Source organism: uncultured Devosia sp., assembly GCF_913055165.1.
Lineage (GTDB): Bacteria > Pseudomonadota > Alphaproteobacteria > Rhizobiales > Devosiaceae > Devosia.
This window is the reverse complement of the sequence record NZ_CAJXJS010000022.1, coordinates 1-55,227: the sequence shown is the minus strand read 5'-3', so window position 1 is coordinate 55,227 and position 55,227 is coordinate 1. Positions and strand designations below refer to the sequence as shown.

Sequence of the window (55,227 nt, the reverse complement as noted above, 5' to 3'; positions counted from 1 at the left end):
AGGCCGCCGCGAAAAGCGTGCCGCTGCCGCAGGCGCTGGTCATGCCGCATGAAGGCGCCGCCATGGGCATGGCGCATGGCTATTACCTCGCCACCGGCAGATCGCAGGCGGTCATGGCCCATACCAATGTGGGCCTGGCCAATTGCGCCATCGGCGCCATCAATGCCGCGGTCGAGAACGTACCCGTGCTGCTGTTTTCCGGCCGCACGCCGACCATGGAGCAGGGCCGGTTCGGGGCCCGCACCGTGCCCATCGGCTGGGGCCAGGAAATGCGAGATCAAACAGCGCTCGTCCGCGAGGCCAGCAAATGGGACTATGAATTACGCTTCCCCGAGCAGGTGGGCGAACTCGCCGACCGCGCCCATGCCATTGCAAATTCGACGCCTAAGGGACCGGTCTATGTCGCCCTTCCCCGCGAGGTGCTGTGCGAAGGCTATGCCGGACCAGATGTTGCGCGTCCACTCAGCATGCAGCCAGCGCCGATCTCGGCTGACCACCGACAGATTGCGGCTCTTGCCGAGCGCGTTGCGGCAGCAAAATTCCCGGTGATCTTCGCACAGCATGGCGCGGGCAATGCCGAGGCCTTTGCCACCCTCTCGGCCATGGTTGAGCGCTGGGCCATACCGGTATGCCAATACTGGGCGGTGCAGCTTGCTTTGCCGACGGATCACCCCATGAATGCGGGTGGCAATCCGGCACCTTTGCTTGCCGAGGCCGACCTCGTCATCGTGCTCGACAGTCTCGCCCCTTGGTCGGCGCAGGCCCATGCCGTCCGCGACGACGCCACTGTGGTCCATATCGGCCCCGATCCGCTGAAGGCCCGCACGCCGATCCGCAATTTCCGCTCGGACCTGTCCATTGTCAGCGAATTGCCCGATGCGATTTTGGCGCTGACTGCGGCGCTCGAAGACTTGCACCCGGGCGAAAGCGTCGCGGCGCGCAGAGATGCGACTGTCGTGAAAAACGCCCAGACGCGCCTATCCACCCTCGCCCGCGCCGAAGCCGGTCGCGATGGCGTCATGAGCGCCGATTATGTCGCCAAGACTGTTTCTGACGCCATTGCCGGTCGGAACGCCATTCTCCTGTCAGAGCGCGGTTGCCCGATGGGGGCAATGACGCTCGGCCATCACCAGGCCTGGTATCAGGAGCCGCATGCCGGTGGGCTTGGCTGGTCCTTTCCGGCAGCGCTCGGCATGCAACTGGCCGACCGCGAGCGGCTGGTCGTCGCCACGATGGGCGACGGGTCCTATATGTTCGCCAATCCGGTCGCCTGCCACCAGATCGCAGAGGCGCTGGAGCTGCCATTGCTGGTCGTGGTCATGAACAACAAAGAATGGGCGGCAGTGCGCCATTCGGTCACCGACCTCTATCCCGATGGCTATGCGACGAAGGCCAACCAGATGCCGCTGACTGCGCTCTCGCCCTCGCCCGATTTCGTGCAGGTCGCGCGCGCCAGCCGCGCCTTTGCGCAAAAGGTCAACAATGCCGACGAACTTGCCGAGGCCCTGCCCCGGGCGCTCGCCCACATCGCGGAACATCGAGGCCTGGCGCTGCTCGACATCACCATGGGCAACTAGAACAAGACGAGGAGGCCCCCAATGCCTGAACTGGCACAGAACGAATTCTGGAAAGATTTGAAGCCTATCACCAGGGTGTTCCAGCCCGATGCCCTGCCCGAGGTTTATCTGGCCGATGCGCCGACCGAGGACGAGCGCTTCTATGTGCCCTTCACCGAAACGGTCTCCTCGCGCCCCCTGTGGATTTCGCCAACCCAGAACAAGTGGTGCGACATCCTCATGGCCAAGAAGGCGGGGCTGGTGAACCGACATTATCACCCGCACGAAGTCTTTGCGCTGACGCTATCCGGCAAGTGGGGTTATCTCGAGCATGACTGGACAGCCACCAAGGGCGATTTCGTCTACGAAACGCCAGGCGAGGGCCATACGCTAGTCGCCTATGAGCACGAGGAGCCGATGAAAGTGTTTTTCACCGTCACCGGGCCGCTTATCTGGCTGGACGAGAATGGCGAGCCCGACGGTTATTTCGACGTTCACAACTACATCGCCATGTGCCGCGAACACTATGACAAGGTCGGCATCGGCGCGAATTATGTGAACTCGCTGTTTAGGTAGGCCGGCAAAAGGACTTGCCTTGAGAAGAGGCCCTGCAGGTGGACGCCTGCAGGGCCTCTGCCTTCCTGCCTCGGACGAGGCTGGAATTACGCGCTCATGCCACCATCGGCCATGATCATCGAGCCTGTCGTGAAGCTCGACATGTCGGAAGCAAGAAACAGTACTGCGCGCGCCACTTCCTCGGCGCTGCCATGGCGGCCCAGGGGTATGATCTCGTTGAAGAACTCTGTCCCGTCTCGGCCGATTTCTTGGCCCAGGCCCTGCTCCACTCGCAGCTGGAAGTCATTGTCGATCGGACCAGGATGGACGGTGTTGACGCGGATGTTGCGCGGCGCCAGCTCCTTGGCCAGGCAGCGCATCAGCCCGACCTGGGCATGCTTGGCGGTGATATAGGCATAGACGCCCGGATCTCCACGGATCGCTGCCACGCTAGAGGTGATAACGAAGCTGCCGCCCGAGCGCATCAGCGGGGTGAAGTGCTTTGCCATGAGGAAAGCCCCACGCACATGCACGCCATGGACCGCCTCAAATGTATCGAGCGGGTAGTCGGCAATGGGCGCGACCGTACCGAAATTGCCGGCATTGGAAAACACCACGTCCACATGGCCGAAGTGATCAATGGTCCGGGCCGCCAGTTTTGCGACATCGTCGGGACGCGACACGTCGGCCGCAACCAATTCGACCTCCCCTTCAGTAAGGCTGGCGCGCGCTCTCTCGAGCGCGGCTAGGTCAAGATCGGAAAGGACGAGCCTCGCCCCCTCCTCCAGCATCAGCCGCGCCGTTGCGCTGCCAATCGAACCGGCCGCGCCGGTGATGACGGCAACTTTCCCCTCCAGCCCCATCATGATCAGATCGGGTAATGGATCGGGCCGTCCTGAACGGTCATCCAGCGCAGCTCGGTAAATTCGGCAATACCCCAATTGCCCCCGAAGCGGCCGTAGCCCGAGGCCTTGACTCCGCCGAAGGGCATCTGCGCCTCGTCGTGCACGGTGGGGCCGTTGACGTGGCAAATGCCGCTTTCGATCCGGCGGGCGACGGCCAAGGCCCGGTTGACATCCTTGCCGAAGACCGCGGAGGAGAGACCATATTCGGTGTCATTGGCGACGCGCACGGCCTCATCGATGGAGCCGACCCGCACCACTGTCACTACCGGACCAAAGGATTCCTCAGCATAGATGCGCATCGAGGGCGTGACCTTGTCGAGCACTGTCGCATCGATCAGCGTGCCTTCAATCTTGCCGCCGGCGGCCAGCACCGCGCCCTTGCCCACGGCGTCCTTGACCAATTGGTCGATGCGGGTTGCGGCGGTTGCATCAACCACCGAACCAAGCGGCGTCTGGCCCTTGACCGGATCGCCGGCGACGAGGGTCTTGGCCTTGGTCGCGAGTTTTTCGACAAATTCGTCAGCGACAGTGTTGTCGACGACTATGCGCTCGGTCGACATGCAGATCTGGCCCTGGTTCATATAGGCTCCGAAGGCCGCCGCTGCGACCGCCTCGTCGAGGTCGGCATCATCGAGCACAATGAATGGGGCTTTGCCGCCCAGTTCGAGCAGGGCAGGCTTGAGGTGGCGACCGGCCTTTTCTGCGATGATGCGGCCTACGCGGGTCGAACCGGTGAAGTTCACACGGCGTACCGCCGGGTGAGCGATCAGGGCCTCGACGATTTCGGCGGCATCCTGCGGCGCATTCGAAACAGCGTTGAGGGCACCCTTGGGCAGGCCGGCCTCAAGCAGGCTCTCGACAATCAGACGATGCGTGCGCGGGCAGAGCTCGGAGGTTTTCATCACGACTGTATTGCCGCAGGCCAGCGGCGTCGCCAACGAGCGAACACCGAGGATGACCGGCGCATTCCAGGGCGCCATGGCCAGAACCACGCCGGCGGCCTGACGCACGGCCATGGCCGTAGAGCCTGGCCGGTTGGAGGGTACGATCTCGCCCTTGATCTGAGTCACCAGACTGGCGGCCTCACGCAGCATGTCGGCCGCCAGCATGACGTTGAACATGGCCCAGCCGGCGGTAGCGCCGATTTCGGCGCCCATGGCGGCGACGAAAAGTGGACCCTTTTCCTCAAGCACATCGGCTGCCTTAAGCAGGATCTTGCGACGCTCCTTGGGGGAGGACTTCGACCAGGTCGGAAAGGCCGCTGCAGCGGCATCGGCGGCGCGCTGCGCGTCGTCCACCGTGGCCGCTGCGGCAAGGGTTGCCACTTCGCCGGTGATAGGATTCAGGCGTTCGAAGACGCCGCCACCGGTTGCCTGTTGATCTTCATTGCCAATGAGCAAGCCCAGTTGGTCCATTGCTCTTCTCCTTACTACTGACTGCTGTTAAGCGGCTGCGCCGCCAAGGAATGCCTGTTGCACTGCCGGGTCGGTCTTGAGCGCCTCGGCAGAATTTTCACCTGTTATGCGGCCCGCCTCCATGAGGTAGCCGCGATCGGAAATCGACAGCGAGATCGAGACGTTCTGCTCGACCAGCAGCAGGCCGACGCCGGTCTGCTTGACCCGTTTCAATGCCCCGAACAGTTCGGTGACCACGATTGGCGCCAGGCCAAGGCTCGGCTCATCGAGCATGAGAAACCTGGGATTGCTCATCAGCGCCCGCCCGATAGCCACCATCTGCTGTTCTCCCCCCGACATGGTTCGCACCAATTGGCTCCTGCGTTCGGCGAGGCGTGGAAAGAGGTCATAGATCAGACCATGACGCTCGGCCTCGCTAGTGCGGGCGCGTCTCGGATTGGCGCCGAGCAGCAGGTTTTCCTCCACCGTAAGGTCTCCGAAAACGCCGCGTCCTTCGGGCACCAGCGCAATACCCGCCTCGGGGATTAGGTGCGGCTTTGTGCCAAGGATCGTGGTGCCGTCGAGCGTCAGGACAGATCCCGGTTCCGGCTTCTGGAGCCCGGCAATGGCCTTGAGCAGCGAGGATTTTCCTGCGCCGTTAGCCCCTAGGATGACCACGGTTTCGCCTTCGGCAATGCTGATATTGATGCCGTTGAGCGCCAAGTGGCGGCCATAGCGAAGCGAGAGGTTTTGGGTCTCAAGCATGGCCCTCTCCCAGATAGGCGGAAATCACGGCTGGGTCGGCCAACACATCGGCTGTCGGACCGTCAGCGATTTTTGTGCCGACATTCATCACCACGGTCCGGCTGCACAATGCCCGCACCGCCTCCATGATGTGTTCGACGAGCAGCACGGTCATGCCGCGCTGGCCCAGCGCCGTGATCAGGTCGATGCCGGTGCGCAATTCGGTCGGGTTGAGCCCGGATAGCCATTCGTCCAAGAGTAGCAGGCGCGGCTCGGCCGCCAGCGCACGCGCCAATTCCATACGCTTTTGGTCGATATAGGTCAGGTCATTGGCGTGTTCGCCGCCACGCCCGCCAAGGCCAACTTCGGCGAGCAATTCCTCGGCGCGTTCTTCCGCTGCCCGTCCCCAGAGGTGGTTTGGACGAAAGGCCAGAGCGGCGATGACATTTTCCGCCACGCTGAGCGAGGGCAGGATACGCACCAGTTGGAAGGTTCGCGCCACGCCCTTGTGGGCGATACGGTTGGGCGCGAGACCTGCAATGTGCTCGCCCGACAATGCAATTACGCCGGAAGTGGGAGCGAGGGCACCCGAGATCATGTTGAGCACGGTGGTCTTGCCCGAGCCATTAGGGCCGAGCAGTGCGACGGTTTCCCCCTCGGCGATGGAAAAGCTCACATCGTTGACGGCGGTCAGGCCCCCGAACTGCTTTCTGAGGTTTTGGATGTCGAGAAGCGAGGTCATCAGGCAGCCTCCCCCCGGCGTTTGAGACGCGCCCATCCATCCTCGATCCCGGCGAGTACGCCGCGCGGCACCACAAAGACGATGGCAATGAAAAGAAGGCCGAGGATGATCGAATAGTGGTTGGGGAAATTGGCGCTGAGCCATTCGAAGAGGAGGAATAGCGGGATCGCCCCCAGCGCCGGGCCCCAGAGCCGGTTGGCCCCACCCAGCAGCGCCATGATCAGCGTCAGGAAGGAGATGGTGGGATTAAAGACGATCGCGGGTTCGACATAGGTCCAGCGCGGCGCCTGGATGGCACCCACCAGCGTGATGATGGTAGCGCTCACCGCAAAGAGCGCGAGTTTCACCCCGGCAATGTTGATGCCGGTATGGCCGGCCACCGTCTCGTCATCACCGATAACCTTGAGGGCCAGGCCCAGTCGCGAGCGGGAAATCAGCCAACCGATGGCGATGGTCCCGGCGGCCACGGCAAGCAATTGCCAGTAGATCTGTTCGGCGGTTATGGGCAGGAAGATGTAGCGACCCAAAGTGCCGGTGACATTGACCTCATACCAGGTGACGAGCTGGCGGATGAGTTCGGCCAGGCCAAAGGTAAAGATGACGAAATAGACGCCGGCGAGCCTGAGGGTCGCCAGCCCGACGATGAGCGCCACGGCAAGGCCAATCACAGCCGCCACCAGCAGAACCGCCCAATAGGGCAAGGTTTCGCTCAGGACCGCCACTGTATAGGCACCGATGCCGAAAAAGGCGACCGTGGCCAGCGACACATAGCGGGTCGGCCCCGAGAACAGCGCCCAGGCGCTGGCCAGCGCGACGTAGCCGGTCATGCCCAGCAATAGGCCGACGCCATAGGCGCCGAGCTGAGTTGGCATCCAGGCCAGGGCCGCGAGGCCCAGGATAGCAAGCATTAAGCCGAGAATGGTGCGGGTCATCGTCCGGCAGCCTTTCCGAACAGGCCCGCAGGCTTCCACAGAAGCACCACGAGGAAGAGGCAATAGGTGGCGGCGAGTGTCAGCCCCGGGTCGACGTAGGTAGCGACCAGGGTTTCGACGACGCCCAGCAGCAACCCGGCGATGAGCGCGCCCATGAGATTGCCGAGTCCCCCCATGATGACGATGACCAGCGCCTTCATGGTGAAGACTACGCCCATGGAGGCATTGAAAGTCTGATACATGGAGATCATCACCCCGCCCGAGGCGGCCAGCATGGTGCCCAGCGCAAATGCGAACCGGGCTGTACGGTTGACGTCGATCCCGACCAACGGCGCGGCATCGGGGTTGACGGCAATGGCGCGGATGGTTGTCCCCCAGCGGGTGCGGGTCAGCACGAAGAACAGGGTCGCCCCGATTATGATCGCAAGAGCGAAGGCGAGCAGCCGGTTGGCGGCGACATTGGCGCCCAGCACATTGATGCCGGTATTGAGGAAATTGTAACTGGTGTAGTTCGAGCCAAAGGTCACCAGCATGATGCCCTGGATGACGAAGAGAAGGCCGAAAGTGGCCAGGATTGAATCCACTTCCAGCGTACCGGTCTTTTTCGAGCGGGTGACCAGGGGCTGCATCATCACACCGTAGATGAGGTAGCCGCAGGCAAAGGCGGCCGGCAGGACAATGCCGAGGCCCAGGATCGGGTTGATCCCGAAGGTGGAGAAAAGCAGGAAAGCGGCAAAGGCGGCAAAGATCAGGATTTCGCCATAGGCGAGATTCATGATGCGCGAGATGCCGTATTGGAGCGTCAGTCCCATGGCAACCAGCGCATAGGTGCCCCCCAGAACCAGCCCCGTTATCAGTGTCGAGATCATTCTTGTCTTTCTCCCGCCGCCGGGCGTGCCCTCATTCCGGCCTCCCCTGAAGAAGGGGGCTGAAAGAGCATACCGATTCGGCTCCCTCCCCCCTTTCAGGGGGAGGGTTGGGTGCGTGTAGTGGTTACTGCGCCGGCCAGGGAGCTTTAGGCAGCCTGGGCGCGACCGCGCCTTCGCGATCAGCCGGAGCGACGGCGACGAAGACGCCATCCTGCCACTGACCACCAAGCCAGAGCGTGCGTAACTGATTGTCCTCGAGCTTGGTCTCGCCCAGCACGGTCTCGAAGGTGCCGGTGGAGAGCTCCTGGGAAACTGCCTCCCGATCAAGACCCTGGCGCCTAATCGCTTCCTGCAGCATCTGCAGGCTCGCATAGGTCACCACCGACCCCCACCAGTCCGGCGCCTGGCCGATGAAATCGGTGTGGCGGGCCCGATAGTCCATCACCGCCACATTGTTCGGGTCGATGCCACCCAGGCTCATGATGCCTTCGATCTTGTCGCCATTATTGGCCTGGTAGACCGGAAATCCCACGCCCACACCCATATAAAGAACCTTGGGATTGTATTGGGCAACCTGGGCCTGCTGGGTGAGCGCAAATGTGTCGGGCGGATAGGAGAAGGCGACGAAGGTGTCGGCGCCAGAAGCGGCTGCTTCGTTCAGCATGGGGGTGAAGTCGGTGGTGCCCACCGGATAGGTCACGTCATAGACGATGTTGAGGCCGCCGTCGGCAAAGGACTGGCGGGCGGCGGTGATGAGGTCGATACCAAAACCGTCGGCTACCGAAATGACGGCAACGTCGTTGTTAATAGTGCCGGCGGCCTTCTGGTCGTTGAGGATCTGGGCCAGGGCCTCGGTATAATCGTGGCCACCGCCAAGCAGCCAGAAGCTCTTTTTCCACCGCTCGACGAATTCGGGCGCCTTGTCAGTCACGGCCGAGACTGCGAGCTGCGGATAGCCGAAACGGTCAAACAGGGGCGCCACGGCAAGATTGAAACCAGTACCCCAGGGAGGCAGGATGAAATCGACCTGATCCTGAGTGGCCAGGCGCTCAACGGCACGCACCACTTCCTCTGAGGCCGAGCGGTCGTCGTACTCCACCACTTCGATGGGCAGGCGGGTGCCGTCGGGCAGTTCGAGACCACCAGCCTCGTTCACGTCGTGCACCCAGAGCTGGTAATTGGGCAGAGTGGTGATGCCGGCGCCGCCGGCATTGGCGCCGGTCTTGGAAATGGCATAGCCGATCTTGACCGATGTGCGATCCTGAGCCGACACGGCAGCCACGCCAACACTGGCGAGCAGGGTCGCGGCAAGACCTATGGCGCGCAGGGCGGACCTGCGGGAAAATAGAGTCATGGGTTCCTCCTGTGGGCCCTGTTTCGGGCCGATCGTGCCGGGAGTTTTTCAGTTGTTATCCGGCCACTAAACGAACGCTACACGCCAAAGGCCCCCGACAAGAATAGACTTTTTGCGGAGAAACTTGTACTTTTACCGCAAATTGGAGGATCACATGCCTAGAGCGGATACCAATTCCGGCTTGCGCCCGCTGGTCGAGTTGGCCCGGGAACTGGACGGCCAAGTGATCGCCACCACGCTCGATACCACGCGCTGGACTCTACCGGGCGGCCAGAATTGCGTCTTCGTGCTGATCGCGGGATCGGGAACGGTGACAACCGGCGATGAGGCCGTTCCCTTGCAGGCACCGAACCTGATCTGGATTCCTGCCAGCCGGCGTGCCGAACTGATGTTGCTGGCGGGCTCGCGCGGGGCATTGTTGACTATGTCCGATACCGCATTGGGTCAGATCGCGTTGCCCGGCCATATTGCCGAGGACATGCGGCGCTTTGCGGCCAGGCCGCAACTGGGGACCCGGATAGAGCGCGACGTTGCCGCGCGGCTGGCCACCCTCTTCACTTTGATGACCGAGGAACTGCGCGCCAATTCCTCCAGTTCGGAGGAAATGGTTCGGCACCAGTTGGCCATTGTCGCACTTCTGCTCTGGCGCACCTCGGAGCTGGCGCCCTCATCTGCCCGTCCAGCCCCTCGCACCATTGTCAGCAATTTTCTCTCCATGGTCGACCAGCAGATGCGCAGCCATTGGTCGGTAACCCATTATGCGCGCTATCTGGGGGTGAGCGTCGACCGGCTGACCAGCGCGGTGCAGCGTGCTACCGGACAAACCCCGCTTATGCTGATCCATGCGCGGCTCTTTGCCGAGGCCCGGCAGATGATTGAGAATTCGGGCCTGCAAATCGCTGAAATTTCAGCCCATCTCGGTTTTGAGGATCCGGCCTATTTTTCCCGCTTCTTCAAGCGGCTGAGTGGCAAGTCACCAAGACAATACCGCCTAGGCGCGGCAATGAGCCAGGTGCGCGATGGCGGGTCCTATGCGGCCTGGCCATAAATCGAGCTGTTCTGACGCCTTTTGACCCGCCGCCCTAAGGCGATGCACACCTACCTGATCGAAGTGCGTTGGCGCGCGGTCGGAAATCGGCTTTGTGTGCCAGAACCAACTGCCGGCGCCAGTCATCCCGCGAGGAACCGGCGCCGCTACGCTTCCAACCCACTGCCCTTCAACGGCTATGGCGCCGGCGCCAGGATTCAAACTCTTCGGTGAATGCGTCTTTGGTCTTCGGGTAAAGGCCGATAACGGGTGTGCCCGACTTGACCTTTTCGACCACAAAGTCCTCGTACGCCGTCATTTCAAGCGCTTCATCGGCCACCTCAACCGCAATGGATTGTGGGATGACGATGACGCAATCGTCGTCTCCAACAACTATGTCACCGGGGAATACGGCGACATCGCCGCAGCCTATCGGCACGTTGAGGTCAAGTGCTTCATGAAGAGTGAGATTGGTCGGGCTTGACGGGCGCGTGTGATAGGCAGGAATATCCAGCGCACCAATGGTGGCTGCATCACGGAAGCCGCCATCAGTGACCACACCGGCGACGCCCCGCACCATCAATCGCGTCACAAGGATGTCACCAGCTGAGGCCGCGCGAGGATCCTTGCGGCTGTCCATAACAAGCACGTGCCCTGCAGGACAGGTTTCCACCGCTACGCGTTGTGGGTGTTCGGGATTGCGGAACACCGACAACTGGTTGCGATCCTCGCGGGCCGGGATGTAGCGCAAAGTAAAGGCGGGACCGACCATGTTGACGCCCTTGGCGCTGACGGGATGGACCCCCTGAATGACCTGATTGCGCAGGCCGCGCTTGAACAACGCCGTCGCCAATGTCGCAACCGAGACTCTCATAAGCTTGGCCCGCACTGAGGCGTCCATTTGCGTACTCCTTTAATCCAGCCCGTTCTGGGCAATGAACCGATCGAGCTTGAGCTGCTGCGCCGGCGCCAGGGGCCAGGCCGAAGGTGGCCGGGTGGGGCCGCAATCGCGGCCAAGCGCCTGCAAGGCGGCTTTCACGCCGGTGACATTGGTGCCGCTCATTTCCTCGGCCCGGATCTCCTCAAAGGCCTTCATCTCATTGATAAGCACGTTGGCCGCAGCATAGTCGCCGGCCTCAAGCGCCGCATGAATTGCAACGGACCGCTCTGGCCAAACATTGATGAGGCCCGAGGTGAAGCCACGCGCACCAACGGCATAGAAGACCGGTGCCCATATCTCGGCCAGGCCGCCGACCCAAACGATATCGGGACTGCATGCAGCCTTCGCCTCGGCGAGCCTGAGCGGATTGGGCGTCGCCCATTTGACGCCCTTGACCTGCGGCACCGCACAGAGATCGGCGATCGCCCCGGTCCCGATGGCGTCGTTGCGCAGATAGAGCATCATGGGCAGGCCATCAGAAGCGTCGGCTATGGCCTTGAGATAATCCACGATTCCTCGGGGTGAAACGAAGGGGTCCGGCGGCTGGTGCACCATGAGCGCCGTCGCGCCAGCTGCCGCAGATGTTTTCGCCAGCACGATGGCATCCCTGATACCTCGCCCAACACCGGCCAACACAGGAGCCCTCTTATCAACCAGTTCGACTACAGCCTCCACCATGATCGAGGCCTCATCGATGGTCAGCGCATAGAATTCACCGGTATTGCCGTTGATCACCGGCATGTGCAGGCCCGCGCCAAGGGCTCGGTCCAGAATTGGCTTGAGCTTTGACGGCGCGACATTGCCGTTGTCATCGAACGGCGTGACGAGAATACCAGAAATGCCGCGGAGCGCTTCGTCCAGAGAGAGAGCCATTAGTCCTGGCCTTTCCTAATATATGTCCGGTTCGCCGGCAGCCCGTCCGAAATCGCGTTCGAGGAAATCGAAGTCGCAGCCCTTGTCAGCTTGCGTCACGTGCCTGGAGTACAACCAACCCCAGCCCCGCTCGAAACGAGGAGCCGGAGGCGACCAGGCGGCACGGCGGCGTTCGATCTCTTCCTCGGCAACCAGCATGTCGAGCCGTCGATTAGGCAGATCGAGCCGCACTATGTCTCCGGTCTGCAGAAGTGCCAGGGGGCCTCCCACGAAGCTCTCCGGGGCGACATGCAAGACGCAGGCCCCATAGGAGGTGCCCGACATGCGCGCATCAGAGATGCGCAGCATGTCGCGATACCCCTGCCTGATCAGCGTCCTGGGAATAGGAAGCATCCCCCATTCCGGCATGCCCGGCCCACCTTGAGGTCCGGCATTGCGCAGAACCAGGACGTGATCAGGCGTGACATAGAGGTCTTCATCATCAATCGCCCGTTTCATCTCGGGATAGGAGTCGAAGACCAGTGCGGGGCCTTGATGCGTGTAAAATTTTGGATCGCAGGCGGCCGGTTTGATGATGGCCCCATCCGGACAGAGGTTGCCGCACAATACGGCAACCGAGCCTTCATGATAGACTGGATTGGACAGCGGCCTGATGACGTCGTCATTGTAGACAACGGCCGATTTGATGTTCTGCCCCAGGGTATGCCCATTGACGGTAAGGGCCCGGGTATCGAGCCGGTCGGCGAGCTGCTGCTCCAGCGCCAAAAGGCCTCCGGCAAAATAGAAATCCTCCATCAGATAGCCTTTGCCTGAAGGCCGGACATTGGCGAGCAGCGGTGTGCTGCGTCCCAGGGCATCCAGATCATCAAGGGTGAGTTCAACACCAGCGCGTCGGGCCATGGCAATCAGGTGGACGACCGCATTGGTCGAACAGCCGGTGGCCATGGCGACTATTGCCGCATTGCGGACGGCAGCTGCTGTCACAATCCGGTCCGGTGTCAGGTCTTCCCAGACCATGTCGACAATGCGTCGGCCGCAATCGGACGCCATGCGGCTATGGGCCGAGTCCACGGCCGGAATAGAGGAGGCGCCGGGCAAAGTCAGGCCCAGCGCATCGGCGATTGCCGTCATGGTCGAGGCGGTGCCCATGGTCATGCAAACCCCGGCGGAACGGGCAATGCCGCCTTGCAGCCCCTGCCATTGTTCGTCGCTGACATTGCCCGCCAGGCGTTCGTCCCAGTATTTCCAGGCGTCGGAGCCCGAACCCAGCGCCTGACCGGCATAATTTCCGCGCAGCATCGCTCCGGCAGGAAGATAGATCATCGGCAGACCTGCAGTCAGCCCACCCATCACCAGACCCGGCGTGGTCTTGTCACAACCGCCCATCAACACAACGCCATCGAGCGGGTGTGAGCGGATCATCTCCTCCGCTTCCATGGCAAGCATGTTGCGATAGAGCATGGAGGTCGGCTTGGTGAAACTCTCGTCGACCGAGAGGGTCGGGAGTTCCACCGGAAACCCGCCAGCCTGCAGCACGCCACGTTTCACGGATGCGGCCCGTTCCGGAAAATGGCTGTGACAGGAATTGAGTTCTGACCAGGTATTGAGGATGCCGATCACAGGCTTGCCCATGAAGTCAGCCTCCGAGAAACCCAGCTGCATCAAGCGGGACCGGTGCCCAAAGCTGCGCAGGTCATCGGGTGCGAACCAGCGCGCAGATCGCAACCGGGCAACATCTTTGCGGACACCCTCAACCATATGCACCTCCATTAAGCTATGTATGCGCATACATCTCGCGATGTCAAACTCGATGCTGACTAATCTTGTTCTATTTCAGGGATTATATGTGCAAAGTAAGCAGAATTTCCTTGAACATAAGAATGCGCATCCATTACTAATGCAGGGTAGCATTGTCCGAGACTGCGTCCAGCGGTGATCTGGGCAAACCTTGCTGGCATAGCCCAGTCAAAAACGGAATATTGGTGTGGCAACCCGAACTCGGATTTCATCGCAGACAAAGCGGGGCGGCGTCACCATGGCGGAGATCGGCCAGCTGGCGGGAGTCTCACAAGTCACAGTGTCCCGGGCGCTATCTTCGCCGGGTAAGGTATCCCCCGAGACACTCAAGCGCATTGAGGATGCCATCGCCCGCACCGGCTATGTGCCCAATGCCGTCGCCGGGGCCCTGGCATCGCGGAAATCCAATCTGATCGCGGCTCTCGTCCCCTCGGTCACCAATATCGTCTATGCAAGCGTGCTCCATGCATTTTCCGAGATCATGTGGGGCCACGGCTACCAGATCATGCTCTCCGAGACCGGCCTGCAGCCTGATCGGGAAGAAAAGGCCATTGCCGCGCTTCTTTCACGGCGGCCTGATGCCATTCTCCTGACAGGGGTTCACCACTCTGCGCAGGCGCGGCGCATGCTGCTCAATGCCGGCATTCCGGTGGTGGAAATCTGGGACATGTCGGATACGCCGATCGATTGCTGTGTTGGCTTCTCGCACAGTGACGCCGGCCGGGCAGCCGCTGACTTCGCTGTTCAATGGGGATACGAAACGGCCGCCACAATCACCGCTGGGGACGACCGTGCGCTCCGTCGTCGGGACGCGTTCACGAGCCGGTTCGAGACCGTGACGCGCAGCAAAGTGCAAGCGATGGACTTTGACGTACCCGCCACCCTGGGCCTTGGGCGGGAGGCGATGGCGAAGCTGATCGAGCTCAGCTTGCCTCCTCGATCGGTCGTTTTCTGCAGTTCCGATCAATTTGCGCAGGGTGCGTTGGTCGAAGCCGGGGTGCGGGGCCTCACGGTTCCAGACGATGTGGCAGTTATCGGATTCGGTGATCAGGAATACGCGGCCAGCTCGGCCCCTGCCCTGACCAGCGTGCGGATTGACCGGCAAGTTTTGGGAAGAACGGCCGCCGAAGCTCTGCTGACGCGCTTTTCTGAGGGCCCAGGGGCGCATTTGGTAAAAGATATCGGCTTTCAGATCATTCGCCGCCAGTCGGCGTAAAAGTTCTGTCATCCGTCGGCCGGAAGCACCCACTCAAATAGCCGGCACTTGACGATTGTCAAACCGAGATTTTTCTCCCGACCTAGGCTGACTGGACACAAACCCTTGGCACCAGTCTAGGAGGATCGATTGTCCAAGAGCGTAAGAAACCACATCATGGCGGGGGTCGCCGCCATAGTTCTCGTCGGCGGCGTTGCAACGTTTGTTGCTCCGCTGGCCCTCGCACAGAATGGACAGGGCCAGCAAAATGGACAGGGCGAACCGGGCGGCAACGACTCTGCCGGCCCCGGGGGGCAAGGTCCCGCAGACCAGGGCGGGCGCCCCGATGCAGCGGGCGATGAAGTGGAATCCGATGGTCGTGGCCCGCAATACGGCCAGCCCGAGGAAGGCGAAGACCAGGGGGGCAAGCCCGTCTGGGGGCAGGAGGGCATACCGGAGGTAGAGTTGGGACGGCTCAGCGTCATCCGGAGCCCGGACGCAACACTTGATCGAGCTCTGGCGGAGGTGGTCGCAAACTTCGACCCCGCAACCATGTCCGTCTACTACGAGATGAGTGCAGCCACCTTCTCCGACACGATGGAGCAGAGCTGGGACACCGTGACGATCATCGACTCCCCTCTGGAAAACCTGGCCCTGCTCACCGAGCTCTGGACCACAGGTGACGTCAGTCTCCCAGGGATCGATGTGCCGGAAGACAATACCATGGTCGATCTGGCTGCCATTTTCATCGGTGTGGCGTCCGACAAGACCCTTCCGGTTTCCAACGCCACCGTGCTGGCTCTGGCGACGATCATTGGCGTGTCGCTGCCAACCGATACGCTGCAGGATATCGCCGACAAGGCGGAAGATGTCCGTCTCGCCGTTCTGGTCGGCCACGGCTGACGCGAGGCAAGAGAGACCCAGGCTTGCGACCCTGCGAGCCTGGGCTATCGCACTGTCTGCCGCCTCGATGGTTGCCGGCAGCAAGGCGCGGACCGGACGATCCGCGCCATCCATTTGTCCAGGGACTCGACAACTGCCAGTCCTGACGGTTGACCGACAGGCTGCGATCGACCCGTGTCTAGTTCCAGTTCTGGCGACGATGCTCCCAAGGCGTCACGGTGCCGTCGCCATCGGCATCTGCACCCCGGTGATGGGTCTCCGCGGCGGCGAGGAATTCCTCCTTTGTCACCGCTCCGTCGGTGTCGGCATCAAGGGCCGCAAAACGCTCCTGCTTCTGCTGTTGCTGCGCAGCCTGACGATCAGGGTTGTAGCCGAGCTGCGGGCCCATGCGGACCGACAGGTACTCGTCCAGGGTGAGGACACCGTCATCATCGGCGTCCATGGCAGTGAACACCTCGTCCGCCGCCGAGGCGGCCTCTTCGGTGCTGACGACGCCATCGTCATTTGCGTCAATCATCGTGTAGCGCCCGCGGCCAGGTTGCCCCATCATCATGCCGGGACCATAGCCAGGCTGCATGTGTCCATAGGGTGCAGGCCATCCGCCATACCCAAATCCAGCACCTGGTTGCGCATGCGCCAAGGTTGGCACGGCGACAAGAACGGCGACAAGTCCGAGGTGAAGTCTGCGAAACATTCTCAACACTCCTTGCATTGAACAATCAATACATTAGGGCGGTTGGTTCATCAGACTTTGACGACCGTCAAAGAACCGGAGGTCTATTCCACCGAACGGCCGGACTGCGGGATATTGAAGTCGCAGTTTTCTTGCTAGGTGACCCTCATACAGGCACGCGGGGACCGGTGCCTTGGCGTTCGGCCCATCCATCGACCAAGGGCCCGACGACGCCGACCACTGAGGTCACGTCCTCCTGCTCGGCGGTTGAATTTTGGTATCGACGGCTACGTGGAATTCAATAGACTTGATGATGCAATCGGCCACCGGGATAGCGCCGAACCAAGGGAGGAATAATCGTGGACCACCAGGAAGATGCCGGGCTCGACTTCATTGAGGGTTTCTCGCTGCTGGCCGGCGCAATCTGGATCATTGGAGCTCTGGTTCTCGCCGCCATGGTGCTGATGGGACAAGGTCGCGTTTAGCCCATACGCGCCGTGGCAACGGCTTCAAAATCCTCGACGCGGTCCGGGCAAGCTGAATAGAAGGCGCCCAATCGCACATCCACCGCCAAGGCAGCGCGCCGACAAGCATCCAGCGCGAGAGCGTGGTCGGAGCCGGCTACCAGTACGTTGATCAATTGGCCATGAGCCTGTTCCAGGACGGCAAAGGCCGGACTCTGCCTTACCGCCGCGTCTCCGACCAGAATGTGGATAGGCTCGCGCTCGCTCATGCCTTTGAGGTCGACTGCCCCTGCCGGGAGGAACGCCAACTGCGGGGCGGCAGCGGCGGTGTCTGCCGTAACCAGAATGTCGTATCCAACGATGCGGCAGGCGCCTTCGATACGGCTGGCGACGTTGACTGTGTCCCCTATGCACGAATAGTCGAAACGCCGCTCAAACCCGACATTGCCCACGAGGGCGGGTCCTGTTGAGATGCCGATTCCAATTGCGATGGGCTCGCTGCCCGAGGCGTTCAGACGGTCCAACGCCTGGCGCATCGCCAAGGCGGCGGCACAGGCGCGCTCAGCATGACACTCCACGTCGACCGGTGCATTCCAGAACGCCATGATGGCGTCCCCCATGAACTTGTCGATCGTGCCCTGCTGCTCGACTATGGCTGACCCGAGAGCGGCGAACAGCCTGTTGAGGATGCCTACCAGCCTGGGGGGCGTGGTTCGTTCGGCAAGGGCCGAAAAATTCCGCACATCGGAGAACATGACCGTCAGTTCGCGGAGGTCGCCGCCGAGCTTGAGCAAGCGAGCATCGTTCTCAATGCGCGCCAAGAGGGATGGTTCTACGTAATGGGCGAAAGCGCGGCGAATACGGCGCCTGTCGGCATCTGTGACGGCAAAGCGGAAGAACACCATCGCGGCATACAGCAGCAGCGCGCCGAGAAGCGCAAAACTGGGGTCGATCAGGAGGCGAGGTTGAGTAAAAGCCCACCAACTGGTGCCCAGAAGCAAGGTGCTGGTGACCAGGGAAACGATGAGCCCAACAATCGGGCCAGTCAGGGTGACCGCCAAGACGATCAGCGAGCCGGCAAGTGCGAAGAGCACCATCTCCAGACCGCCCACCCAGTCTGCCCGGTTGAGGAATACGCCCGTCAGCATCTGCTCAAGGGCCTGGGCGTGAATGGAGACACCGGGTACCGCCACGCCGAGCGCGCTGGCGCGGATGTCGAGCAGCCCGCTGGCGGATGCACCAATCAGCACGATGTGGCCGGCGACCAGCGGCGCCAAGTCCCGGTAGTCCTCGGACAGCAGATCGCTTGCCGAGACATAGATGTCAGCCGGAAGATGCCGGTAATACAGCCAGAGGTCTCCGCTTGGTCCAGTGGGAATGGCAAAATCACCGATGCGGAGCTGTTCGACGGTCCCTGCCCCCACGCTGTCGCCAATGACAACCAATGTGGAAACGCCCAGCGCAACCCGGAGGGCCTCTACGGACAACGCGGGCAGCACCGTGTCTCCGTTGTGCCAAAGCAAGGGAAGGCGTCTGGCAACCCCGGCGCCGTCCTGATCAAGGCTGGCGACGCCAAACCCCTTTGCCGCCTGAGCCAACACGGGCAGCGGTTGGGTCGCACCACCCAGCTGAGGCAAGTGCCGAAGGGGATTTTCTCCCGTCATGGCGACACCAGACTTGGGCGCCAAATCGGTAACCGAAGCCAGACGGCTTTGCGCGAGACTCAGGACGGTAGGTCCGCTCGACAATGCCGCGGCGAATGTGGTGTCGAAATCCTCGCCAAAACCGGTGATGGAAGACGGCGAAAGGCGGTCCGGTTCGCTGAAAAGCAGGTCAAACACGACCGCGCCGGCGCCGAGTTCGGTCAGGCGGCGGGTCATGGCCGCCATACGGGAGCGCGGCCAGGGCCACTGCCCCAGCTCTGCCAGCGACGGCTCGTCAATATTAATGATGCGAATGGGCAGGTCCGGGGGTGACGCTCGCGGCTGCAGCTGCTGGAAGACATCGAAGGTCGTTTCCCGCGCCACCCGAAGCGCAAAAGGATCGGCCGCACGCCACAGTGTCAGCCCGGCGATGAGCGCCAGACCGAACAAGAGCGCCAGCCATTCGCGCCTGCCCATGCCTAATTGTACCGACTGCCAGCGGCGACCGGCCGGCTGCGAACCTCACGGCGGAAATCGCTCGGCGTCATGCCGGATAGCTTGCGAAAGGACTTGTTGAACGCGCTGAGAGAGCCAAACCCGCTATCCATGGCCACTGCCAGGACGCTGGCTTCATCGCCCATAAGTAGGGCCTGCGCATAAGACAGGCGCATGAGGTTGATATAGTCGTTCAAGGTCATGCCGGTGCACTTCTTGAAGACTGTCATGGCGTATTTGGGGTGAACATCAGCGGCGACGGCAATATCGACGGAATCGATCTCCTCGCGGAAGTGGTCGGCAATGAAGTCACAGATGCGAACGACAATTGGCGGGGTATGCTGATCGAGCCCACCATTGTCCGCGACTGTGCCGGTCTCGGGGAGCAGCCGATAAGGCGAAAAGCGAAGGCGCTCGATCCTCAGCAGCAGTTCGTCCACCGCTACACTGGCCTTCATTGGATCGCCGGACCGTGCGTAACTCACCCAACGCTCAAAATTGACGGGATCTGCGGCGTCGGTGGCACTTGAGACCAGAGTAGCGCCCTGCATCAGCCGGGCTTGAACCTCGGATGGCAGGCGCAGCCTGAAGAAGTGGACGAGCGGCAGGTGCCCCCCGGCATAGATGAGGTCCTCAGACGCATCGTCCAGTCGATGCGGACGTCCGCCCCAGAACAAGGCAAACTCCCCGGCTTCAAACCGGGCCTCATAGCCGGCCATCTGATAATGTGCCCAGCCGCGCACGACATAGTTGACCTCGACCTGCGCGTGCCAGTGATTGGCGCGCATCAGGGGCGGCGAGGTATGAAACATCTGCAGCTCGGTTGGGGCGCGTTCCACACCGTTGGTCCGAGGCTCATAGAAGAGACGAGTGTCCATCTTACTTTCCGCCCGGTCCGCATACCCGAAATCGGGGTATCCCTCTGACGGGCGGGTTAACTTAGAAATCACGCGGCGCAAGAGCAATTGAAAAGCTTGTCTTTAGACAGGCCGTTCGCGCCAGCCGGGCAACGCCCTGGCGAACCTTGAGGAAATGACATGACCGAAACCAAGATCCGCTGGGGCATTATTGGCCCGGGCAGCATCGCCAAGGCGTTCTGCGGCGGCCTCAACGACAGCGAACATGGCGTGCTGGCGGCCATTGCAACGCGCAATCCCGACAAACCGGGGCTGAAGGAAGCCTTTCCGGAAGCCCGGATTGTCCATGGCTATGAGGCACTGCTAGCGGACAAGGAAATCGACGCCATCTATGTGGCGGTGCCGCACACAGGACATGCGGAGTGGGCCATCAAGGCGGCCGAGGCAGGCAAGCACGTTCTGGTGGAGAAGCCCCTGGCGCTCAGCGCGCACGAGGCCGATGCCGTGTTCCATGCGCACCGGAAGGCAGGCACCTTTGCGGGCGAGGCATTCATGTATCGCGTCCATCCGCAGACGGCCAAGCTGATCGAGCTGATCGAGTCCGGCGCTATCGGCGAGATACGCATGATCCAGTCCAGTTTCGGGTTCTCGATGGGCAGGTTCCAACCCGAGCACCGGCTGTTTGCCTCGGCGCTGGCCGGCGGCGGCATAATGGATGTCGGGTGCTACCCCGTGTCAATGGCGCGGCTCCTGGCTGGCATTGCCGGCGGCAAGCCCTTTGCCGAGCCGGTCAAAGTTTCCGGCACGGCCAAACTTAACGCCGAGGGAACCGACGATTGGGCTGCGGCCCTGCTGACGTTCGAAAGCGGTATCGTTGCGCAGGTAAGCTGTGCGGTGATGGCTAATCTCGACAACGTCCTGCGCATCCACGGGTCGGAGGGGCGGATCGAAGTCCCCGAGTTCTGGTTTGCCAACGGCAATCGCGACCAGGGGCTTGGCCGGATCGACGTCATCACGGGCGGCAAGACCGAGACCATCAGCGTCGGTGCGGAACCGCACCTCTACTCTTACGAGGCAGAGGCGGCATCGCTGGCCATCCTCGCCGGCAAGCAGGAATTCGACGAGCCCGGCATGAGCTGGAACGACACCCTGGGCAATCTGCGTGTTCTCGACAAATGGCGCGCCGATTCCGGCATCGAGTTCTCCGTCGAGAAGTCGGTCAACCGCGTGCGCACCCTGGACAACCGCACCCTCGGCGCCAATGAGGGTATTATCCCCAAGCGCTCCATTCCCGGGCTGTCAAAGCCCGCCTCGGCGGTGGCACTGGGCTTTGAGGACTTCAAGACCTTCTCGTCCGGCGCCATCCTTCTGGACGCCTTCTGGGAAAAGGGTGGCAACATCTTTGACACGGCCTTCATCTACGGCGGTGGCTACACCGAAAAGCTGTGGGGCGAGTGGCAGAAGCGGAGCGGCGTGCGGGAACAGGCCGTGGTCATCGGAAAAGGCGCTCATTCGCCGCTGGTCTATCCAGACGTCATCGCCAAGCAGCTCACACAATCGCTGGATCGGCTGCAGACCGACTATGTCGACATCTATTTCATGCATCGCGACAATCTCGATGTGCCAGTGGGCGAGTTCGTCGACGCCATGGATGCGGAGGTTAAAGCCGGGCGCATTCGCGGACCCTATGGCGGATCGAACTGGACCAAGGAGCGCATGGACGAGGCGATTGCCTACGCCAAGGCCAATGGCAAGGCGGCGCCGCGGGCGTTGTCGAATAATTTCGCGTTGGCTGAGATGCTCGACCCGATCTGGGCGGGATGCGTGACGGCGGCGACGCCGGACTTCAAGCAATGGCTGATTGACCGGCAGGTGACCAATTTCTCCTGGTCGAGCCAGGCCCGCGGCTTCTTCACCGAGCTGGCCGGGCGGGACAAGCGCGACAATGAGGAACTGGTTCGCTGCTGGTATAACGACCAGAATTTCGGCAGACGTGACAGGGCCTTAGAGCTGGGCAAGCAGCTTGGTCACTCGCCCATTCACATCGCCCTAGCCTATGTGCTGGCGCAGCCATTCCCGAGTGTTCCGCTGATCGGACCGCGCCGTCTGATCGAGCTTGAGGACAGTCTGAAAGCGTTCGAGATCAAGCTGACGCCGGAGCAGGTGCGCTGGCTGGAACACGGCTGATCGACCTTGCGGGGGCCTGGACCTGCTCCAGGCCCCCGAAAATGAACGATAGCTGAACGCGGGATGTCACTCGCTGGCAAATTCGGCAATCGGAGTCTGCTTGGCCAGTCGCACCATGCGCAGGGCGGCAAACCAGGCCAGGAGCGCGATGACCGCAGCCATGAGGAAGAGCGGCACGATGGCCGCCAATATTTCGCCCTGTTGGCTGGCCTGTGCGTAGCCCGCGGCATTGGCGGCGACGCCGGCCAGGGCAGCGCCCAGGGCGTTGCCCGCGGACTGGGTGGTTGGCAGCAAGGCCGAGGTCCGGTCGCGCTCGGCATCGCTCGTGGCTTCCATGATGGTGAGCATGATGTAGCCATTGGAAATGCCAAAGCCCATGCCTATTGCCAGCTGGCTGACGATCAAGACCGGTAACGAGCTGGTTTCCAGAGCAATCAGGACACCGAGCAGGCCCAGAGCAAGAAGAACCGGGCCCGTGCGGATCAAAATGCGCCGGGTGGAGCGGCGGCGGACATTGGCGACAGTTACGGAAGAGCCGCTCCAGCCGATGGCCATGATCGCCCCGATGGCGGCGGCCAGCGTTGGACCGTAACCCCAGAGCTGTTGCAGCAGCAGCACCAGGTAGACGGCTGTCGCAGCGCCAGCCACCGGCATCAGCAGGAACAGCCAAAGCCCGGACCCGACAGCAGTCCTGAGAGAAAAGGCATCGGGTGGCATTAACCGCTCAGCGCTGCGCCTGTCCAGCCAGACGGCGGCGACCAGAACAAGAGCGGCTCCAATCAAAAGGAGTGCCGCAGGGACCGGGGGCGCGATGGCGGCCAGCGCAACCAGCATCGTACCGGTGCCGATGACGGCCAGACGCAGCCCGGGGAAACCGGCGGTTTGGTTGGACCTTTGGCTGGCTGGCACCACCAGAAGGACCATGATGCCGAAGATCAGGACCAGCGGCACGTTGATGAGGAAGGCTGCGCGCCAGGAGATGAGCTCGGTCAGGGCCCCTGCCCCCGCAGGCCCGCCAAAGGCCGCGATGGCCCAGACCACGGCCTGCATGCCAAACACCTTCGGGACAAGGCGACTGGGGAAGAGCTCGGGGATCAAGGCGAAGCAAATGGCCGCGACGACACCTTCGCCAAAACCCTGAATTGCCCGTCCGACCAGCACCTGAGGCATGGCAGCAGCGCTGGCAGCGACCAGGGTACCGATGAGAAACACACCGGCCAATCCAAGCAGCGCCCAGCGCGACCCGATCCGTCGCTTGATGAGCGCGGCCGCAGCACCGCCAACAATGGCGAAGACGAGGTAGAGGGTGGTCGCCCAGGAAATGACTTCGACGCCACCCAGTTCGCGAACCGCCGATGGCAATGCCGTCGCGGACAGGAAGGCGTTGAACGCAAACAGCGAGACGCCCAGTGCAAGAATGGTGGTCACCGCCAGGTAGCGGGGCCCAAAAATTTCGGCCCAACGGCCCTCAACAAAGTCTGACATGACGTCAATCCAATTAAACAAGCGCAATCTTGTTTAATTGGATTGAGCCGTTTTGCAAGGGGATATTTGGTTCCCGTAGCGCCTGGTGCGCTGCCAGCTGTCCGCGGGCCCAAGACAGGATATCGCGGCTGGACATGGCCCCGGAGACCCGCCCGACCTCCTTGCCATCCTGAAACAGAAGCATGGTGGGAATGCCGCGTATCCCCAGGCGCGCCGACATGTCCTGGTTCTCGTCAGAATTGAGCTTGACGAACCGCAGGGCCGGTTGCGCTTCCTGTGCGGCCGCCTCGAACTGAGGCCCCATCACCCGGCATGGGCCGCACCACGGCGCCCAGACGTCTACCAAAACAGGCAGGGATGAGCGTTGGATCTGCCGGTCGAGATTCTGTCCGCTCACGTCAGGCGGCGTGGAAGTGAACAGGGGCTCCCCGCATTTGCCACATCGGGCGTCGAGCGGACTGCGGTCCTCGGGCGCCCGGTTGGTCGACCCGCAATGAGGGCATACGATATTGGTCATGCCGGTGAAGCTCCTCTCTCAATCGCCGTGACGCCGACGATGGCGGTCTCGTCCGCCCGTGTGGCAGACGGACCGGCGTTGTGCCGTGCGCCGCAAATGGCCTGCATGGCCTGGTGCTGGCTCAGATGGATACGCCCCTCCAAATGCCGGACGAAGTCGGTCTCCGAGAGGCGGTCCATTACCGGTCCCTTCACTTCGGAAAGATGGAGGCGAACGCCCATATCATCAAGATGGTGCCTGATCGCTTCCAGGCTCTCCAGCGCCGACATATCGATGGCATTGACCGCCGAACACATCAGCACGACGTCCGTCAGGCCAGGGTTTCGCGTGACCTGGTCCGTGACCAGATCCTCGAGGTAGCGGGCATTGGCGAAATAGAGGCTTTCATCGATGCGGATAGAGAGCACGCCGGGGATGGTCTCCACCTTGTGACGGTTGATATTGCGGAAGTGCTCGGTGCCCGGCACCTGCCCGACAATGGCCGCGTGAGGCCGCGACGAGCGGTAAAGGAAGATCAGGATGGACGCACCGACACCCAGAGCAATGCCGGTTTCCACGCCGAAGACCAATGTTCCCGCCAACGTAAACGCGACTGCAACAAAATCGGCCTTGGAGTAGGTCCAGGCCCGCTTGAGGATGGAAAAATCCACCAGCGTCAAGACGGCCACCACAATGGTCGCAGCCAGCGTTGCCTTGGGAAGCACGGCCAGGAATGGCGTGAGCAGGAGCGTTGCAAGCGCGATGCCGACTGCCGTGAAGGCGCCCGCGGCGGGGGTGGCCGCACCGGCATCGAAATTGACCACCGAGCGGGCGAAGCCACCGGTCACCGGATAGCCACCACCGAGGGCGGCCGCCATGTTGGAGGCCCCCAGCCCAATCAATTCCTGATCGGGCTTGATGCGCTCGCGGCGCCGGGCTGCGAGGGTCTGGGCCACCGAGATCGATTCCACGAAGCCGACGATGGAGATGATGATGGCCGGCACGGCCAGCGCCTGGATGGTATCAAGGTTGAAGCTGGGCAGTGACAGCAGCGGCAGGCCCTGCGGCACCTCGCCGACCAGCGACACGCCTTTGCCCTTGAGATCGAACAGGGCCGACCAGGCCATGGTCAGGAAGACGACCAGAACCGGTCCGGCCCGGACAATGATGGTCGCGACGGCCTTGGGCACGCCGAAACGCGCCAGCCAGTTCTTGAGGTCGTAGCGAATCCAGAGCAGCAGCCCGAGCGACACCGCGCCGACAGCCAGCGTGTACCAGTTGATGGAATTGATATGGGCCAAGATGGAGCCGATCAGCTCCGGCAGGGCGTGGCCCTCGGTCTTGATGCCGAGCAGGCCGCCCAACTGGCTGGTGGCGATGATGAGACCAGAGGCGGTGATGAAGCCGGAAATGACCGGGTGCGACAGGAAATTGGCGATGAACCCCAGCCGGAACAATCCCATGGCCATAAGGAACAGGCCCGAGAGCGCTGCCAGCACGATGGCCGCGCTGGCATAGTCAGCGGTTCCTTCGGCGGCCACCCGCCCCACGGCCGCCGCCGTCATCAGCGAGACCACGGCCACCGGCCCAACAGCCAATGCGCTCGACGTGCCGAAAATTGCGTAGGCAACCAGCGGCAATACAGAGGCATAGAGACCGACTTCGGGCGGCAAGCCGGCCAGCAAGGCATAGGCGAGCGACTGTGGGATCAGCATGATGGTGACAATCACCGCCGCGATCAGGTCGCTGGTCAAAGTCTGCCGGTTGTAGCGGCGGCCCCAGTCGAGAATGGGCAGGTAGGTCTTGAGGTTCATCGGACTACTTGTTGAGGCAAAGGGGCGCCCGTTCCCCATTGCGGGGAGCGGGCACGAACAGAAGGATCAGCGACCCAGCGTGGCATGAAGGCTGCCGGCGCGAGCGCCCGAGCGGCAATAGCCGAGCATGGGCTTGGGCATCTGCTCCCAGGCGTCGTGAAAGCGAATGATCTGGCCTTCGCCCAGACCACCGGACACGGGGATATGGACGATTTGGATGCCTTCCAGCTCGGCGGCGCGGGCCACCTCGTCAAAGCTCGGCTGGCCAAACTCTTCATTGTCGGGCCGGGCACAGACAATCGACTTGTAGCCGGCCTCGGACACGGCCTTGACCTGCTCGGGCGTGATCTGGCCGGTGACGGCGAAATTATTGTCGATCTTACGAACGTTCATCGTTTTGGTCCTTCGTTTGAAAAAGGAGAACATCTGGGATTTCCTTGGAATGGGCCCTCCCCCTACGATTGTCGCAGGGGGAGGAAACGCGCTGCAGATGGGGCACTACAGCCCGTTGACCGGAACCTTGAGGTAGGTCTTGCCGTCCTTGTCCTTGGGCGGAAGCTGCCCAGCCCGCATGTTGACCTGGAGAGACGGGATGATGAGCTTGGGCATGGCGAGCGTTGCGTCGCGCGCTTCGCGCATCTTGACGAAAGTGTCCTCGTCGGTGCCGTGGCCCACATGGATATTGTGGTCGATCTCGTCGCCCACCGTGGTTTCCCACTGGATGTCGCGGCCGTTCGGGCCATAGTCGTGGCACATGAACAGACGCGTTTCGCGCGGCAGGGTCAAAACCCGCTGGATGGAGCGGTAGAGCGTACGCGCATCGCCACCGGGGAAGTCGGCACGCGCCGATCCACCATCGGGCATGAACAGAGTGTCGCCTACAAAGGCAGCGTCACCCACCACATGGGTCATGCAGGCGGGCGTGTGGCCCGGCGTATGCATCACATAAGCGGTAAGGCCGCCGATCTGGTAGCTGTCACCGTCCTTGAACAGGCGATCGAACTGGCTGCCGTCGCGCTGAAACTCGGTGCCTTCGTTGAAGACCTTGCCGAATGTGTCCTGGACAATGGTGATGTTCTCGCCAATGCCCAGCTTGCCCCCCAACTTGCCCTGGATGTAAGGCGCGGCGGACAAGTGGTCGGCATGCACATGCGTTTCGATCAGCCATTCGAGCTTGAGATCGTGCTTCTGGATAAAGGCGATGATCTCGTCAGCGCCATCATAGGTGATGCGGCCTGCGGCATAATCGATATCCATGACGGAATCGATGACCGCACAGGACTGCGAGTTCGGGTCCTTGACCACATAAGAGATGGTGTTGGTCGGTTCATCGAAGAACGCGGTGACCTCTGGCTTGGTGCCGAGATCGGGCGTGAAAGGCAGAGTGGCCATGATGTGTTCCTTTCGTGAAAGGTCAAACGGTTTGAGTGGATCGCGCTTCGAGCGCGATACGGACGGTGCGTGCAGCGGCAATGCCGGCCAGCATCGACCCAACGAAAATCCAGGCAGAGCTTTCACCCAGGCCCAGGGCGGGGATCGCCCCACCAGGACAGAACCCGGAAATGCCCCAACCGATGCCAAAAACGGCAGAGCCGGCCAGCAGCGGGAGATCGATCTTCCGGCTCGTGGGCAGGTGAAAGCGCTTGTCGAACACCGGCGCCGCCCGCTTGAGGACGATGCGGTAGCCAATGGCGGCGACAGCCAGGGCACTGCCCATGACCAGCAAAAGGGACGCATCCCAGGTGCCAGCAACATCGAAGAAATTCAGCACCTTGGCCGGATTGGCCATGCCAGACAGAGCAATTCCCGAGCCGAAGACGAGGCCAACTACGCCTGCAAGAATGGTTCGCAGCATCACAGCCCCCCGACCAGGTGGCGGACGACAAAGACGGTCAACATCGAGGTTGCCATGAACATGGCCGTGGCAGCGATGGAGCGTGGCGACACGCGCGCCATTCCGCAGACGCCGTGACCGGACGTGCAGCCGGAGCTGAAATAGACACCGACACCGACGATCAGGCCGCCTATGATGATCCAGGGCGTCGCCACCGGGCTTGAATAGGCAATGGCCTGGTCGGATATGCCCATGATCAGCATGGGGGCCACAATTGCCCCCGCCACGAAGGCGGCCCGCCAGGCCCAGTCAGTCGATACCGGCGGCATCAGGCCGCTCAAAATGCCGGTCATACCGGCAATACGGCCGTGAAATGCCATGAGAAGGACGGCCGAAAGGCCAATCAGCGTGCCGCCAAGCAGCGACATCACCGGGGTAAATTCAGTCATTAGTGGGTTACCTTGCAGGTCGTCAGGCCAAAAAGGCTGTAAAGAGGACAGAAGCGCAGCAATGCAGTGACCACCAGCACCAGGCCGACAACCAGCGCGCCCCAAAAGGCCAGCGGGTTGGAGAAGACCGTGATACCGGGAATGAAAGGCAGAACCAGGAGGGCGAGGCCGAATACGAATCGAACCAGGCGATCGAGGGTACCAACATTGATGTGCATGGCAGTCTCCTGTGTTACGGGCTGTTCAAACGCATCCGCGTCTGATACGCATATTCGTATATAAGCACTTTCTAATATGATCAAGATGGAAATCGAAAAACTTGAGGCCAATGCCGAAGAGGCCACGCGCCTGCTCGATGCCATGAGCAACGCCAAGCGGTTGCTGATCCTGTGCAACCTGCTGGATAACGAACTGACCGTGACGGATTTGGTCGAGCGGGTGCATCTGGGCCAGTCGCCCCTGTCGCAGCATCTGGCCAAGCTGCGCGCGCTGGGCTTCGTCAAGGCTCGCCGGGATGGGCAGCAGATGTATTATTCGCTGGCCTCGAATGCGGTGCGGCAGGTTCTCGAGACGCTCTACGGCATCTATTGCGTGTCCGGAGAGGCCTGAGAGCCGAACGACTTTTTCGCCTTGTTCGCTTTTGGCGCACAATTACGCCCAAGGGCTGACTTGTGCGGCACGCCGGCTTGCCCTAGATATGGCAGCGCAGGTTTTCCTGCATTGTTCTCAGGGCGGGGTGAAATTCCCCACCGGCGGTAAAGGCAGCAATGCCAAGCCCGCGAGCGCTCCCGGTGATAGGGAGGTCAGCAGATCCGGTGTAATTCCGGAGCCGACGGTCATAGTCCGGATGAAAGAGAACGGGACCAAGCGCCTTTGCCGGCGCGCGTGGCTATTGAGCCGCGCCATTTTCGGCATGTCGCCTCCCGTAACCCTGAGGAAACTGGTTACGGAAAGGACGACAGATGAGCCAGATTTCCTCGACTTCCCAGAGCGCCGCCGCTGCGGGCGCAAGTTTCATGATGTTGGCCAGCCTGGTCTTTGCGGGAACCAATGTGCTGCAATCGGTGCTGCCGACCCCGGCCGAATGGGGCGGTTTCGGCATGAGTTCGACCGGCATGGCCTTCTGGCAATATGTCATTGCCTCGGTGCTGGCGCTGCCGCTGATCCTGCGGATCGGTCTTTCCAATCTCCGCACCTCTCGCCCGCTGGCCCATGAAGTGCGTGCCTTCGTTTCGGCGCTGGGCGTGCATGTCTTCGTCTATGGCTTCGCCTCGGGCGTGCCGATCTGGCAGATGGTGACACTACTGGCCACCGGCCCGCTGTTCATCATCCTGGGCTCGGCGCTGTTCCTTGGTGAACGCGTGTCGGCGGCGCGCCTGGCCGCGGCCATTGCCGGCTTCGTGGGTGCGATCATCGTTTCGGGCGTGGGCACTGAAAGCCTGGGCTGGCAGGCGCTGATTCCGATTACTGCGGCCGCTCTCTGGGCCGGCACGGACGTGCTGACCAAGCATCTGGCGCGCAAGGGCGAGAGCCCGGAAACGCTGACGATCTCCCTATTGGTGCTGATGACCCCGAACCATCTGGCGATCCTGCTGTTCGTCAACGCCTTTGCGGGCGTGCTGCCGATGGGCATGGCACCCGGTTTCCCGTTCGAGCTGCCGGCCGGCACTGGCCTCTGGCTCCTCCTGCTGCTGGGCGCGCTGACGGCGGTTGCCCAATACCTGCTGGCCTTCGCCTACAAGGTGGCCGACGCGACCTATCTGCAGCCTTTCGGCGACCTCAAGGTGCCACTGAGCGGCCTGGTCGGCTGGATTGCCCTGGGCCAGGTGCCTTCCCAGTGGTTCTGGCTCGGTGCAGCCCTTATCGTGGCGGCCTCGGCTTTCATCTATTGGGTGGAGAACCGCGCCGCTCCGACGACGCTTCAGCCGGCATAACCGGCGCGACAATAAAGGGCGGGGCGCTCATGGTCCCGCCCTTTTGCTTGCAGAGGCTTTCGATCTGTTCCAAGAATGGAATGCACGTTCCATGAGGAAGAGATGAGTCAAAGCCCTGCGCCCCGCGACTTCGACAGCCTGCGCACGGCCGTTCTGGAGAAGCGCAGCAGCCTGCCGAAGCGCCTGATGCAGGTGGCCAGTTACGCGCTCGAGCGGCCGGACGACATCGCCTTCGGGACGACGGCGAGCATCGCCCAGGCTGCCCAGGTGCAACCATCAACGCTGGTGCGGTTCGCGCAGCATTTCGGCTTCGAAGGCTTTTCGGGGCTGCAGCAATTGTTCCGGGACCGCCTGAAGGGGCGGAACGGGAGCTATGAAGAGCGGTTGCGCCAACTGGAAGAAGGCGGCACCGCCGACACCGAAGGCATTTCGATCCTGAACGGCTTCCTGGCGGCCGCGCACAATAGCCTGGATAATCTCGCCGATGCCGTTGATGCCGACAGACTGGAGCGGGCCATCTCGCTGTTGTCGAGGGCCAATACCATTTACCTGATCGCGCGCCGCCGGAGCTTCCCGATCGTGGCCTATATGAGCTACGCCTTTGGCAAGCTGAAGGTGCCGTGCCAGCTGGTCAGCACTGCCGTGGGCAATGACGACGACCTCTTATCCTTCGCGACGTCGGCGGATGCGGCGTTTACCGTCAGCTTCGCACCCTATGCCCCCGAGAGCATCGCGCAGGCCAATGCCTTGCGGGCGGCAGGCGTGCCCGTCATTGCGCTGACCGATTCCGCCCTGTCGCCAATGGTCGACAGCGCAGAGGTATGGTTTGAGCTGGTCGAGGCGGATCATGCGGGCTTTCGATCCTTGTCGGCGAGTTTTGCTTTCGCCATGGCCCTGACTGTCGGTGTGGCCGAACGGCGGCGACAGGGCTGACTCCCGCCGCGAACAAATTCTGCATAGAACATACATTCTATATTGAGAAATAATGGAACCTGTGTTTCGCTATGGGCACAATCGTCATGGAGTTGCCGCCGTGTCCCAAGCGCTCACCGCAAACACAGATCGACCGCTCGATGTCATCACTATCGGGCGCGCGTCGGTGGACCTTTACGGGCAGCAGATCGGCACCAGGCTCGAGGATGTTGGCAGCTTTGCCAAGTCGGTGGGCGGGTGTCCAACCAACATCGCGGTCGGTACGGCCCGGTTGGGCCTCAAATCGGCACTCATCACCCGGGTGGGTGATGAACAGATGGGGCGGTTCATTCGCGAGCAACTGGCACGCGAGGGCGTAGAGACGGCGGGAATCGTTACCGACCCGGACCGATTGACGGCGCTCGTGCTCCTGGCGGTCGAGAATGACAAATCCTTCCCGCTGATCTTCTATCGTGACAATTGCGCCGATGCGGCGCTGTGCGAAGACGATATCGACGAGACCTTCATCACATCGGCCAAGGCCATTCTGGTGACGGGCACGCATTTCGCCAAGCCAAACAGCGACAAGGCGCAACGCAAGGCCATGCGCATCGCTCGCGCCAATGGCAGCCAAGTGATCTTCGATATCGACTACCGGCCCAATCTCTGGGGGCTGGCAGGACACGACGCCGGGGATAGCCGCTATATCGCTTCGGACACCGTTTCAGAGCACCTCAAGACCGTCCTACCCGAATGCGACCTCATCGTGGGGACTGAAGAAGAGGTTCTGATCGCGGCTGGAGCCAGCGATCTTTACTCTGCGCTCAGGACGATCCGGTCCCTCTCCTCCGCCGTGATCGTCCTGAAGCGCGGGCCGATGGGCTGCATCGTTTATGACGGCGCCATTCCGGAAAACCTGGAAGACGGCATTGTCGGCAAGGGCTTCCCCATTGAGGTCTATAACGTGCTGGGGGCCGGCGACGCATTCATGAGCGGCTTCCTGCGCGGCTGGCTGCGCGGCGAGGACCATCAGACAAGCGCGACCTGGGCCAATGCCTGCGGCGCCTTTGCGGTGAGCCGGCTGCTCTGCGCGCCGGAAATCCCCACCTGGCCGGAGCTTCGGTATTTCCTTGAGCACGGCAGCCAGCAGAAGGCCTTGCGCAAGGATGAGGCCATCAATCACGTGCATTGGGCGACGACGCGGCGTCGCGACATTCCCAAGCTCATGGCTTTGGCCATTGATCATCGCAGCCAGCTTGAGGACATGGCGGGCGACAATGCCGAGAAACTGGCGCGTATCCCGGCATTCAAGGTGCTCGCTGTCCAGGCCGCCGCCCAGGTTGCGCAAGGTCGCGACGGTTTCGGCATGCTGCTGGACGACAAATATGGGCGCGATGCGCTCTATGCCGCGAGCGCGCTGCCCAATTTCTGGGTGGGCAAGCCGATCGAGCTACCGGGCTCCCGTCCGCTGCAGTTCGAGTTCACGCAGGATCTTGGCTCTCGGCTGGTGGACTGGCCGGTGGACCATTGCATCAAGGTGCTTTGCTTTTTCCACCCGGACGACGCCCAGGACCTGCGGGATGAACAGATTGCCAAGTTGCGCTCGGCCTTCGATGCGGCCCGCAAGATCGGGCGGGAATTGCTGGTCGAGATTATCGCCAGCAAACATGGCACATTGGGCGACGACACGGTAGCGCTGGCGCTGAACGAAATCTACGATGCCGGCATCAAGCCGGACTGGTGGAAGCTGGAGCCGCAGGCCAATGCGGCAGCCTGGGCGGCGGTCGACTCCGTGATCGATGCCCGCGACCCCTATTGCCGAGGGGTCGTGCTACTGGGCCTGGATGCGCCGCAAGCTGAGCTGGAGGCCGGCTTCCGGGCGGCGAAGACGGCGCGGACCGTGAAGGGATTTGCAGTCGGGCGGACGATCTTTGGCGATATCGCCCGCAACTGGCTGGACGAAAAGATCAAGGACGAAGAGGCTGTGGCCGAAATGGCGAGCCGTTTCGGAGCCCTGGTGAAAGAGTGGGAACAGGCATGAGCCAGAAGACAATCCGACTGACCATGGCGCAGGCCGTGGCGCGTTTCCTCAGCGCGCAAAAGACTGTGATCGCCGGCGAAACCGTGCCGATCTTCGGCGGCGTCTGGGCCATTTTCGGCCATGGCAATGTCGCAGGCGTCGGTGAAGCGCTGCACGGCATCAAGGACGCCCTGCCGACTTATCGGGGGCAGAACGAACAGAGCATGGCACATGCGGCCATAGCCTATGCCAAGGCCAATTTCAGGCGCCGTTTCATGGCGTGTACCAGCTCGATCGGGCCGGGTGCGCTCAACATGGTCACGGCGGCCGCGCTGGCTCATGTCAACCGCATCCCGGTGCTGTTGCTGCCCGGCGACGTGTTTGCCAATCGCCTGCCGGACCCGGTCTTGCAGCAGGTCGAGGACTTTGGCGACGGCACAATATCGGCCAATGATTGCTTCAAGCCGGTCAGCCGCTATTTCGACCGGATCACGCGCCCCGAGCAGATCATGCCGGCGCTACGCCGGGCCATGCAGGTGCTGACCGATCCGGCCGAATGCGGGCCGGTGACACTGAGCCTGTGCCAGGATGTTCAGGCCGAAGCCTATGACTATCCTGAGAGCTTCTTTGCCGAGAAGGTCTGGAACCCGCGCCGTATCCTGCCGGATGCCGACGAATTTGCCACGGCTGCAGCAGCGCTGAAGCTGGCGAAAAAGCCGGTGATCATCGCCGGGGGCGGCGTACTCTATTCCGAAGCAAGCGACAGCCTGGCGGCCTTTGCCGAAGAACACGGTATTCCAGTGATGGAAACCCAGGCGGGCAAGAGCGCCCTGCCCCATGATCATGAATTCAACATGGGTTCGGTCGGTGTCACCGGCACCTCGGCCGCCAATGCGCTGGCGGAAGAGGCCGACGTCGTATTGGCCGTGGGCACACGTCTGCAGGATTTCACCACCGGGTCCTGGGCCCTGTTCAAGAACGAGGACCTGAAGATCGTCGGGCTGAACGTGCAGGTGTTCGATGCGATGAAGCACAACGCCTTGCCCCTTGTGGCCGATGCGCGGGCGGGTCTCGAAGCGCTCGATGCGGCGCTAATGGGTTGGAAAGTTGATTCCGCCTGGACCAGCAAGGCCTTGCGGGAAAAGGAAGATTGGCTGGGCGCCGCAGATGCGGCGCTGGCAGCGTCCAACGTCGAACTCCCCTCGGACGCCCAGGTGATCGGGGCAGTGCAACGCGGCCGCAGCTCAGCCACGCTGGTCTGCGCTGCCGGCGGCCTGCCCGGCGAGCTGCACAAGCTTTGGCGGGCAGACCAGCCGGGCAGCTACCACCTCGAATACGGCTTTTCGACCATGGGCTACGAGATCGCCGCAGGGCTCGGCGTGGCCCTGGCGCGTCCCGATGGCGACACCGTGGTGATGGTTGGGGACGGCTCCTATCTGATGATGAATTCGGAGATCGTCAGCGCCGTGATGCTCGGTATCAAGCTCACCATCGTGGTGCTCGACAATTCCGGCTATGGCTGCATCAACCGGCTGCAGATGGCGACCGGTGGCGCCAACTTCAACAATCTGTTCCGCGATACGCGGCACGAAGCCATGCCCAATGTGGATTTTGCCGGGCATGCTGCTGCCATGGGCGCCAAGGCGAAGAAAGTCGCCTCGCTGGCCGAGCTGGAGGCCGCCTTGGCCGAGAGCGAGGGCGTGGGTGGCGTGCATGTCTTCGTGATCGATACCGACCCGCTGATCACCACCGATGCCGGTGGACATTGGTGGGATGTGGCCGTGCCGGAGGTTTCAGAGCGTCCGCAGGTCAATGCCGCACGCGAGGCCTATGTAAAGGCGCTGAAGGCGCAGCGGGCGGGGTAGTTTTCTTCTCCCCATTGGGGAGAAGGTGGCGCGCAGCGCCGGATGAGGGGGATGTCTGGTCGGCATTCGAACCCGTTATGAGGCCCCCTCACCGACTCGGCTTCGCCGAGCCACCTTTCCCCGCAGGGGGAGAGGAATGAGGACAGTGGAGAATTTGATGAAAGCCAAGCTTGGTATGTCACCCATCGCGTGGTGGAATGACGATCTCATCGAACTGAGCGACGACGTCTCGCTCGAGGAGTGCCTGAGGCAGTCCCGCTCGGCCGGATTTACCGGGATGGAGAAAGGACGGCGTTTCCCAGACGATCCTGACGTGATGCTGCCGATCCTCAAGGCGGCCGATGTGACGCTGTGTGGGGGCTGGTTCTCTGGCACGCTGGTCGATGAGGATATTGCGGTCAATAAGGACCGCATTGAGCCCATGATTGCGCTGTTCAAGGCGGTTGGCGCGCCCTGCATCGTCTATGGCGAGGTCGGCCGGTCCATCCAGGGCAAGCGGGAGATTCCCCTGGCGCAGAAGCCAAGGCTCACCGACGATGAAATGAAGGCCTATGCGCGGAAGGTGACCGCATTCGGCGAATGGTGTGCGGACCAGGGCATGCCGCTCTCTTACCACCACCATATGGCCGCCGTGGTCGAGACGGAGCCGGAGCTGGACGCCTTCATGGCGGCCTCGGGCGAAGGCATTCCGCTGCTGCTGGATGCGGGCCATCTTGCCTTTGCGGGCGGGGATGTGCTGCGCGCCATCGACAGGCATCACGCGCGCATCAACCACGTGCATGTGAAGGACATCCGCCGGTCCGTGGTGGACGGGCTGGACCGCAGCAAGCAGAGCTTTCTCGATGCTGTGGCGCTCGGCGCCTTCACTGTTCCGGGCGACGGGTCGCTCGATTTTGGCGCCATCGTGCAGCGCCTTGCCGATCATGGCTATGAAGGCTGGTTTGTGGTCGAGGCGGAGCAGGACCCGGTCAAGAACCCGCCGCTCAAAATGGCGCAGATCGGCCACAAGGAACTGATGCGGGTGATGAGCGCGGCCGGCTACACGGTGGAAACAGAAGGTTTCCCGAAAGGGTGAGTCTTTTGAACCGGTTGTGCTAATGCCTTGCCGAGAAGAATCAAGCAGGAGGCGGGCATGGCGCTGAAGGAAAATGATCTCAAATGGTTCCGCCCGCTTTGGCGGCGGGTGGCGGTGGCCGTGTTCCTGCTGTTGTGGCTTGGATGGGAACTGTTCTTCACCCGGGACAGTTTCTGGGCCCTGCTGGTGGGCGCGGCATTGGCTTATGTGGCCTGGAATTTCTTCTATGCATTCCCAAAGGAGCAGCCCGATGACGCACTCCCCCCTGCTGGTTCGGCCGACGACAAAGACCGGCAAGATCCATGATGTGACGCCGGAAACGGCAGGCTGGACCCATGTCGGCTTCGGGCTGCATAAATTGCAGCCTGGCGAGGCCTATGGTGAAGAGACCGGCGGGCGGGAAGTCTGCCTGGTGCTGGTCAGCGGCAAGGGGCGATTTGCCGTCGACGGCGAGGATTTCGGCGAGTTGGGTGAGCGCATGAGCCCCTTCGAGGGCGCGCCTTGGGCGCTCTATGTGCCCGCGGGGCGGCATTGGGCGGTTGATGCGACTACCTCGCTTGAACTGGCGATCTGTTCCGCGCCTGGCGGCGGCGACCACAGCGCCCGGGTGATTGCACCGGGCACGCATCCCCGGATTACCCGCGGCACGGGCGCCAATGTCCGGCATGTCTACAACATCATGCCCGAGGATGACGGGGCAGCCAATGCGCTGCTGGTGGTCGAGGTGATCACGCCGCAGGGCAATACCTCGTCCTATCCGCCGCACAAGCATGACCAGGACAATCTGCCCCATGAAAGCCAGCTCGAGGAAACCTATTACCATCGCATGAACCCGCCGCAGGGCTTTGCCTTCCAGCGCGTCTATACGGATGACCGGAGCCTGGATGAAGCCATGGCCTTGGAGGATGGCGATGTGACGCTGGTGCCGCGGGGCTATCACCCGGTGGCGACGACTGCAGGCTATGACCTCTATTATCTCAACGTCATGGCGGGGCCCAAGCGCGTGTGGAAATTCCACAACGCGCCTGAGCATGAGTGGATGCTCACATAGGCGGGATCACACGTGCTGGTCGAAGAGGATGACGTTCCCGTCCGGGTCGGTGATTGAGAAATTCGCCGGCCCGGTTGATTCCGGGTCGATGTCGGCGCCGACTTCGATGCCCCCGGTCTTGAGGGCCTGTTGAATTTGCCGGATGTCGGTGAATGTCGGCAGTGTCTCGGAATTGGCGTTCCATCCCGGATTGAAGGTCAGGATGTTCTTGTCGAACATGCCCTGGAACAGGCCGATGACGTGATCACCATTCTTCATGATCAGCCAGTTCTGCGCCTCTTCGCCCATGATCGCGGCGAAGCCCAGTTTTTCGTAGAAGGCGCGAGAGGCAGCGATGTCCTTGACGGCGAGGCTGACGGAAAAGGCGCCGAGTTCCATTTAGTCCTCCCTGATCTGACCAGAGAAGACTATGGGTCATGCCATCCCATCGCAAGCGCCGATGCCTCAGCGCCCTTGGAAGATAGACCTGTCAGCCAGAGGACCGGTGATCTCACTGACCTTGACCGCCCTGCCCTCGTGAACCGAGCGCAGCGCAGCTTCGGCCAGGGCCAGGGCAATCAGCCCATCGGCACCGCTGGGAGAAGCCGGAGATTTTGATTCCACACAATCAATGAAACTGCTGATTTCAAAGGCATAAGCTTCGGTGTAGCGGGTCATGAAGAAATCATGCAGGGGCGGCCGCGTGTAACCGCTGGCGTTGGCAATCTCGATGGACACCGGGCGCTGGTTCTCAGCCGCCACGGCGCCCTTGGAGCCATGCACCTCGATGCGCTGATCATAGCCATAGGTGGCGCGACGCGAGTTGGAGATAGTGGCGTGTTTGCCCGAGGCGGTCGCGAGCATGACCGAGGCGCTGTCATAGTCGCCGGCCGCGCCAATGGCCTTGTCGACCAGCACGGAGGCCTGGGCCGACACGGTCTCGATTTCCTCGCCGAGCAGGAAGCGGGCCATGTCGAAATCATGGATGGTCATGTCGCGGAAGATGCCGCCAGAACGCTTGACGTAATCGGCCGGTGGCGCGCCGGGATCGCGCGAGACAATGGTGACCATTTCCACATCGCCAATTTGCCCATCAGCGATCGCCTGCTTGACCGCGCGGAAATGCGGGTCGAAGCGACGGTTGAAGCCGACCATGAGGGTGGCCCCGGTTTCGTCCACTACCCGGAGGCAGGCCTTCACCCGCTCGACGTCGAGGTCGATCGGCTTCTCGCAGAAGATCGCCTTGCCTGCCCGGGCGAAGCGTTCGATGAGATCGGCATGGGTGTCTGTGGGGGTGCAGATGATGACGGCGTCGATGTCTCCAGCGGCCTCGATCGCCTCGATGCTGCGGACTTCGGCACCATATTGGCCGGCCAAGGCACTGGCGGCTTCAGCCATGGCATCGGCCACAGCGACCAGGTGGGCCTGAGGATTGCCTGTCACGGCCTTGGCGTGGACCTTGCCAATACGGCCCGCACCCAGCAGACCAAAACGAACAGTCATCGAGGAAACTCCAAAGGTATGCGGCCAGCCGCGCCAACCATTTGGAACGAATAATCGTTTTCCCGCGCAAATGAAACAGGAATTCTATCGCTGTTCAGTGTTCGCGTGCCCGTTCCAGCAGGCGTTTGCACTCGAGCAATTCGCGGAGAACCTCGGAGAGCTTGTCCCGCGATTCCTGGTCCAGCGCCGGGCTGGCCAACATCTCGGCTTCCTCGAGTTCGGCCTCGTCGCCGGCCGCTTCGGCCTGCTCGATCATGGGCAGGATTTCGTCGAGCCCCTTGCCCTCGCCAACGGCGATGACATAGCGCGGCCCCTGATCCTTGAGGATTTTCTGGACACCCTTGATGGTGAAACCCTGATCATAGAGCAAGTGGCGAATGCCACGCAGCAGCATGACATCTTCGGGGCGGTAGTAGCGCCGTCCGCCCCCGCGTTTCAGAGGCTTAATGGTAGAGAAGCGGGTTTCCCAGAATCGCAGAACATGCTGCGGGAGGTCTAGCTCATCAGCAGCTTCAGAGATGGTACGGAACGCGTCTGGCGACTTGTCCAAACCGCGACTCTCCCTGGCCCGGGCAACACAAATATTGCCGTTTAAGCTCCTGCTGACCCCGGGGTTTCACGGCAATTTGGCCGACGAATCCAGGCGCGCAAAAGCCTTACTTTCCAGCGCCAACCATAGACTTGTTGATTTTGGACTTCAACACGTTGGAGGGTTTGAACACAAGAACCTGACGCGGCAGGATCGGCACTTCCTCGCCCGTCTTGGGATTCCGGCCAATGCGCTCATTCTTGGAGCGGACCTGAAAGGAGCCGAAGGACGAAAGCTTGACATTGGCGCCGGTCACCAGCGCGTCGGAAATCAATTCCAGCACTCGCTCGACCAGCTCCGCCGATTCCGTTCGGGACAGCCCGACCGACCCGTAGACCGCTTCAGCCAGATCCGCCCGCGTAACCGTCTTCTGCGTCATTTGCGCCCCCATAGTGCCTTGGGTTTGGCGTTCCCGGCCCGGCCAAATGTCCAGACAATGCGACACGGGCATGCAGCCTTGTCGCGCATGAGAAATCCGTCCCAAATCGACGCTGCCTGGTGATCTTGTCGTTCAGGCTTCAGCGCCGGGTTCCTCCACCCGAGAAGAACACTAACGCCTTGAAACGCTTGAGGTCAATGCGCTTCGCGCCGTCCCACCCGGTCACATTTTCGGTTCGGGGACGGTTGGCCGGATCATTCTACCAGCGGATGAGCGAAGCGCCCCAGGTGAACCCACCGCCCATAGCTTCAAGCATGACCAAATCACCCTGCTTGATGCGCCCGTCGGCAACGGCGACGCTGAGCGCCAGCGGCACGGATGCAGCAGAGGTGTTGGCGTGGATATCAACCGTGGTCACCACCTTCTCGGGCGGCAATCCAAGCTTGGCCCCTGCCCCGTCAATGATGCGCTTATTGGCCTGGTGCGGCACGAACCAATCGAGGTCGTCGACGGTATAACCGGCCTGTTCGAGCGTGGCATAGACCACATCGGTGATTTTGCCGACGGCGTGGCGGAACACCTCTGGTCCCTGCATATGCACATGGCCGGTGGTGCCCGTGGTCGAGGGGCCACCATCGACATAAAGCTTGTCCCAGTGGCGGCCATCCGAGCGCAGGGCCGAGGTCAGCACACCGCGTTCCGGATCGCCGGGGGCTGCGTCGACCCGTTCCATAACAACGGCTCCAGCACCATCACCGAACAGCACGCAGGTGGTGCGGTCGTTCCAGTCCAGCAGGCGGGAGAAGGTCTCAGCGCCGATGACCAGCACCCGGCGCGCCATGCCGTTCTTGATGTAGCTATCAGCAGTCGCGACGGCGTAGACGAAGCCCGAGCAGACGGCCTGGATATCGAAGGCAAAGCCGTGGTTCATGCCCAGCTTCATCTGCACAAGCGTGGCGGCACTGGGGAAGGTGTAGTCCGGTGTGGTGGTGGCCACAATGATCAGGTCAATGGCTTCGATCGCGATGCCGGCATTATCCATGGCGGCCCGCGCCGCGGCGGCGGCCAGATCGGAGGTATATTCACCTTCAGCGGCGATGTGTCGTTCCTTGATGCCGACGCGCTGCTGGATCCACTCGTCGGACGTGTCGACAGTCTTAGCCAACTCGTCATTGGTGACGACCCTGGCCGGCAAGTAGCTGCCGACCCCACGAATGACGGAACGAATAGTGCTGGTCACGCCGAATTGGCCTCGGTCTCGGAAGGCAAACCGGGGTCTGCCTTGTTGATGGGAAAACGCTGCATAGTATCGCCAACCTTGTCCATGAGGCGGCTTCGAGCCATTTCATAGGCCAGGCCCAGGGCACTCTTGTAGCCAATTTCGTCAGTACCGCCGTGGGACTTGATGACGATACCGTTGAGGCCCATGAACACGCCACCATTGACGGTGCGGGGGTCCATCTTGCGGCGCAGGGCGTTGAGGGCGGACGAGGCCAGCAGAGCCCCGATCCGGCTCATCCAGGTTGCCTTGAGCGCCTGGCGCAGATAGGTGGCCACCTGCCGGGCCGTGCCTTCGGCGGTCTTGAGCGCGATATTGCCCACAAAGCCTTCGGTGACGACGACGTCGACCGTACCCTTGCCGATGTCGTCCCCTTCCACAAAGCCGTGATAGGTGAAACCGGCGCCGCTGGCCTCGGTGAGAATCTTGCCGGCTTCCTTGATCGACTCGAGACCCTTGACCTCTTCGGTGCCGACATTGAGCAGACCCACGGTCGGCGAGTCAGAATCGAACAAAGCCCGGGCCAGCGCTGAGCCGAGGATGGCATAATCGACCAATTGGCGGGCATCCGCGCCGATGGTCGCGCCCATATCGAGCACGATAATGTCGGAGCGCAGCGTCGGCCAGATGGCGGCGATGCCGGGACGTGAAATACCTTCCATGGGCCTGAGGCAGAAGGTCGCCATGGCCATGAGGGCGCCGGTATTGCCGCCCGAGATGGCGACATCGGCCTCCTTGTCCCTGACCGCCTGGATGGCCATCCACATGGACGAAGTGCCCTTGCCCTTGCGCAGGGCCTGGCTGGGCTTTTCATCCATGGCGATGACGGTTTCGCAATGGCGCACCGTCGAGACCGGCTTCAGGGCCGGGAATTCTTCGAGCAAGGGCTCGATCTGGTCCTTGAGGCCATGAAAGATGAAGCGCGTATTCTTGCGCTCCTTAAGGGCCAGATGGGCACCATGGATGACTGCTCGCGGAGCGTGATCGCCGCCCATGGCATCCACGGAAATCGTTATAGAATCGGTCATTTTAGCCCGTTTTTCGGCCCGCATTGGCGGGCAAGCAAACATATCCCATCAACGGGTCGGCGCAAGCCCTTGGGGGCCTGGCCCTAGCTCTGGTCTTCGCCATCGCGCTTCAATCGCGCCAATTTGGCGAATGGTCCTTGCTCCTTGTCACCGACCTCAACGCCCAGTGAATCCAGGGTTTCTCCCGGCAGACGCGGATAGGGATCAAGCGCCAGCGCAAGCGTTTCGAGCAGCAGAGTACTCAAATCCACTTCCGGTCCATCGATGTGGTCGGGGAAATCATCGTCTTCAAGGTCCACGAAGACTTCCGCACCCGGCGCCGGCGCCTGCGCATCCCGCGGCGCAGGCAGAAACACGCGGTCGATAGCCTCGGAAATGGTTTCGGCAACCGGCTCGAAACTGACCACAGAGGCCTGGGTCACACTGGCGTCCAGATGTCCGAGCGCGCGCAGGCCGCCACGCAATGGCGACACCGTGAGGTTGGCGACGAAACGCTCGACCGAGAGAATGTTCATGGCCTCGGCAATGGCCTTGCGGGTCTCGGCGTCGGCATCGACAGCAATGGACCGACCGGCTGCGGGCAGTTTGTCGATGCGAACGACCGCGTCAAATATCGGCTCGCTCTGCCGGCTCATGCTGCCGCCTCGAAGCGCACCACACCGCCAGTTATGGCCTCGACCGGCTGGCTTGCCAATTCGGCGTCCCGCTCCATGATGTAGCCGGCGAGCGCGCGCAGTTCGGGCGAATCGTCGCCATCGAAGATATTGCGCGCCAGCACACCGGCCAGAGCGTCGATGTCATTGCGGTCCATGGCTTCATTCATTGCCGCCAGGAGACCGAAGAAGATGTTGCCCATTTTCTGAATCTTCTTGGGGACCCCGAGGTCGGACACGCCCATTTCCCTGAGCGAACGGTCCATATCCTTGAAGAACAGGTCGAATACGGACTGGCTGAATTCCCTGGCCGCTTCCGGGCCATGGCGCAGGCGGCGGAACAGCAGGGCCATGTGCAGGCTGATCATGTCGAAGCGCCCGGTGACAGTGTCTGGAACACCCCATTGGGCGTAGAAGACGGGCCGCCGGGATTGCGCCACAATGGAATTATAGACGGCATATACCGGCTCTGAGGCGGCCTTCTTGCGAAACAAGGACAGGATCATGGGATTGCGCTCGGCGTCGGTATCGGTCAAACACTTGGCAGATCGGGATGCCGGATCATTGCCAGCTTGCCAGACGGCCAAGTTGACAGCTACACATTCCGGCGGCCAAAGGGCACGCGCCCAAGTGTCACGCCTATAGTCGACAGCCATCGGGAAAGTCAAATTCATGCCTCTGCGAATTGCGAAAGCCTCCGTTGCCGCGGCCGTTCTTGCCGTTGCGCTCGCCGGCTGCACCAGCAGCACATCGCTGGTCTCAAAGCGGACCCAGGGATACGACATTCCGGACTCGGCCTTGCAGCAGATCCGCCCCGGCCAGAGCCAGCAACTGGTTACGCTGGTGCTGGGCTCGCCGCAGTCGACGAATACCTTTGGCGATCGCACCGCCTGGTACTATGTGGAAACCAAGGTCAACCAGACCTCGTTCGGCCTGACCATGGTCGAGGAACGGACCGTGCTGGCAATCTATTTCGACAGGAACAAGAAGGTGATCGAGCGCGCTGTCTATGCGCTTCAGGACGGCAAGGCCATCAATATCGAGACGCGGCGGACGCCGTCCTTCGGTGAAGACGCCACGTTCATCGACACTATCCTGTCCTCGTTCTAACACCCGAGCGACGCCGAGAATGTGAGCCCCGGAGTTCTTTCCGGGGCTTTTTGCTGCTCAGGCGCGGGCCTGACGCATGGCCCCGAAGCCGAGCAGCAATATGGTCAGCGTGGCCACGGGAATGGCCAGGATGTTGATGGCTTCCCACCCCACCAGTTGCAGCAGGACCCCCGAGCTCAGCGATGCGATCGCGCTGGAGCCGAACACGATCTGCTCGTTGACGGCCTGCACCCGCCCTGCCTCCTGCGGCCGGTAGCTGGTGGCCAGCATGGCCGTCGAGCCGATGAAGCCGAAATTCCAGCCCAGGCCGAGCAGAACAAGAGCCGCGGTAAAATGGGTGACGGTGATGCCGTTGAGCGCAATGACCGCGCAAGCAATGATCAGCAACAGGCCAATGGCGGTGACGAGACTGGCGCCAATGCGCTTGATGATGGCGCCCGTGACGAAGCTGGGCGCGAACATGGCCACCACATGCCACTGGATGGCCCCGGCAGCCTCGGTGGGCGAGTGGCCGCACAGATGCACCATGGCCAGGGGCGCGGCGACCATGATCAGCGTCATGAGCGCGTAGCTGAGCGCGGCACCGAGCATGGGTAGGACGATTTCCGGCTGGCGCAGCAATTCGGAGAGCGGGCGCCCCTTGTCGGTGATGGTTCCTGGCGCCACCGTGGGGGCCAGGCGGGTTGCCGAGAGCACGAGGACCGAGGTGAGCGAGAGAATGGCGATGACCAGGAAACTGGCGGCGTATTCGGCCCCCTCGATCCAGGTGCGGGTCAAGGCGCTGAGCTGGGGCCCGAAGAAGCCCGCTGCCACGCCGCCGAACATGACCCAAGATATCGCCTGGCTCTTGAGGTCCGGCTCGACGCTGTCGGCGGCCGCGAAACGCACCTGCTGCATGAAGGCGCCTGACATGCCCACGAAGAACAGTCCGGCGGCGAACAGATAGAAATTGCCCAGGATGATGGCGATGGTCGCCAGGATCGAGGCCGGAATGCCGATCGACGCCCCCAGCATCAGCCCGCGGGTGCGGCCGAGGCGGTAGATGATCATGGTGGCCGAGGAGGTGGTCAGGGCCAGCCCCACGATCATGGCGGTGACCGGCAGGGTGGCCGCCGAGGGATCGGGCGCCAGATTGACCGCGGCCAACGCCGCCACCGACATCACAATGGAGGAATTGGACCCGCCAAGAGCCTGAACGGCCGACAGGAGGCCGATATTTCTGATCGATTGGCTGCGGTCTGATGACATGGGATCGCCCTCTGGATTGATGGCGAGTGCGCGCGCCCAGCGGACGCGTTACCGCTCCATCTGTCAGTTCAAATCTGCACCGCTCGAACGGGCGATGGAATCAAGCGCGGCATTGACCAGGCCCGAGGCGTCGTCCTCGTAGAAGGCCCGGGCCACATCGACATATTCGGTGATGACCACACGCGGCGGAATGTCCTTGCGGCGCAGCAATTCGAATGCGGCAGCACGCAGGATGGCGCGGAGCGTGGCATCGACCCGTTCGATCGGCCAGCCTTCGTTGAGGGCCTTATCGACCGAGGGGTCGATTTCGAGCTGGTGCTTGGTTACGCCGGTCACGATCTGACGGAAGAAATCGGCATCGGCGGGCAAATACTGCTCGCCTTCGACCTCCCGGCCCAGATGGAAAGCGCCGAACTGGGCCAGCGTGTCTTCCAGGGTCGCCCGGCCGATATCCATCTGATAGAGGGCCTGTACAGCTGCAAGGCGTGCGGCGCCGCGCTGGTTGGCTGGGCGCGTGGCACCTGGGTCGCGTCTGGAGTGGTCAGTCATCTAGTTGTTCAGTTTCGCTTTCACGTCGGAAAGGGCGATTGCGGCGCGCGCCGCGTCCCCGCCCCTGTCCTGGTCATTCACATGGGCCCTGATCCAGGCCTGTGCCTCGTTTTCTACCGTCAGGATGCCGATGCCAAGAGGCAATGCATCGACAACGGCCAATTCCGCCAGCGCCCTGATACTCTCATTGGCTACGGAAACATAGTGGTTGGTCTGCCCCCTGATGACGCAGCCCAGCGCCACATAGCCGTCGAAACGCCCGGTTTCAATCGCCATTGCCATAGCCACGGGCACTTCCATGGCGCTGGGCACAGCGATGACCTCGAATGAGGCGCCCGCTTTTTCAAGGGCGGCGACCGCACCGCGCTTCATTTCATCGGCGATGTCGGGATAAGCGCGCCCTTCGACGATGAGGAAATGGAGACCCTTGCCCGCCTCCGGCGGAAGCGGAAACCGCACACCATAGGAATCCATGATCGACCTCCCCTGTTGCTGGAGCCGATCCATGATAGCGCAAAGCAGGCGCGTCCGGCAGCGTTACCTCGACCGGGGATGAACGAATCGTTCTGCCCCGGCAGCCAGGCCAGTTAGTCCTCGTCCTCGGGCAGTATCTTGTCGTCCCGCGCCAGATCAGCAAGGAAAGACCGGAAATCATCCGCCGCCGAGAAGTTCTTGTAAACGCTGGCAAATCGAACGAAGGCGACGTCATCAAGACCCTTGAGGCCCTCCATGACATATTCGCCGATCTGATCGGAAGTCACCTCGACATCGCCCAGGCTCTCGAGCTGGCGGACGATGCCGGAGATCATCCGTTCGACCTTTTCAGGTTCCACCGAACGCTTGCGCAGCGCGGTGTTGACCGAACGAGCCAGTTTTTCGCGGTCGAACGGCACCTTGCGGCCGGTCTTCTTGACCACCGTCAGATCGCGCAGCTGCACACGCTCGAACGTCGTGAACCGACCGCCGCAGCCATTGCAGACGCGGCGGCGGCGGATAGCGCCCGAATCCTCAGTCGGGCGGCTATCCTTCACCTGGGTATCGTCATTGCCACAATAAGGGCAGCGCATGGCGGACCTTTTGGATGTTAGCCGTAGATCGGGAAGCGATCGGTGAGGGACTTCACCTTGGCTCGCACTTCCGCTTCAACAGCGCCATTATTGTCATCGCCATTGGTCTTGAGACCATCGAGTACCTCGATGATCAGTTCGCCGATGAGCTGGAATTCCGCCTCGCCGAAACCGCGCGAGGTGCCCGCGGGTGTCCCCAAGCGCACGCCGGAGGTGATGGCAGGCTTTTCCGGATCAAACGGCACGGCGTTCTTGTTGCAGGTGATGTGCGCCCGGCCGAGGGCGGTCTCGGTGGCCTTGCCTGTCAGGCCCTTGGGCCGCAGATCGACCAGCATCAGATGGTTGTCGGTGCCACCCGAAACAATATCGACGCCGCCCTTCACCAGCGTGTCGGCAAGCACCTTGGCGTTGGCAACAACCTGCTTGGCATAGGACTTGAATTCAGGCGAGAGCGCTTCCTTGAAGGCAACCGCCTTGGCAGCGATGACATGCATGAGCGGCCCGCCCTGAATACCCGGGAAGATGGCCGAATTGATCTTCTTGGCGATGGCCTCATCATTGGTGAGGATCAGGCCGCCGCGCGGTCCGCGCAAGGTCTTGTGCGTGGTGGTGGTCGCGACATGAGCGTGCGGGAATGGGCTGGGATAGACCCCACCAGCCACAAGCCCCGCCACATGGGCCATATCCACAAACAGGATTGCTCCGACCTCGTCGGCAATGGCGCGGAACTCGGCCCAGTCCATCACGCGCGAATAGGCGGAGAACCCGGCCACGATCATCTTGGGCTGATGCTCGCGGGCGAGCGAACGCACCTGATCCATATCGACATATCCGTCCTGCTGGCGCAGGCCGTATTGAATGGCATTGAACCACTTGCCCGACTGGTTCGGCTTGGCACCGTGAGTCAGGTGTCCGCCGGCATCCAACGACATGCCGAGAATGGTATCGCCGGGCTGAATCAACGCCTGATAGACGCCCTGGTTCGCCTGTGAGCCGGAGTTTGGCTGCACATTGGCGAATTCGACCCCGAAGAGCTGCTTGGCGCGCTCAATGGCCAGGGTCTCGGCGACATCGACATATTGGCAGCCGCCATAGTAGCGCTTGCCCGGATAGCCTTCGGCATATTTGTTGGTCAGCACAGAACCCTGCGCTTCCAGCACCGCCTGAGAAACAATGTTTTCCGAGGCGATCAGCTCGATTTCATGCTGCTGGCGGCCCAATTCGTCCTGAATGGCTTTGGCCAGTTCCGGATCAGTCTGGGCGACTGAAGCGGAGAAGAAATTCGGGAACAAGGGCAAAGACGTGGCGGCGCTCATGGGGCGGTTACCTCGTTGACGGTCGAATGGGTCGGCGTGGAAAGGCCTTTATCACGGGGTAAATCGCGATTCCAAGGCCAACGGAGATGTGTGGAAGCGTCTGTTGAAAGCATGGGGCTCCCCTGGTTGCAGTTGGGTGCCCAGGCGAGCGGCTCACTCAGGTTCGCGTTCCCCGATGGTTACCCATCTCTTCTCGCCAGTCGCGCGAACAGCCCTGTTATGCCGCATGGCGGGCCAGAGTGGAAGAGGAAAGCTTGGCGATCAGGCAAATTTGCCGGGCGGCGGCGCAGGCCGATCCGGCCCCTGCTCCAGCTTGCGCCTGAGCTTGGCCAGGGCAACGCGCTGCATCTGCAACCTGGTGGCATTGAGCGGCGTGATCACGACAACCTCGGTGCCGGTCGCCGCGTCGATTGCGGCGACACGCATTTGCTGCCCCATCTGGACAAACTCGAACAGAACGTCGCGGTCGCTCATCGCCACTGCCTCCGCCAGCCAGCATAGCGGAGTCGGATCAAATGAAAAACGGGCCCCCTGCTCGCGCAGAAAGCCCGTTTGTCGAAATTGCTGTGGCGTCGATCAGGTGAAGCTGACCTTGCCCTCTTCATCGAACTTGTAGACGTCGTCGCGGAAGCTGACGGTCCCCTGACGGTTCGCCCAGGCGGTGATGTAGGTGGTGTGGATCGGCATCTGCGTCTTGAGGCTGACATCGAGCCGCTCGAGCGAAGCGAAGGTCTGGTCGACCCGGGACTGGTCCCAATCGCCATTGTCGCGCAATAGCCAGGCAACGAGCTGATTGACGCCGTCCACGCGCACGCAGCCGGAGGAATGGAAGCGGGCATTCTCGCCGAACAGCGCCTTGGTCGGCGTATCGTGCAGATAGACGTCGTGCGGATTGTAAAAGTTGATCTTGCAGTGGCCCATCGAATTCTCGGCGCCGGGCTCCTGGCGATACATGTAGTTCACCTCACGATCACTGATGTTGGACCAGTTGATCGTCGACGGATCAATGGTATTGCCATTGCCATCATAGATGAAGATGTGCTGCTTCGCCAAATATTCCGGGTCTTCCAGCATATATTTGGTGAGGTCCTGCCGGACCAGAGACTTGGGCACATGCCAATAGGGATTAAAATTGACCTGGTGAATCTTGCTGGCCAGGATCGGGGTAGCCCGCTCGACACGGCCAACAACCGCGGTGTGACGCTGCTCGACCATGCCACCACCGACCGCCTCGATGGTAGCGGCGGGGATGTTGACGACCACGTAGCGGTCGGTCAGCTGCGGCGCCATGTTCTGGACGCGGGTGTAGTTGAGATAGAGCTGCTGCAGGCGGGTGGCGGCCGGCACATTGAGGGCGTACCAGGTGGCCTCATCGATCCAGCCATTGACGATCAGGCCGTGGCGGGCCTGGAACACGCGCACGGCGCGGTCAGTATCGGCATCGAAGATATCGCTGGCGAATTCGACAAGCGGCATGTCGCCCGACGAAATCAGGCGGCGCTTGAGCTGGACGACAGCGGGGTCGGACTTGCCAAGATTGAGCTTGAAAGCGCGCTGCGGCACCTCTTCCCAGCCGCCGGCGGCAACGAAAGGCTCGTATTGCGAGATGGCAAGCTGCAGGTTGTGCAGCGTGTCATAAGATAGGATGGGTTCATTGGTGGCGATCGTGGCAGCCGCCGCGGCGGTGTTGCTGTTCGGATCGGCCTCGTTGATGACGCGGCTGCGCGACATCATGTCGTAAAGCGAATCCTGCGCCCAAGCCGGCACGGTAGCCGATGCCCCCGCTACTGCCAGAGACCTGATGAAGTTACGTCGCGTCAGCCGCATACAACCACCTTAGAATGAGCCCGCCATTTGCTGCGGCGATAGCACCGCGCCCGCATCGTTCACAATCGCCTCAACGCCTTGTGAACCCTTTTCGGACGGCTTTTAGCCATGCCAGCAAATGGTTTCCAACCAGGTAATTTCCGCTGCCCGCGATTTGCGGCACAAATAAGAAACGCCGGCCTTTCGACCGGCGTCTTCCCAGCAGTTGTGGCATGGAGGCAACACATGCCGCCAGCTGCCGCTCATTGGTGCCCTTGCGGACCGCCAGATCAGAGCTTGTAGAGGATCTGGTCGACCCAGAAACGCTCGAGGCGGGCCAGAGCCTTGTTCAGGCCATCGAATTCCTCGTCACCCAGGCCACCGACCTTGTCGATGGATTTGAGGTGGCGGTCATAAAGCTCGTCAATCACTTCGGCCACTTCTTCACCCTTGGGCGTGAGCTTGATGCGGACCGAGCGACGGTCGGTGCGCGAGCGCTCCTGGAAGATGTAGCCGGTCTCGACCAGCTTCTTGAGATTGTAGGACACATTGGAGCCGAGGTAGTAACCGCGCGAGCGCAGCTCGCCGGCGGTCAGTTCAGCATCGCCAATGTTGAACATCAGAAGGGCCTGGACGGGGTTGATGTCATCCCAGCCCATGCGATCGAATTCGTCCTTGATCAGATCGAGAAGACGGCGGTGGAGACGCTCCACCCGGGAGACGGCTTCCAGATAAAGGGGCTTGAGACCCTCGTTCCGTTCCGGGGTAAGCGCCTCGGCCGCGTTCGACTTGATTGCCATTTGTGCCTCACTGTCTCATCACGTGCGATTTTTCGCATCTCATGGGGCCAAACTAGGGCCACCCAACTAAGATCGCCCTAAGCCACACGCTTAAAACTATCTTACTGGAAAGCAATGAGAATTTGGCTTAATGGCGCCTTACCCAGGGTGAGAAACTTGTAACCATTCCGAGGCGTTAACGCCGCCATGGCAGGCGTTGGCGCCCCTCAATCGGCGTGGGCGCGGGCGAAGCGCAGGCTGAGCGCAAAGATCAGGACAATAGCCGCCAACAGGATCAGGCGGACCACAAAGCCGAACATGCTCATGCGAATATCGGCATTGCCGGCCAGATAGAGCGCCAGTTCCAGAGCCGTGACGCCGACCAGCAGGACGGCACCCCAGCTGGCCCTGATCCAGAGACCGACAGCGGCGAAGAGCTTGGCGAGGCAGAACACGGCCAGATACACAAAGGCCGTAGAGCCCATCGCAGTGATCGGACTGAGCGACCCCGTATTGACCCCTAGCAAGCGGGCAGCGTCGTTCAGTCCCAGGACCAGCGCCAGAATGGCGACGATCCGGATGTAGAGCGACAGATTGGGGGCCTGAAACAGCATTGCGGCTTGATACTCCGCATCCGGGCCTGCGACAAGCAGTGGCTTGGACGGCGTGGCAGCGGCTGGTAACTAGAGCCGCACAAGGAGTTGCCCCATGACGCAGAACTGGCCCCGGCACGATATGAGCTTTCTCGGCGGACGGCGGTTGCGCCGCCATCGCCAGGCTGAGTGGAGCCGGTCCATGGTGCGCGAATCCGAGCTGCTGCCGCGCGACCTGATCTGGCCCCTCTTCGTTATCGAGGGGCAGAACGAAAAGACCCAGATCAAGACCATGCCGGGGGTCGAGCGGCTGTCGATCGACCTGATGGTCGAGGCGGCCCGGTCGGCTCGTGATGCCGGCATCCCTGCCCTGGCGATCTTTCCCAACACCCCGGACCATTTGCGCAGTGAAAGTGCCGTGGAGGCCTACAATCCGGACAATCTGATGTGCCGGGCGCTGAAGGCCATCAAGGACGCCGTGCCCGGGATCGGGCTGATTGCCGATGTGGCGCTGGACGAATATTCCAGCGACGGCCAGGACGGGCTGGTGCGGAACGGCGAAATCCTCAATGACGAAACTGTCGAGGTCATGGTCAAATCGGCGCTGGTGCAGGCGCGGGCCGGCGCGGACATCATCGCCCCCTCCGACATGATGGACGGGCGGGTCGCTGCCATCCGCACGGCGCTGGATGCCGAGGGCTTCGAGCATGTGCAAATCATGTCCTATGCCGCCAAATATGCGTCGTGCTTTTATGGGCCGTTCCGTGAGGCAGTTGGTTCGGGCAGCCGGCTCAAGGGCGACAAGCGCACCTATCAGATGGACTATGCCAATGCGGACGAGGCCCTGCGCGAAATCGAGCAGGACATAGCCGAGGGGGCCGATAGCATCATGATCAAGCCCGGCCTGCCCTATCTCGACGTGATCCGGCGGGCGCGGGACGCCTTCAATGTGCCGCTCTACGCCTACCAGGTGAGCGGGGAATACGCGATGATCGAGATGGCGGGCGCGGCCGGCGCGATCAACCGCGATGCCGCTGTGCTCGAAAGCCTCTGGGCCTTCAAACGCGCCGGAGCCAATGGCGTGCTCACCTATTTCGCGCTGGAGATGGCTCGGAAGCTGGGTGGTTAGGCAAGCTTCCGGCTGGCCAGCAAACCAACCTGCTTGGTCACATTGATGCGGCCGCCTCCAGCGGCGAGCGCGTTCTCTATGGCGGTGCGGAAGGTCTGTTGCTGCTCAGGCGGCGCCCTGTCGCCGGGTGGATATGAGGTCAGGGCCAGGAAGACCGTTTCTGGGTCGGTGACGTCCATGATGTCGGGATGTATCGCCAAGGTTACATTGCCGAACGCTGCGCGCATCAGGGCCTGCGCCCGATCCAGATCGAAGGATTCGGCGGACGGATCGTGCGGGGCACTGCCGAACACGGTCGTCAGCCGGTAGAGCTCGCGCATATTCTCTCTGCCATTGGTGGTCACCACCAGGGCTCCGCCTGGCGTGAGTACACGGTGGAACTCGGCCATGGCCCCTTCCTGATCGGCCACGTGATACATCATATGCATGGCGATCACGACGTCGAAGCTGCCGTCGGCGAAGGGCAGATGCGCGGCGTCGCCGGTCTGACCCTTGAGGCTAGTGAAAGGCAGGAGGCTGCAGCGTGCGAGCGCCTCCGTCACCATGCCAGGTGACTGGTCGAACAGCGTCAATTCGATACCGCTTGTCAGAACCGGGGCGGCTTCGGGCCAGAACCAGGCGGGGCCGCAACCGACATCGAGAACCGAACCGCCCTGCTGTTGCATTGGTATCTGTTGCGCTACCCAGGTGAACCACGGCACCTCGGCGCGACCAAAGCCATGCAGCCTGGCGCGTGCCGCCAGCCTGGAACTGTCGGAGTATTGCTGGTCCATGCCCTGGGTGATGGTCGACACAATGCTTCTCCCTCGGATTGGCACGTCTGCTGCGCCCATTTCCCTGCTCTCGGGCCGATCACATTTGTGTGCCCAGCCCCCTTGCAACGCGCGCTGGCGGTGACAATGTTTGCAGCATGACACAGAACTTTGCCAGCCGCCCCCAATTGCCCGATCCTGCGACCGCGCCCGAGCTGTTCGACGGGCTGCTGACGCGACGGGCCATGGCGTATCTTATCGACGTGATGATCATGTCTGTCCTGGTGCTGGTCATTTCGCTGATCGGGGCGATCCTGGGGTTCTTCACCTTCGGGCTGGCCTGGGTGTCGCTGATTTTCGCGGTTCCGGCGGCGATCATCATCTATTATGCGGCCACGCTGGGGTCGGCCCGCCGGGCCACGGTGGGCATGCAGATGATGGATATCGTCCTTACCCCGACCCGCGGCCAGCCGCTGGATGGGTGGATGGCGATCCTGCATGCTCTGGTCTTCTGGATCACCATCTGGATCTGCTGGCCGGTGACCCTGCTGTTCGCACTGTTCACCCCGCGCCGGCAGATGATCCACGACCTGATCATGGGCACGCTCATGGTGCGCCGCTCACCCATGGCACGGCATTGGCAGCGCATGCGGATGGCCGATCAACAGGGCGTTTGAGGCGTTGCGGGGGGTGCGGCGGAGCGCTACACTGATTCGATACGCATCAATGGGTCTTCGATGACCGATCAGACGCCGGAAACAACCCAGCTCTTCCTGACAGCGGCCATGCCATGTCCCTACCTGCCGGGGAAGATGGAGCGGAAGCTCTTCACGCATTTGAGCGGGCGCCGGGCTTCGATGCTGCACCAGTTGCTCAGCGATAACGGCTTCCGCCGCAGCCAGAACCTGATCTACCGGCCTGCCTGCGAGGGCTGCAATTCGTGCCAATCGGTGCGCATCGTGGCGCGCGAATTTGCACCCAACAAGCGGTTCCGCCGGGTGCGGCGGCACAATGCCGACATCGGGGTTGCGGTACAACCGACCGTGGCAACGATCGAGCAATACGAGCTGTTCAAGCGCTATCTGGATGCGCGCCATGCCGGTGGCGGCATGACGCAGATGAGCTACCAGGACTATGAGTTCATGGTCGAGGATACGCCGGTGCAGTCCGTGCTGGTCGAATACCGCCTGCGAGACCTGCCCGACCAGCCGCTGGTGGCGGTAGCGTTGACCGATGTGATGCCGGACGGCCTTTCCATGGTCTATTCGTTCTATGATCCGGACATGGCTGATCGCAGCCTTGGCACCTTCCTCATTCTCGACCATATCGAACAGGTGCGCTCGGCGGCCCTCAGCTATGTCTATCTGGGCTATTGGGTGAAGGACTCGCCCAAGATGGCCTATAAGGGCGACTACCGGCCGCTTGAAGTGCAGCGGGGCTCGCTGGGCTGGACCCGGCTGGAAGAGTAGCGCTCACACCACGATATCGAAAACGATCAGGCCATCGCGCCCACCATCAAGGGCCGCGACTAGGCGGCCGCCAGCAGCCTTGTGGGCAGGGTGCACAAGATAGGCATCGCGCGCCGCCGCATCCGCAAAATCCATGGTGAACCCCTCTGTGTATCCCTGATGCAGACCTTCCGGGGAGGCATTGGCACCATGGCTCATGTCCAGGAAGCCAGGGACAAGTTCACGCAGCGATTCAAGTTCGGCGTAAAGGGAGGCCTTTTCTGCGGCGGTGACTTCCGGGCGGAAGCGGAGGAGAACGATGTGGCGGATCAATTCGTTGAGTCTCCAGAGTCGGTTAGGCGCAGCACTTCATGTCGTGCATCCGTCGAAGGCCCCTCACCCGGCGCTCCGCGCCGACCTCTCCCCCAGGGGGAGAGGTAAGAGACCGTGCTTGTTGAGGTGTCGTCCGGCCCTGCGATCAACCATTCGCGCATAGCTCTCATGGCCTTCTCTTCTCAAACCGCGCCACTGGCGCGTTTTGCCCTGCGGGACGGTTTGAAGCTCTCCTGGCGTTCCTCGCTCCAATCTCTCCACTGGAGAGATTGGTTGCCTCCGGGAAGCGCTCGTCACCCTCTAAACCTATTGTTCCGCGGGAACCCTGTCGGGGGCTGGCGGCCGGCGCTGGCGCGGTCGCCGAGCCAGTCGACCAGTTCCTCGGTGGGCTTGGAATAGGTACGGCCGGAACTGTCTGTCCAGGTGAGACCATCAGCGGCATAGAAAGTCTTGATGTCGGAAATGCCACCATCCTTGTAGCGCTGCAGACGCACACCCTTGCCACGGGCCATGGCGGCCAGTTGGCTCAGCGGGAAGACAAGCAGCTTGCGGTTTTGCCCGATGACAGCAACCCGGTCGCCATCGCAGGGGACGATCAGGCGGGCTTCGTCGGGCAATGAGACATTGAGGATCTGCTTGCCCTTGCG

General features: G+C 61.9%; 59 protein-coding genes, 1 pseudogene and 2 riboswitches (1 of these 62 only partly in view). Of the genes and pseudogenes, 19 read left to right on the top strand and 41 right to left on the bottom strand.

Going from position 1 to position 55,227, the window contains the following annotated elements:
- Both QZ564_RS09445 and QZ564_RS09440 read left to right on the top strand, forming a co-directional pair.
- A protein-coding gene (locus tag QZ564_RS09445) for a thiamine pyrophosphate-requiring protein (protein ID WP_297108371.1) crosses the window boundary here: on the top strand, positions 1-1,577 show its 3' portion. It extends 127 nt beyond the left edge of the window; 1,577 of the gene's 1,704 nt are visible here — the last part of the coding sequence; the start codon falls outside the window, past its left edge; it ends in the stop codon at positions 1,575-1,577.
- A 21-nt stretch (positions 1,578-1,598) separates the two neighbouring features.
- The gene (locus tag QZ564_RS09440; RefSeq protein ID WP_297108368.1) at positions 1,599-2,132 is read left to right on the top strand and encodes a 2,4'-dihydroxyacetophenone dioxygenase family protein; all 534 of its coding nucleotides are present in this window, start codon (positions 1,599-1,601) and stop codon (positions 2,130-2,132) included.
- 86 nt (positions 2,133-2,218) lie between these two features.
- Here the strand turns inward: QZ564_RS09440 and QZ564_RS09435 are convergent, their stop codons facing one another.
- The 7 genes from QZ564_RS09435 to QZ564_RS09405 all read right to left on the bottom strand — a co-directional run bounded on the left by QZ564_RS09435 (position 2,219) and on the right by QZ564_RS09405 (position 9,051).
- Entirely contained in the window at positions 2,219-2,977 is a 759-nt protein-coding gene (locus QZ564_RS09435; RefSeq protein ID WP_297108365.1) for an SDR family oxidoreductase, read from the bottom strand.
- A gap of 2 nt (positions 2,978-2,979) precedes the next feature.
- Positions 2,980-4,431, bottom strand: a complete 1,452-nt coding sequence (locus tag QZ564_RS09430; RefSeq protein WP_297108362.1) for an aldehyde dehydrogenase — start codon at positions 4,429-4,431, stop codon at positions 2,980-2,982.
- Positions 4,432-4,458: 27 nt separating this feature from the next.
- Positions 4,459-5,175 carry an ABC transporter ATP-binding protein gene (locus QZ564_RS09425; RefSeq protein ID WP_297108359.1) on the bottom strand — a complete coding sequence of 239 codons (717 nt, stop codon included), beginning with the start codon at positions 5,173-5,175 and terminating at the stop codon, positions 4,459-4,461.
- The gene (locus QZ564_RS09420; RefSeq protein ID WP_297108356.1) at positions 5,168-5,896 is read right to left on the bottom strand and encodes an ABC transporter ATP-binding protein; all 729 of its coding nucleotides are present in this window, start codon (positions 5,894-5,896) and stop codon (positions 5,168-5,170) included. Before QZ564_RS09420 ends, QZ564_RS09425 begins: the two co-directional genes overlap by 8 nt.
- Positions 5,896-6,804 carry a branched-chain amino acid ABC transporter permease gene (locus QZ564_RS09415; protein ID WP_297108387.1) on the bottom strand — a complete coding sequence of 303 codons (909 nt, stop codon included), beginning with the start codon at positions 6,802-6,804 and terminating at the stop codon, positions 5,896-5,898. The genes QZ564_RS09420 and QZ564_RS09415 overlap by 1 nt, the downstream gene beginning before the upstream one ends.
- Positions 6,805-6,824: 20 nt before the next feature.
- Positions 6,825-7,697 (bottom strand): branched-chain amino acid ABC transporter permease, encoded by an 873-nt coding sequence (locus tag QZ564_RS09410; protein WP_297108352.1) that lies wholly within the window; start codon positions 7,695-7,697, stop codon positions 6,825-6,827.
- A 124-nt stretch (positions 7,698-7,821) separates the two neighbouring features.
- Positions 7,822-9,051 carry an amino acid ABC transporter substrate-binding protein gene (locus QZ564_RS09405; protein ID WP_297108349.1) on the bottom strand — a complete coding sequence of 410 codons (1,230 nt, stop codon included), beginning with the start codon at positions 9,049-9,051 and terminating at the stop codon, positions 7,822-7,824.
- Between the two features lie 154 nt (positions 9,052-9,205).
- On the opposite strand from QZ564_RS09405, the gene QZ564_RS09400 reads away from it, so the two are divergent.
- Positions 9,206-10,099, top strand: a complete 894-nt coding sequence (locus tag QZ564_RS09400) for a helix-turn-helix domain-containing protein (protein ID WP_297108346.1) — start codon at positions 9,206-9,208, stop codon at positions 10,097-10,099.
- 169 nt (positions 10,100-10,268) lie between these two features.
- On the opposite strand, the gene QZ564_RS09395 is transcribed toward QZ564_RS09400, so the two are convergent.
- From QZ564_RS09395 to araD, 3 genes are read right to left on the bottom strand one after another with little or no spacing between them, the layout of a single operon-like run.
- Positions 10,269-10,979 (bottom strand): ribonuclease activity regulator RraA, encoded by a 711-nt coding sequence (locus QZ564_RS09395; RefSeq protein WP_297108343.1) that lies wholly within the window; start codon positions 10,977-10,979, stop codon positions 10,269-10,271.
- A gap of 12 nt (positions 10,980-10,991) precedes the next feature.
- Positions 10,992-11,891, bottom strand: coding sequence for a dihydrodipicolinate synthase family protein (locus QZ564_RS09390; protein ID WP_297108340.1), 900 nt, complete (start codon positions 11,889-11,891; stop codon positions 10,992-10,994).
- A gap of 15 nt (positions 11,892-11,906) precedes the next feature.
- The gene (araD, locus tag QZ564_RS09385; RefSeq protein WP_297108337.1) at positions 11,907-13,649 is read right to left on the bottom strand and encodes an L-arabinonate dehydratase; all 1,743 of its coding nucleotides are present in this window, start codon (positions 13,647-13,649) and stop codon (positions 11,907-11,909) included.
- A 226-nt stretch (positions 13,650-13,875) separates the two neighbouring features.
- Between araD and QZ564_RS09380 the strand changes: the two genes are divergently transcribed.
- Together QZ564_RS09380 and QZ564_RS09375 are read left to right on the top strand one after the other, a co-directional pair.
- The gene (locus QZ564_RS09380; RefSeq protein WP_297108334.1) at positions 13,876-14,904 is read left to right on the top strand and encodes a LacI family DNA-binding transcriptional regulator; all 1,029 of its coding nucleotides are present in this window, start codon (positions 13,876-13,878) and stop codon (positions 14,902-14,904) included.
- A gap of 129 nt (positions 14,905-15,033) precedes the next feature.
- A complete protein-coding gene (locus tag QZ564_RS09375; protein ID WP_297108331.1) occupies positions 15,034-15,786 on the top strand; it encodes a hypothetical protein in 753 nt (250 codons plus the stop codon).
- Between the two features lie 178 nt (positions 15,787-15,964).
- Here the strand turns inward: QZ564_RS09375 and QZ564_RS09370 are convergent, their stop codons facing one another.
- On the bottom strand, positions 15,965-16,480 hold the full coding sequence (locus QZ564_RS09370) for an EF-hand domain-containing protein (RefSeq protein ID WP_297108327.1): 516 nt from the start codon (positions 16,478-16,480) through the stop codon (positions 15,965-15,967).
- A gap of 338 nt (positions 16,481-16,818) precedes the next feature.
- On the opposite strand from QZ564_RS09370, the gene QZ564_RS09365 reads away from it, so the two are divergent.
- Positions 16,819-16,944 (top strand): hypothetical protein, encoded by a 126-nt coding sequence (locus tag QZ564_RS09365; protein WP_297108324.1) that lies wholly within the window; start codon positions 16,819-16,821, stop codon positions 16,942-16,944.
- Here the strand turns inward: QZ564_RS09365 and QZ564_RS09360 are convergent.
- Both QZ564_RS09360 and QZ564_RS09355 read right to left on the bottom strand, forming a co-directional pair.
- On the bottom strand, positions 16,941-19,043 hold the full coding sequence (locus tag QZ564_RS09360; protein WP_297108322.1) for an adenylate/guanylate cyclase domain-containing protein: 2,103 nt from the start codon (positions 19,041-19,043) through the stop codon (positions 16,941-16,943). The genes QZ564_RS09365 and QZ564_RS09360 overlap by 4 nt on opposite strands.
- A gap of 2 nt (positions 19,044-19,045) precedes the next feature.
- Positions 19,046-19,939, bottom strand: a complete 894-nt coding sequence (locus tag QZ564_RS09355; RefSeq protein WP_297108319.1) for a helix-turn-helix domain-containing protein — start codon at positions 19,937-19,939, stop codon at positions 19,046-19,048.
- 159 nt (positions 19,940-20,098) lie between these two features.
- Here QZ564_RS09355 and QZ564_RS09350 point away from each other — a divergent pair, with 159 nt between their 5' ends.
- Entirely contained in the window at positions 20,099-22,105 is a 2,007-nt protein-coding gene (locus tag QZ564_RS09350) for an aldo/keto reductase (protein WP_297108316.1), read from the top strand.
- Between the two features lie 66 nt (positions 22,106-22,171).
- On the opposite strand, the gene QZ564_RS09345 is transcribed toward QZ564_RS09350, so the two are convergent.
- From QZ564_RS09345 to QZ564_RS09310, 8 genes are all read right to left on the bottom strand, one after another.
- Positions 22,172-23,590 carry an MFS transporter gene (locus QZ564_RS09345; RefSeq protein WP_297108313.1) on the bottom strand — a complete coding sequence of 473 codons (1,419 nt, stop codon included), beginning with the start codon at positions 23,588-23,590 and terminating at the stop codon, positions 22,172-22,174.
- Between the two features lie 13 nt (positions 23,591-23,603).
- Positions 23,604-24,107: a thioredoxin TrxC gene (trxC, locus tag QZ564_RS09340; protein ID WP_297108310.1), complete on the bottom strand. Its 504-nt coding sequence runs from the start codon at positions 24,105-24,107 to the stop codon at positions 23,604-23,606.
- The gene (gene sulP / locus QZ564_RS09335) at positions 24,104-25,900 is read right to left on the bottom strand and encodes a sulfate permease (RefSeq protein WP_297108307.1); all 1,797 of its coding nucleotides are present in this window, start codon (positions 25,898-25,900) and stop codon (positions 24,104-24,106) included. The genes trxC and sulP overlap by 4 nt, the downstream gene beginning before the upstream one ends.
- Before the next feature lie 66 nt (positions 25,901-25,966).
- Positions 25,967-26,293: a sulfur transferase domain-containing protein gene (locus tag QZ564_RS09330; protein WP_297108304.1), complete on the bottom strand. Its 327-nt coding sequence runs from the start codon at positions 26,291-26,293 to the stop codon at positions 25,967-25,969.
- A 105-nt stretch (positions 26,294-26,398) separates the two neighbouring features.
- Positions 26,399-27,292 (bottom strand): MBL fold metallo-hydrolase, encoded by an 894-nt coding sequence (locus QZ564_RS09325; protein WP_297108301.1) that lies wholly within the window; start codon positions 27,290-27,292, stop codon positions 26,399-26,401.
- 22 nt (positions 27,293-27,314) lie between these two features.
- Positions 27,315-27,755, bottom strand: a complete 441-nt coding sequence (locus QZ564_RS09320) for a DUF6691 family protein (protein ID WP_297108298.1) — start codon at positions 27,753-27,755, stop codon at positions 27,315-27,317.
- On the bottom strand, positions 27,755-28,183 hold the full coding sequence (locus tag QZ564_RS09315) for a YeeE/YedE thiosulfate transporter family protein (RefSeq protein WP_297108295.1): 429 nt from the start codon (positions 28,181-28,183) through the stop codon (positions 27,755-27,757). Before QZ564_RS09315 ends, QZ564_RS09320 begins: the two co-directional genes overlap by 1 nt.
- Entirely contained in the window at positions 28,183-28,401 is a 219-nt protein-coding gene (locus QZ564_RS09310; RefSeq protein WP_297108292.1) for a DUF2892 domain-containing protein, read from the bottom strand. The genes QZ564_RS09315 and QZ564_RS09310 overlap by 1 nt, the downstream gene beginning before the upstream one ends.
- 76 nt (positions 28,402-28,477) lie before the next feature.
- On the opposite strand from QZ564_RS09310, the gene QZ564_RS09305 reads away from it, so the two are divergent.
- The 8 genes from QZ564_RS09305 (at position 28,478) to iolB (ending at position 37,040) form a co-directional block, all read left to right on the top strand.
- The gene (locus QZ564_RS09305; protein ID WP_297108289.1) at positions 28,478-28,792 is read left to right on the top strand and encodes a metalloregulator ArsR/SmtB family transcription factor; all 315 of its coding nucleotides are present in this window, start codon (positions 28,478-28,480) and stop codon (positions 28,790-28,792) included.
- 109 nt (positions 28,793-28,901) lie between these two features.
- A riboswitch (FMN riboswitch) is annotated at positions 28,902-29,046 on the top strand.
- Between the two features lie 99 nt (positions 29,047-29,145).
- Positions 29,146-30,117: a DMT family transporter gene (locus tag QZ564_RS09300; RefSeq protein ID WP_297108286.1), complete on the top strand. Its 972-nt coding sequence runs from the start codon at positions 29,146-29,148 to the stop codon at positions 30,115-30,117.
- A 102-nt stretch (positions 30,118-30,219) separates the two neighbouring features.
- Positions 30,220-31,050 carry a MurR/RpiR family transcriptional regulator gene (locus tag QZ564_RS09295; protein ID WP_297108281.1) on the top strand — a complete coding sequence of 277 codons (831 nt, stop codon included), beginning with the start codon at positions 30,220-30,222 and terminating at the stop codon, positions 31,048-31,050.
- Positions 31,051-31,150: 100 nt separating this feature from the next.
- Positions 31,151-33,070, top strand: coding sequence for a 5-dehydro-2-deoxygluconokinase (gene iolC / locus QZ564_RS09290; RefSeq protein ID WP_297108278.1), 1,920 nt, complete (start codon positions 31,151-31,153; stop codon positions 33,068-33,070).
- On the top strand, positions 33,067-34,914 hold the full coding sequence (iolD, locus tag QZ564_RS09285; RefSeq protein ID WP_297108275.1) for a 3D-(3,5/4)-trihydroxycyclohexane-1,2-dione acylhydrolase (decyclizing): 1,848 nt from the start codon (positions 33,067-33,069) through the stop codon (positions 34,912-34,914). The genes iolC and iolD overlap by 4 nt, the downstream gene beginning before the upstream one ends.
- 157 nt (positions 34,915-35,071) lie before the next feature.
- Positions 35,072-35,989 (top strand): myo-inosose-2 dehydratase, encoded by a 918-nt coding sequence (gene iolE / locus QZ564_RS09280; protein ID WP_297108272.1) that lies wholly within the window; start codon positions 35,072-35,074, stop codon positions 35,987-35,989.
- 57 nt (positions 35,990-36,046) lie between these two features.
- Positions 36,047-36,295, top strand: a complete 249-nt coding sequence (locus QZ564_RS09275) for a DUF3329 domain-containing protein (RefSeq protein WP_297108269.1) — start codon at positions 36,047-36,049, stop codon at positions 36,293-36,295.
- Entirely contained in the window at positions 36,240-37,040 is an 801-nt protein-coding gene (gene iolB / locus QZ564_RS09270; RefSeq protein WP_297108266.1) for a 5-deoxy-glucuronate isomerase, read from the top strand. Before QZ564_RS09275 ends, iolB begins: the two co-directional genes overlap by 56 nt.
- A gap of 6 nt (positions 37,041-37,046) precedes the next feature.
- Here the strand turns inward: iolB and QZ564_RS09265 are convergent, their stop codons facing one another.
- The 8 genes from QZ564_RS09265 to QZ564_RS09230 all read right to left on the bottom strand — a co-directional run bounded on the left by QZ564_RS09265 (position 37,047) and on the right by QZ564_RS09230 (position 42,986).
- Positions 37,047-37,418: a VOC family protein gene (locus tag QZ564_RS09265; RefSeq protein ID WP_297108263.1), complete on the bottom strand. Its 372-nt coding sequence runs from the start codon at positions 37,416-37,418 to the stop codon at positions 37,047-37,049.
- Between the two features lie 66 nt (positions 37,419-37,484).
- Positions 37,485-38,522, bottom strand: coding sequence for an inositol 2-dehydrogenase (gene iolG / locus QZ564_RS09260; protein ID WP_297108260.1), 1,038 nt, complete (start codon positions 38,520-38,522; stop codon positions 37,485-37,487).
- Between the two features lie 94 nt (positions 38,523-38,616).
- Positions 38,617-39,072 carry a MerR family transcriptional regulator gene (locus tag QZ564_RS09255; protein ID WP_297108252.1) on the bottom strand — a complete coding sequence of 152 codons (456 nt, stop codon included), beginning with the start codon at positions 39,070-39,072 and terminating at the stop codon, positions 38,617-38,619.
- A gap of 106 nt (positions 39,073-39,178) precedes the next feature.
- The gene (locus tag QZ564_RS09250; protein WP_297108249.1) at positions 39,179-39,490 is read right to left on the bottom strand and encodes an integration host factor subunit alpha; all 312 of its coding nucleotides are present in this window, start codon (positions 39,488-39,490) and stop codon (positions 39,179-39,181) included.
- Between the two features lie 259 nt (positions 39,491-39,749).
- Complete coding sequence (locus QZ564_RS09245) at positions 39,750-40,730, bottom strand: beta-ketoacyl-ACP synthase III (protein ID WP_297108246.1); 981 nt, start codon at positions 40,728-40,730, stop codon at positions 39,750-39,752.
- Positions 40,727-41,797, bottom strand: coding sequence for a phosphate acyltransferase PlsX (plsX, locus tag QZ564_RS09240; RefSeq protein ID WP_297108243.1), 1,071 nt, complete (start codon positions 41,795-41,797; stop codon positions 40,727-40,729). The genes QZ564_RS09245 and plsX overlap by 4 nt, the downstream gene beginning before the upstream one ends.
- An 83-nt stretch (positions 41,798-41,880) precedes the next feature.
- Positions 41,881-42,432, bottom strand: a complete 552-nt coding sequence (locus tag QZ564_RS09235; protein ID WP_297108240.1) for a YceD family protein — start codon at positions 42,430-42,432, stop codon at positions 41,881-41,883.
- Positions 42,429-42,986, bottom strand: coding sequence for a ubiquinol-cytochrome C chaperone family protein (locus tag QZ564_RS09230; RefSeq protein ID WP_297108237.1), 558 nt, complete (start codon positions 42,984-42,986; stop codon positions 42,429-42,431). Before QZ564_RS09230 ends, QZ564_RS09235 begins: the two co-directional genes overlap by 4 nt.
- Before the next feature lie 136 nt (positions 42,987-43,122).
- Between QZ564_RS09230 and bamE the strand changes: the two genes are divergently transcribed.
- Positions 43,123-43,560, top strand: a complete 438-nt coding sequence (gene bamE, locus QZ564_RS09225) for an outer membrane protein assembly factor BamE (RefSeq protein ID WP_297108233.1) — start codon at positions 43,123-43,125, stop codon at positions 43,558-43,560.
- Positions 43,561-43,617: 57 nt separating this feature from the next.
- Here the strand turns inward: bamE and QZ564_RS09220 are convergent, their stop codons facing one another.
- From QZ564_RS09220 to QZ564_RS09180, 9 genes are all read right to left on the bottom strand, one after another.
- Positions 43,618-44,808, bottom strand: coding sequence for an MFS transporter (locus tag QZ564_RS09220; RefSeq protein WP_297108230.1), 1,191 nt, complete (start codon positions 44,806-44,808; stop codon positions 43,618-43,620).
- Between the two features lie 63 nt (positions 44,809-44,871).
- On the bottom strand, positions 44,872-45,357 hold the full coding sequence (gene nusB, locus QZ564_RS09215) for a transcription antitermination factor NusB (RefSeq protein ID WP_297108228.1): 486 nt from the start codon (positions 45,355-45,357) through the stop codon (positions 44,872-44,874).
- On the bottom strand, positions 45,358-45,831 hold the full coding sequence (gene ribH / locus QZ564_RS09210) for a 6,7-dimethyl-8-ribityllumazine synthase (protein ID WP_297108225.1): 474 nt from the start codon (positions 45,829-45,831) through the stop codon (positions 45,358-45,360).
- 113 nt (positions 45,832-45,944) lie between these two features.
- Positions 45,945-46,424, bottom strand: coding sequence for a transcriptional regulator NrdR (gene nrdR / locus QZ564_RS09205; RefSeq protein WP_297108223.1), 480 nt, complete (start codon positions 46,422-46,424; stop codon positions 45,945-45,947).
- Positions 46,425-46,441: 17 nt separating this feature from the next.
- On the bottom strand, positions 46,442-47,740 hold the full coding sequence (gene glyA, locus QZ564_RS09200; protein ID WP_297108221.1) for a serine hydroxymethyltransferase: 1,299 nt from the start codon (positions 47,738-47,740) through the stop codon (positions 46,442-46,444).
- A 131-nt stretch (positions 47,741-47,871) separates the two neighbouring features.
- Positions 47,872-47,954, bottom strand: a riboswitch (ZMP/ZTP riboswitch).
- A 47-nt stretch (positions 47,955-48,001) separates the two neighbouring features.
- Entirely contained in the window at positions 48,002-48,214 is a 213-nt protein-coding gene (locus QZ564_RS09195) for a serine hydroxymethyltransferase (protein WP_297108219.1), read from the bottom strand.
- Between the two features lie 102 nt (positions 48,215-48,316).
- A complete protein-coding gene (locus QZ564_RS09190; RefSeq protein ID WP_297108218.1) occupies positions 48,317-49,567 on the bottom strand; it encodes a L,D-transpeptidase family protein in 1,251 nt (416 codons plus the stop codon).
- Positions 49,568-49,836: 269 nt separating this feature from the next.
- Complete coding sequence (locus QZ564_RS09185; protein ID WP_297108216.1) at positions 49,837-50,346, bottom strand: MarR family transcriptional regulator; 510 nt, start codon at positions 50,344-50,346, stop codon at positions 49,837-49,839.
- Positions 50,347-50,552: 206 nt separating this feature from the next.
- Positions 50,553-50,939 (bottom strand): hypothetical protein, encoded by a 387-nt coding sequence (locus QZ564_RS09180; RefSeq protein ID WP_297108214.1) that lies wholly within the window; start codon positions 50,937-50,939, stop codon positions 50,553-50,555.
- A 94-nt stretch (positions 50,940-51,033) separates the two neighbouring features.
- Here QZ564_RS09180 and hemB point away from each other — a divergent pair, with 94 nt between their 5' ends.
- Positions 51,034-52,047 carry a porphobilinogen synthase gene (hemB, locus tag QZ564_RS09175; RefSeq protein ID WP_297108212.1) on the top strand — a complete coding sequence of 338 codons (1,014 nt, stop codon included), beginning with the start codon at positions 51,034-51,036 and terminating at the stop codon, positions 52,045-52,047.
- Here the strand turns inward: hemB and QZ564_RS09170 are convergent.
- Entirely contained in the window at positions 52,044-52,841 is a 798-nt protein-coding gene (locus QZ564_RS09170) for a class I SAM-dependent methyltransferase (protein WP_297108210.1), read from the bottom strand. The genes hemB and QZ564_RS09170 overlap by 4 nt on opposite strands.
- 116 nt (positions 52,842-52,957) lie before the next feature.
- Here QZ564_RS09170 and QZ564_RS09165 point away from each other — a divergent pair, with 116 nt between their 5' ends.
- On the top strand, positions 52,958-53,476 hold the full coding sequence (locus QZ564_RS09165) for an RDD family protein (protein WP_297108208.1): 519 nt from the start codon (positions 52,958-52,960) through the stop codon (positions 53,474-53,476).
- A 60-nt stretch (positions 53,477-53,536) separates the two neighbouring features.
- Entirely contained in the window at positions 53,537-54,268 is a 732-nt protein-coding gene (locus tag QZ564_RS09160) for an arginyltransferase (protein WP_297108206.1), read from the top strand.
- Positions 54,269-54,271: 3 nt separating this feature from the next.
- Here the strand turns inward: QZ564_RS09160 and QZ564_RS09155 are convergent, their stop codons facing one another.
- Together QZ564_RS09155 and QZ564_RS09150 are read right to left on the bottom strand one after the other, a co-directional pair.
- Positions 54,272-54,580, bottom strand: coding sequence for a Dabb family protein (locus tag QZ564_RS09155; protein WP_297108205.1), 309 nt, complete (start codon positions 54,578-54,580; stop codon positions 54,272-54,274).
- 293 nt (positions 54,581-54,873) lie between these two features.
- A pseudogene (locus QZ564_RS09150) lies at positions 54,874-55,227 on the bottom strand (DNA topoisomerase IV subunit A); the annotation flags it as partial.

Bases quoted from the DNA above. Each gene is read 5' to 3' on its own strand.
- iolG (WP_297108260.1), bottom strand. From the start codon at position 38,522: ATGACTGTTCGTTTTGGTCTGCTGGGTGCGGGCCGTATTGGCAAGGTC.
- QZ564_RS09430 (WP_297108362.1), bottom strand. From the start codon at position 4,431: ATGGACCAACTGGGCTTGCTCATTGGCAATGAAGATCAACAGGCAACC.
- QZ564_RS09410 (WP_297108352.1), bottom strand. From the start codon at position 7,697: ATGATCTCGACACTGATAACGGGGCTGGTTCTGGGGGGCACCTATGCG.
- QZ564_RS09425 (WP_297108359.1), bottom strand. From the start codon at position 5,175: ATGCTTGAGACCCAAAACCTCTCGCTTCGCTATGGCCGCCACTTGGCG.
- nrdR (WP_297108223.1), bottom strand. From the start codon at position 46,424: ATGCGCTGCCCTTATTGTGGCAATGACGATACCCAGGTGAAGGATAGC.
- QZ564_RS09275 (WP_297108269.1), top strand. From the start codon at position 36,047: ATGGCGCTGAAGGAAAATGATCTCAAATGGTTCCGCCCGCTTTGGCGG.
- QZ564_RS09300 (WP_297108286.1), top strand. From the start codon at position 29,146: ATGAGCCAGATTTCCTCGACTTCCCAGAGCGCCGCCGCTGCGGGCGCA.
- QZ564_RS09325 (WP_297108301.1), bottom strand. From the start codon at position 27,292: ATGGCCACTCTGCCTTTCACGCCCGATCTCGGCACCAAGCCAGAGGTC.
- QZ564_RS09355 (WP_297108319.1), bottom strand. From the start codon at position 19,939: ATGGACACTCGTCTCTTCTATGAGCCTCGGACCAACGGTGTGGAACGC.
- glyA (WP_297108221.1), bottom strand. From the start codon at position 47,740: ATGAGCGCCGCCACGTCTTTGCCCTTGTTCCCGAATTTCTTCTCCGCT.
- QZ564_RS09440 (WP_297108368.1), top strand. From the start codon at position 1,599: ATGCCTGAACTGGCACAGAACGAATTCTGGAAAGATTTGAAGCCTATC.
- QZ564_RS09330 (WP_297108304.1), bottom strand. From the start codon at position 26,293: ATGAACGTTCGTAAGATCGACAATAATTTCGCCGTCACCGGCCAGATC.
- QZ564_RS09435 (WP_297108365.1), bottom strand. From the start codon at position 2,977: ATGATGGGGCTGGAGGGGAAAGTTGCCGTCATCACCGGCGCGGCCGGT.
- QZ564_RS09400 (WP_297108346.1), top strand. From the start codon at position 9,206: ATGCCTAGAGCGGATACCAATTCCGGCTTGCGCCCGCTGGTCGAGTTG.
- nusB (WP_297108228.1), bottom strand. From the start codon at position 45,357: ATGACTGACCACTCCAGACGCGACCCAGGTGCCACGCGCCCAGCCAAC.
- QZ564_RS09185 (WP_297108216.1), bottom strand. From the start codon at position 50,346: ATGGCAATCAAGTCGAACGCGGCCGAGGCGCTTACCCCGGAACGGAAC.
- QZ564_RS09420 (WP_297108356.1), bottom strand. From the start codon at position 5,896: ATGACCTCGCTTCTCGACATCCAAAACCTCAGAAAGCAGTTCGGGGGC.
- bamE (WP_297108233.1), top strand. From the start codon at position 43,123: ATGCCTCTGCGAATTGCGAAAGCCTCCGTTGCCGCGGCCGTTCTTGCC.
- QZ564_RS09220 (WP_297108230.1), bottom strand. From the start codon at position 44,808: ATGTCATCAGACCGCAGCCAATCGATCAGAAATATCGGCCTCCTGTCG.
- QZ564_RS09345 (WP_297108313.1), bottom strand. From the start codon at position 23,590: ATGTCAGACTTTGTTGAGGGCCGTTGGGCCGAAATTTTTGGGCCCCGC.
- iolE (WP_297108272.1), top strand. From the start codon at position 35,072: ATGAAAGCCAAGCTTGGTATGTCACCCATCGCGTGGTGGAATGACGAT.
- araD (WP_297108337.1), bottom strand. From the start codon at position 13,649: ATGGTTGAGGGTGTCCGCAAAGATGTTGCCCGGTTGCGATCTGCGCGC.
- QZ564_RS09370 (WP_297108327.1), bottom strand. From the start codon at position 16,480: ATGTTTCGCAGACTTCACCTCGGACTTGTCGCCGTTCTTGTCGCCGTG.
- hemB (WP_297108212.1), top strand. From the start codon at position 51,034: ATGACGCAGAACTGGCCCCGGCACGATATGAGCTTTCTCGGCGGACGG.
- QZ564_RS09405 (WP_297108349.1), bottom strand. From the start codon at position 9,051: ATGACTCTATTTTCCCGCAGGTCCGCCCTGCGCGCCATAGGTCTTGCC.
- QZ564_RS09165 (WP_297108208.1), top strand. From the start codon at position 52,958: ATGACACAGAACTTTGCCAGCCGCCCCCAATTGCCCGATCCTGCGACC.
- QZ564_RS09305 (WP_297108289.1), top strand. From the start codon at position 28,478: ATGATCAAGATGGAAATCGAAAAACTTGAGGCCAATGCCGAAGAGGCC.
- QZ564_RS09160 (WP_297108206.1), top strand. From the start codon at position 53,537: ATGACCGATCAGACGCCGGAAACAACCCAGCTCTTCCTGACAGCGGCC.
- QZ564_RS09235 (WP_297108240.1), bottom strand. From the start codon at position 42,432: ATGAGCCGGCAGAGCGAGCCGATATTTGACGCGGTCGTTCGCATCGAC.
- iolB (WP_297108266.1), top strand. From the start codon at position 36,240: ATGACGCACTCCCCCCTGCTGGTTCGGCCGACGACAAAGACCGGCAAG.
- QZ564_RS09320 (WP_297108298.1), bottom strand. From the start codon at position 27,755: ATGCTGCGAACCATTCTTGCAGGCGTAGTTGGCCTCGTCTTCGGCTCG.
- sulP (WP_297108307.1), bottom strand. From the start codon at position 25,900: ATGAACCTCAAGACCTACCTGCCCATTCTCGACTGGGGCCGCCGCTAC.
- QZ564_RS09190 (WP_297108218.1), bottom strand. From the start codon at position 49,567: ATGCGGCTGACGCGACGTAACTTCATCAGGTCTCTGGCAGTAGCGGGG.
- QZ564_RS09180 (WP_297108214.1), bottom strand. From the start codon at position 50,939: ATGCTGTTTCAGGCCCCCAATCTGTCGCTCTACATCCGGATCGTCGCC.
- QZ564_RS09350 (WP_297108316.1), top strand. From the start codon at position 20,099: ATGACCGAAACCAAGATCCGCTGGGGCATTATTGGCCCGGGCAGCATC.
- QZ564_RS09315 (WP_297108295.1), bottom strand. From the start codon at position 28,183: ATGACTGAATTTACCCCGGTGATGTCGCTGCTTGGCGGCACGCTGATT.
- ribH (WP_297108225.1), bottom strand. From the start codon at position 45,831: ATGGATTCCTATGGTGTGCGGTTTCCGCTTCCGCCGGAGGCGGGCAAG.
- trxC (WP_297108310.1), bottom strand. From the start codon at position 24,107: ATGACCAATATCGTATGCCCTCATTGCGGGTCGACCAACCGGGCGCCC.
- QZ564_RS09295 (WP_297108281.1), top strand. From the start codon at position 30,220: ATGAGTCAAAGCCCTGCGCCCCGCGACTTCGACAGCCTGCGCACGGCC.
- plsX (WP_297108243.1), bottom strand. From the start codon at position 41,797: ATGACCGATTCTATAACGATTTCCGTGGATGCCATGGGCGGCGATCAC.
- iolD (WP_297108275.1), top strand. From the start codon at position 33,067: ATGAGCCAGAAGACAATCCGACTGACCATGGCGCAGGCCGTGGCGCGT.
- QZ564_RS09265 (WP_297108263.1), bottom strand. From the start codon at position 37,418: ATGGAACTCGGCGCCTTTTCCGTCAGCCTCGCCGTCAAGGACATCGCT.
- QZ564_RS09250 (WP_297108249.1), bottom strand. From the start codon at position 39,490: ATGACGCAGAAGACGGTTACGCGGGCGGATCTGGCTGAAGCGGTCTAC.
- QZ564_RS09195 (WP_297108219.1), bottom strand. From the start codon at position 48,214: ATGAGCGACCGCGACGTTCTGTTCGAGTTTGTCCAGATGGGGCAGCAA.
- QZ564_RS09310 (WP_297108292.1), bottom strand. From the start codon at position 28,401: ATGCACATCAATGTTGGTACCCTCGATCGCCTGGTTCGATTCGTATTC.
- QZ564_RS09360 (WP_297108322.1), bottom strand. From the start codon at position 19,043: ATGGGCAGGCGCGAATGGCTGGCGCTCTTGTTCGGTCTGGCGCTCATC.
- QZ564_RS09395 (WP_297108343.1), bottom strand. From the start codon at position 10,979: ATGGACGCCTCAGTGCGGGCCAAGCTTATGAGAGTCTCGGTTGCGACA.
- QZ564_RS09390 (WP_297108340.1), bottom strand. From the start codon at position 11,891: ATGGCTCTCTCTCTGGACGAAGCGCTCCGCGGCATTTCTGGTATTCTC.
- QZ564_RS09415 (WP_297108387.1), bottom strand. From the start codon at position 6,804: ATGCTTGCTATCCTGGGCCTCGCGGCCCTGGCCTGGATGCCAACTCAG.